Annotated in this window: 28 protein-coding genes (2 of these 28 only partly in view); 17 read left to right on the forward strand and 11 right to left on the reverse strand. The window is 57.9% G+C overall.

Annotated elements, in window-relative coordinates; translation table 11 throughout:
- Positions 1 to 10 carry the start of an SPOR domain-containing protein gene (locus HDF16_RS13365; protein WP_184217268.1) on the reverse strand. It extends 1334 nt beyond the left edge of the window, so the window shows 10 of its 1344 coding nt (coding positions 1-10); the start codon lies at positions 8 to 10; the stop codon falls past the left edge of the window.
- 384 nt (positions 11 to 394) lie between these two features.
- Between HDF16_RS13365 and HDF16_RS13370 the strand changes: the two genes are divergently transcribed.
- Entirely contained in the window at positions 395 to 1276 is an 882-nt protein-coding gene (locus tag HDF16_RS13370; RefSeq protein WP_184217270.1) for an ABC transporter ATP-binding protein, read from the forward strand.
- 26 nt (positions 1277 to 1302) lie between these two features.
- Positions 1303 to 4986: an ABC transporter permease/M1 family aminopeptidase gene (locus tag HDF16_RS13375; protein WP_184217272.1), complete on the forward strand. Its 3684-nt coding sequence runs from the start codon at positions 1303 to 1305 to the stop codon at positions 4984 to 4986.
- 527 nt (positions 4987 to 5513) lie between these two features.
- On the opposite strand, the gene HDF16_RS13380 is transcribed toward HDF16_RS13375, so the two are convergent.
- The gene (locus tag HDF16_RS13380; protein ID WP_184217274.1) at positions 5514 to 5702 is read right to left on the reverse strand and encodes a hypothetical protein; all 189 of its coding nucleotides are present in this window, start codon (positions 5700 to 5702) and stop codon (positions 5514 to 5516) included.
- A gap of 449 nt (positions 5703 to 6151) precedes the next feature.
- Between HDF16_RS13380 and HDF16_RS13385 the strand changes: the two genes are divergently transcribed.
- A complete protein-coding gene (locus tag HDF16_RS13385) occupies positions 6152 to 7993 on the forward strand; it encodes a coagulation factor 5/8 type domain-containing protein (protein ID WP_221312720.1) in 1842 nt (613 codons plus the stop codon).
- A gap of 46 nt (positions 7994 to 8039) precedes the next feature.
- Here the strand turns inward: HDF16_RS13385 and HDF16_RS31255 are convergent, their stop codons facing one another.
- Together HDF16_RS31255 and HDF16_RS13390 are read right to left on the reverse strand one after the other, a co-directional pair.
- Positions 8040 to 8174: a hypothetical protein gene (locus tag HDF16_RS31255; RefSeq protein ID WP_281383461.1), complete on the reverse strand. Its 135-nt coding sequence runs from the start codon at positions 8172 to 8174 to the stop codon at positions 8040 to 8042.
- A 128-nt stretch (positions 8175 to 8302) separates the two neighbouring features.
- The gene (locus HDF16_RS13390) at positions 8303 to 10237 is read right to left on the reverse strand and encodes a hypothetical protein (RefSeq protein WP_184217278.1); all 1935 of its coding nucleotides are present in this window, start codon (positions 10235 to 10237) and stop codon (positions 8303 to 8305) included.
- 135 nt (positions 10238 to 10372) lie between these two features.
- Between HDF16_RS13390 and HDF16_RS13395 the strand changes: the two genes are divergently transcribed.
- Positions 10373 to 11503: a ScyD/ScyE family protein gene (locus HDF16_RS13395; protein WP_184217280.1), complete on the forward strand. Its 1131-nt coding sequence runs from the start codon at positions 10373 to 10375 to the stop codon at positions 11501 to 11503.
- A gap of 355 nt (positions 11504 to 11858) precedes the next feature.
- On the opposite strand, the gene HDF16_RS13400 is transcribed toward HDF16_RS13395, so the two are convergent.
- The 3 genes from HDF16_RS13400 to HDF16_RS13410 form a co-directional block, all read right to left on the reverse strand.
- Positions 11859 to 14366 carry a choice-of-anchor tandem repeat GloVer-containing protein gene (locus HDF16_RS13400; RefSeq protein WP_184217282.1) on the reverse strand — a complete coding sequence of 836 codons (2508 nt, stop codon included), beginning with the start codon at positions 14364 to 14366 and terminating at the stop codon, positions 11859 to 11861.
- Between the two features lie 77 nt (positions 14367 to 14443).
- Positions 14444 to 16867, reverse strand: a complete 2424-nt coding sequence (locus HDF16_RS13405) for a choice-of-anchor tandem repeat GloVer-containing protein (protein WP_184217284.1) — start codon at positions 16865 to 16867, stop codon at positions 14444 to 14446.
- Positions 16868 to 16933: 66 nt separating this feature from the next.
- On the reverse strand, positions 16934 to 20476 hold the full coding sequence (locus HDF16_RS13410) for an Ig-like domain repeat protein (RefSeq protein ID WP_184217286.1): 3543 nt from the start codon (positions 20474 to 20476) through the stop codon (positions 16934 to 16936).
- Between the two features lie 286 nt (positions 20477 to 20762).
- On the opposite strand from HDF16_RS13410, the gene HDF16_RS13415 reads away from it, so the two are divergent.
- On the forward strand, positions 20763 to 23762 hold the full coding sequence (locus tag HDF16_RS13415; RefSeq protein ID WP_184217288.1) for a sensor histidine kinase: 3000 nt from the start codon (positions 20763 to 20765) through the stop codon (positions 23760 to 23762).
- Positions 23763 to 23783: 21 nt separating this feature from the next.
- Complete coding sequence (locus HDF16_RS13420) at positions 23784 to 24401, forward strand: response regulator (protein WP_184217290.1); 618 nt, start codon at positions 23784 to 23786, stop codon at positions 24399 to 24401.
- Between the two features lie 597 nt (positions 24402 to 24998).
- Here the strand turns inward: HDF16_RS13420 and HDF16_RS13425 are convergent.
- The gene (locus HDF16_RS13425; RefSeq protein ID WP_184217292.1) at positions 24999 to 27011 is read right to left on the reverse strand and encodes a winged helix-turn-helix domain-containing protein; all 2013 of its coding nucleotides are present in this window, start codon (positions 27009 to 27011) and stop codon (positions 24999 to 25001) included.
- 285 nt (positions 27012 to 27296) lie between these two features.
- On the opposite strand from HDF16_RS13425, the gene HDF16_RS13430 reads away from it, so the two are divergent.
- Positions 27297 to 31676, forward strand: coding sequence for a protease pro-enzyme activation domain-containing protein (locus tag HDF16_RS13430; RefSeq protein ID WP_184217294.1), 4380 nt, complete (start codon positions 27297 to 27299; stop codon positions 31674 to 31676).
- A 96-nt stretch (positions 31677 to 31772) separates the two neighbouring features.
- The gene (locus tag HDF16_RS13435; protein ID WP_246409056.1) at positions 31773 to 34154 is read left to right on the forward strand and encodes a hypothetical protein; all 2382 of its coding nucleotides are present in this window, start codon (positions 31773 to 31775) and stop codon (positions 34152 to 34154) included.
- 234 nt (positions 34155 to 34388) lie between these two features.
- Here HDF16_RS13435 and HDF16_RS13440 read toward each other — a convergent pair whose 3' ends face one another.
- The 3 genes from HDF16_RS13440 to HDF16_RS13450 form a co-directional block, all read right to left on the reverse strand.
- Complete coding sequence (locus HDF16_RS13440) at positions 34389 to 38195, reverse strand: TonB-dependent receptor (RefSeq protein WP_184217296.1); 3807 nt, start codon at positions 38193 to 38195, stop codon at positions 34389 to 34391.
- Positions 38196 to 38530: 335 nt separating this feature from the next.
- Positions 38531 to 40171: an SGNH/GDSL hydrolase family protein gene (locus HDF16_RS13445; protein WP_246409057.1), complete on the reverse strand. Its 1641-nt coding sequence runs from the start codon at positions 40169 to 40171 to the stop codon at positions 38531 to 38533.
- Positions 40172 to 40539: 368 nt separating this feature from the next.
- Positions 40540 to 43131: a glycosyl hydrolase 115 family protein gene (locus HDF16_RS13450; RefSeq protein ID WP_221312721.1), complete on the reverse strand. Its 2592-nt coding sequence runs from the start codon at positions 43129 to 43131 to the stop codon at positions 40540 to 40542.
- Between the two features lie 1090 nt (positions 43132 to 44221).
- Between HDF16_RS13450 and HDF16_RS13460 the strand changes: the two genes are divergently transcribed.
- The 9 genes from HDF16_RS13460 to HDF16_RS13500 all read left to right on the forward strand — a co-directional run.
- Positions 44222 to 44608, forward strand: coding sequence for a hypothetical protein (locus tag HDF16_RS13460; protein ID WP_184217301.1), 387 nt, complete (start codon positions 44222 to 44224; stop codon positions 44606 to 44608).
- A gap of 71 nt (positions 44609 to 44679) precedes the next feature.
- Positions 44680 to 45198, forward strand: coding sequence for a hypothetical protein (locus HDF16_RS13465; RefSeq protein ID WP_184217303.1), 519 nt, complete (start codon positions 44680 to 44682; stop codon positions 45196 to 45198).
- Between the two features lie 15 nt (positions 45199 to 45213).
- Positions 45214 to 46326, forward strand: a complete 1113-nt coding sequence (locus HDF16_RS13470; protein WP_221312722.1) for an alpha/beta hydrolase — start codon at positions 45214 to 45216, stop codon at positions 46324 to 46326.
- Positions 46327 to 46352: 26 nt separating this feature from the next.
- Positions 46353 to 49004 (forward strand): glycoside hydrolase family 3 C-terminal domain-containing protein, encoded by a 2652-nt coding sequence (locus HDF16_RS13475; RefSeq protein ID WP_184217305.1) that lies wholly within the window; start codon positions 46353 to 46355, stop codon positions 49002 to 49004.
- A gap of 109 nt (positions 49005 to 49113) precedes the next feature.
- Complete coding sequence (locus HDF16_RS13480; protein WP_184217307.1) at positions 49114 to 49278, forward strand: hypothetical protein; 165 nt, start codon at positions 49114 to 49116, stop codon at positions 49276 to 49278.
- A 559-nt stretch (positions 49279 to 49837) separates the two neighbouring features.
- Complete coding sequence (locus tag HDF16_RS13485) at positions 49838 to 50272, forward strand: hypothetical protein (RefSeq protein WP_184217309.1); 435 nt, start codon at positions 49838 to 49840, stop codon at positions 50270 to 50272.
- Positions 50273 to 50455: 183 nt separating this feature from the next.
- Complete coding sequence (locus HDF16_RS13490) at positions 50456 to 51706, forward strand: hypothetical protein (RefSeq protein ID WP_184217311.1); 1251 nt, start codon at positions 50456 to 50458, stop codon at positions 51704 to 51706.
- 267 nt (positions 51707 to 51973) lie between these two features.
- Positions 51974 to 52954, forward strand: a complete 981-nt coding sequence (locus HDF16_RS13495; protein ID WP_221312723.1) for a tyrosine-type recombinase/integrase — start codon at positions 51974 to 51976, stop codon at positions 52952 to 52954.
- Between the two features lie 355 nt (positions 52955 to 53309).
- Positions 53310 to 57671 carry the 5' portion of an FG-GAP-like repeat-containing protein gene (locus tag HDF16_RS13500; RefSeq protein ID WP_184217313.1) on the forward strand. The gene runs 2997 nt beyond the window's last position, so the window shows 4362 of its 7359 coding nt (coding positions 1-4362); it begins with the start codon at positions 53310 to 53312; the stop codon falls past the right edge of the window.

Genomic DNA, 57671 nt, shown 5'->3' on the forward strand with positions numbered 1-57671 from the left:
ATAGCTGCATCGGTCAAATCCTTCAATGGGAGTGAGTCAAGACAGGAGTGCCGAACGGCAAATGCTACAAGAAGACAAGCGCGCCGAGCATGCTAACGGAATTGCCTTTGCTCCAAGGCCATTATCGCAAACAATGGAGTGGATTACGCGTGCAGCGAGATGGAGGCCCGGGCCTACCGGATCTCACCGAGCCGAGACCTAGCAGGGCAGATCATTCGAATGATCTTCGTCGGGCAAGGGATTGATCGCCGGGATAGATTGGCTTGCACTCGCTGACATTGGAGTTTGCCTGATCGCGTACGAGCTTCATATCCGATGCTGGATAAGCGCCATGTCATGATAAAGTCCGTTTACACGAGGAAGTAGGGGATCACAAGAACTGGAGGACACCCGTTTGGCACTCACCATCACCGGTCTCTCAAAGACGTATCCGAACGGCGTGAAAGCGCTCAAAAACCTCTCTCTCACCATTGGCAACAACATGTTCGGCCTCCTTGGACCAAACGGAGCCGGCAAAAGCAGCCTCATGCGCACCGTCGCCACTCTTCAGGATCCCGACACTGGAACGATCTTCCTCGATGGTCTGGATGTGCTCAAAGAGAAAGACGCGGTCCGCAAAGTTCTCGGGTATCTGCCGCAGGAGTTCGGCGTATACCCCAAGATGTCGGCGCTCGACATGTTGCAACACCTTGCCATCATGAAGGGCATTACCAACAAGACTGAGCGGAACCAAATGGTGGACGCGCTGCTGAACCAGACCAATCTCTGGGCGGCACGTAAGAAGGCGCTCAGCACGTACTCCGGCGGCATGAAGCAGCGTTTCGGAATTGCGCAGGCGCTGCTCGCCAATCCAAAGCTCATCATCGTCGACGAACCCACCGCCGGTCTTGATCCTGCCGAGCGCAACCGCTTCCTTAATCTTCTCAGTTCGATCGGCTCGAACGTGACCGTGATCCTGTCCACGCACATCGTCGAAGACGTTCGCGAACTGTGCCCGCGCATGGCTATCATCGCCAACGGAGAACTGTTGCTCGAAGGCTCGCCTGCTGATTCGCTGCAGGAGCTCAAGGGTAAGATCTGGAGCAAGGTCGTCTCCACGGACGATGAGCTTCGCGCCCTGGAAGCGAGTCTGAACGTCATCTCGACGCATCTGGTGGGTGGTCTGCATGAGGTCCGCATCTACGCCGATGCAAGTCCCGGTGAAGGTTTCACGCCGGTCGATTCAGGGCTCGAAGACGTGTACTTCCTCAACCTCGCCAAACAGTCGAAGAACTAACCACGACGAGACAGGAGACCAGCATCATGACCCAGTTCTGGGAGTTCTTCACCTTTGAGCTCAAGTTTCGCGCCAAGAGCGTCTCGACGTACGTCTACTTTCTACTTTGGTTTGCCTTCGAGTTTCTCTGCATCGCAAGCGAGAGCTTCGGACCGATCGGCAATGCTAACGGCAAGATCCTGCTGAATGGTCCGTACGCGAATACCTACAACTACATCGGTGCCAGCTTCTTCGGCGTCATCGTCATCGCCGCCATCTTCGGCACGTCGATCCTGCGCGACTTTCAGCGCGACACCATCCAGATTCTCTTCACTAAGCCCATCTCGAAGTTCGCTTACCTCGGCGGCCGCTGGGCAGGCTCTTTCGTCGCAACTGTCTTCGCATTCTCGGGGATGCTGTTCGGCGGCTTCATCGGGACATTCGCTCCTTGGGCGGACCACGCGCGGATAGCGCCCAATCATCTCCTCTGGTACCTTCAGCCGTTCTTCTCCGTAGCTGTAGTCCAGATCTTTTTCCTGGGATCTCTGTTCTTCCTTGTCGCGGCGCTCTCGCGCAAGATATTCATCGTGTATCTGCAGGGTGCGGCGATCTTCATGCTCTACATCATTGGCGTCAACGCGTTCTCTGCTACGCGCTCGCTCGAACACTTCTGGTCGGCCATTCTCGACCCCATTGGCTTCCTCTATAACGACGCCATTACCCGCTATTGGACGGTGATCGAGAAGAACACGCTGCTTTACTCGTGGTCCGGGGTATTCCTCTATAACCGGTTGCTATGGAGCTCCATCGGCCTGCTCGCTCTGCTCGCTGTCTGGAAGTTCTTTCCCATGTCGGTCGAATCGCTCACCGCCAAATCCAGTAGCAAACGCGCGAATCTTCAGCGAGAGCAGGAAGAAACTGTTAAGCCTCGCCGCTCGCTGGTTGCGATCCCTTTGCCACGCGTCAACCAGATCTTCGGCCCCGGAACTTCCTTCGCCCAGTTCGTCTCGCTTACCCGCATCCGCATCTCGAACATCGTCCATGAAGTTCCCTTCTGGGGAATCCTCTTTCTCATGGCGGCTATCAGCCTCAACAATGGCCACTTCGCGGGTCGTCGGGGTGGAGAGAACGTCTGGCCCGTCACCTATCTCATGCTGCAGTCCGTCGAAGGTGGCGCAAGTCTCTTCTTCTACATCGTCGCCACGCTCTATGGTGCGGAGCTCATCTGGCGCGAACGCGACACACATTTCGCCGGCATTCACGACGCACTCCCCATGCGCGAGACTACGGACTGGCTCTCGAAGCTGACCGCCCTGTGCTTCGTAGAGCTCGTGCTGCTGACCGTCGCTGGTCTATGTGGTGTCATCATGCAGATCGTCGCCGGATACTACCACTACGAGCTGCTCCAGTACGCGAAAGAGCTCTACCTCGTAACCTTCCCGCAGGTGCTGATCTATGTCCTGCTGGCGCTCTTCATTCAGACCGTCGTCTCGAACAAGTTCATTGGTCACGGACTCGTCATCCTCGTCTTCGTCGTCACACCCATCCTGCAGAGCTTCGGATGGGAGAACACGCTCTATCTCATCGGCAACACGACTTCGGTCACCTACTCGGACATGAATGGCTACGGCCACTTTGTGCAGGCGTTGATCTGGTCTACCAGCTACTGGCTGGGCTTCATGTGTGTGCTGGGAGTCATCTCCATCGCGCTCGCCCGCCGTGGAGCGGAGGAGGGCTGGGCCTCGCGCTTCAAGCTGGCTCGCCAGCGTGCCCCTAGGCTTCTACCTGCCGGCATCTTCTTCCTGCTCGTCACCCTCGGCAGCGGAGGCTGGTTCTTCTACAACGCCCACATCCTGAACCAGTTCATCAGCGCCAAACAAGGCCGCGTCCTCCAGGCGGACTACGAGCGCGCTTATAAGAAGTATGAGCGCCAGCCGATGCCCAAGATCATCGCCGTCGACGCCAATATAGACATCTTCCCCGAGCGTCGATCTTTCACCGGCACGGGCCATTACCTGCTGCAGAATAAGACCTCCGCACAGATCTCGCAGATCCATATCTCAGACGCACACGCCGCCGCGTTCGGTTCTATCGATCTCCAGCCCTCGATCTCGAACGTCCATTTCGACCGCCCCTTCCACATCATCTCCACCAGTCCCGGTGGTCAATACACCATCTACCAGTTCGAAACTCCGCTCGCGCCGGGTGAGAAGCTCGACATGACCTTCTCGCTCGCCCACATCAGCCGCGGCTTCAAGGATGGCCACGAACGCGCTGAGTTCGCCTACTCCGGCACGTTCTTCGACAGCGGCTACTTTCCCACCATCGGCTATGACAGTGGCGTCGAACTCGACGACCCGCGCCGCCGCCACGAAGAGAAGCTCGGCGAGCTGGAGCTTCTTCCGCATCGCGACGATGCACTCGGCTCAGTGACCAATCTCTTTACCAAGCAATCCGATTGGATCACCTTCCACACCACAGTCAGCACCTCCGACTCCGACAACGAAGGCAAGCCGCAGATCGCGATCTCCCCCGGATATCTTCAGGCCGATTGGCATAAGGATGGCCGCCACTACTTCACCTACGACATGGGTGAAGTCAAGACCGCTGACTTCTTCAGCTTTATCTCCGCTCGATACGACGTCAAACGCGTCGCTTACGCGGGTGCAGCGGGCCCCATCAACATCGAGGTCTACCACATACCCGCGCACAACTTCGATGTGGACGACATGATCGAAGCCACGAAGGCGGGCCTCAACTATTACGAGAAGAACTATAGCTCCTTCCAGTTCAAGCAATACCGCATCCTCGAGTTTCCTCGTTACCGCACTTTTGCGCAGTCTTTCCCAAACACCGTTCCCTTTTCCGAGGCCATCGGTTTTATCGACCGCACCGAAAAGCCTGACGACATCGACTTCGCTTACTTCGTCACCTGCCATGAACTTGCCCATCAGTGGTGGGGCCATCAGATCATCGGCAGCCAGACCGAAGGCTCGAACATGATGTCCGAGTCGCTCGCGGAGTATTCTGCACTTCGCGTCATGGAGAAAAAGTACGGCACCGAGAACATGCGCAAGTTTCTCGCTCACGAGCTTGACGGCTATCTGCGCGGGCGCTCCGGCGAGATTCGCCATGAGAATCCGCTTGTGCTCGTCCAGAACGAGCAGTATGTCTGGTATCAGAAGGGCTCTGTTGCTCTTTATGCTTTGTCCGACTACATAGGCGAGGACAAGCTCAACGCGGCGTTGCGAAACTTCCTTATGCAGTACCGGTACGCCAATGCAACGGACGCGCAATCCGGCCCCTATCCGGACACGCGGCAATTCGTCGCCGCTCTCCGTGCTGCAACTCCACCGGAGCTGCAGTACTACATCACCGATGCCTTCGAGAACATCGTTCTCTACGACAACAAGGCGATAACGGCGAGTTACATAGAGACGGCCGATAAGAAATACAAGGTCACATTGACCGTGCAGGCGAAGAAGGTGAAGGCGGACGGCAACGGAGCGGAGACACCTATGTCTCTGAACGACTACATCGACATAGGTGTTTTCTCCGGCAAGAAGAACCACGAGAAGCAGCTTTATTTGAAGAAGGAAAAGCTTTCGCAGGAGAAGCAGACCTTCGAGATCGTCGTCGATGAACTTCCCACACGTGCTGGAATCGACCCGTACAACAAGCTCATCGACAGGGTCTCCGACGACAATGAGATTGATGTCAGCAAACCTTGAGATCACTTGGGTTTCCGATCGTCGCGAAGGCTGAGGTTTCTCAAAAACGAGGTTGCGCAAATATTTTTAGAGCGGGCTCGTCGGAAAGACGTTCGAGGGCATAGAGATCTCGGGAATTCAGCAGGTGCAGACGTGTCTGCCACTCAATCTGCGGGAACGGTGAACAATCTGCACACGGGCCGCGACAAACCGCCCGCAGTGGATCGGAGATACCTATCCTTAGGCCGGGGAATGATCGTGGCCAGGCAAGATCACTGGGCCATCAAAGGCGGTCTTCGCCAACGCTCCCTAAGGTGAAATTTATCCATTCATCGCAACACGTTCGATGGCCGGGATCCATAAACACGGATGTGAACACGAGCCTCTGAGGATCGACAACCGTTTGGTGTCCTATCTTCTTCCCGAAGGACAAGGCTTCGACGTATCGAACCTCAAAGCCCGCTGCCTAGGAAACGTTGTGCTTCTCGTCTAGTAAACGGACGATAGGTAGAACGTGTGAAATATCGGTCGTACGCTTTTTCCGCGACTCACCAATGGCGAATGGCTGCAGCGTCGCCGCTCGACGTGTGCTCGCGCAGGCCAGCATGTGTTGTATTGCGGTAGGCAGTGAGTGCCTGCTCATGCTTCTCGAAGTCTAGGCTAATCTCAGCCCGACCGTCCTGTAAGAAGACGTTGGGGCTTCTCGGGGTGGTGTAAACAACTGCTTGCGCTGCCATAGAAATAGCGTAGAACGCAGGTCGTGGATCTCAATACCTCGAAGGTGGAATACATGTATGGTCCGACTCCGCAGAATCCGTCGAAGTCCCGTCGTGCCATCAATCCTTGCCATACCTCATTGAACACGAGGTATGATCATGCCGCTAAGCCGAGCCGGGAACGCACGTATCTAGTGCGCGAAAAGGACGCTGATCAAGACCATGGATCCGGAGTCACAACGCGGGGATCTCTGTCGGTCTATGAGGCGCCAATAATCAAGACTGCGACAATAGCGGTGGGTATGTTCATGGCTTGTGCGAGTTCTCACTCCTTCGGCGCCCTGAAGGGTGATTGCCCCGAGCGCTTCTCTATTAGAAGACCGTCGTACGCGCAGTATCTCCATATTGACAAACTTTAGCTGTCCGTCTTACTGTGCTCCCGCTCCAATAAATCAATAGCGGATGTGACGATGAGAGTTCCCCAGAACAGCCCTGCTCGCAAACTCAGCCTTCTCCAGCTTGTTGGAGCCGTGGCGTTTGTATTTTGCATAACAGATGCCACAACCCTCGCTCAGTCGCGCGGAGGCTCAACCGCGCCGGACCTCGGGCCAAACGTTCTCATTTTTACCCCGAGTATGTCGACCAATCAGATCCAGACAGCAGTACAAACGGTCACGACTCAGCAGCTCAGCAACCAGTTTGGAAGCCAACGGTATGCTCTTCTCTTTGCCCCGGGCACCTACGGCACAGCCACTGCGCCCCTCCAATTCCAGGTCGGCTTCTATACAGACGTTCAGGGCCTTGGTGCTTCGCCGAATGACGTAGTCGTTAACGGTTCGATCGATGTCTACAACCAGTGCGACAGTACGGGATGCAACGCCCTGGATAACTTCTGGCGTTCACTGTCGAACCTTTCCATCAATGTCACGACGCCTAACGCTGGTTGCTACACCGGCGAGTTCTGGGCGGTCTCTCAGGCCTCCCCGCTGCGCCGAGTAAATGTCAACGGCAACATGACGCTGATGGATTACTGCACGGGACCGTCGTATGCCAGCGGCGGTTTCATCGCCGATTCGATAACCGGCCCGATCGTCAACGGTTCTCAGCAGCAGTTCTTTGTCCGTAACAGCAACATTGGCACATGGTCGAATGCTGTCTGGAACCAGGTCTTTTCGGGCGTGGTTGGAGCGCCTGCCCAGAGCTATCCCAATCCGACCTACACGACACTTCCAAGCACTCCTGTAAGTCGTGAAAAACCGTATCTGTACATCGATGGCAATGGTAAATACAACGTTTTCGTTCCTACGGCTGAGAGGGCCACGACCGGCAACGACTGGACCGGGGGCTCGGGACAGGGATACTCAAAGCCAATTGCTAGCTTCTTCATCGTCAGGCCTGGAGTCAGTGTCGACGAGATCAACCTTGCACTGTTATTCGGCAAAAGTCTCATCATCACCCCGGGCGTCTATAACCTTGACAAGTCCAGCAACGTGCTCTATCCGAACACGATCGTTCTGGGTCTTGGCTTGGCAACGATTGTTCCGCAGACAGGCCGCCCAGCGATGACGATCGCCGATGTCGGTGGAGTTCAGGTGGCAGGATTAATCTTCGACGCAGGTCCGGTTCGATCTGATGTCCTGTTGCAGGTCGGTCCGCGGCGTGCCAGCTTCTTCGGCAAGCTATTCGGTGAGGATGATCGCGATCACTCCGCCAATCCAACTTCGCTCAACGACGTTTACTTCCGGATCGGCGGTGCAACTCTTGGGACAGCGACCACGAGCCTCGAGGTGAACAGCAACAATGTCATTCTCGATAACATATGGGCGTGGCGGGCAGATCACGGCGCTGGTGCCGCTTGGACCGTCAACAAGGCTGATCATGGCCTCGTTGTGAACGCAGATAATGTAACCGCAACTGGACTCGCAGTCGAGCACTATCAGAAGGAGCAAGTGCTCTGGAGTGGCAACGGAGGCGAGACCATCTTCTACCAGAGCGAGCTGCCGTATGACCCACCAAGCCAGTCTTCATGGACGGATGGGGCTGCTAACGGCTATGCCTCTTACGTCGTCGCTAACAACGTCAAGACGCACCAGGCCTATGGGCTCGGCATCTACAGCTTCTTCAACCACGGAATCAACATCATCGAGGACAATGCCATGACAGTTCCGCAATCCAATGGGATCGCTATTCATGACGCAGGCACAGTCTTCCTCAATGGCAGTGGTCAAATCACACATGTCATCAACGGAACGGGTGGCACTGTAAGCGCCGCTAACTCCGGAACGGTAAGCCCCGTCGTCACATATCCATAAGATGTGCTGTCGCGGAACGATAAAGGCGGCGCCAAGGGTGCCGTCTTTATCGGCTGGGCGGGGCGAGCTTTCCTAGAATGACGTTCTGCTCGAACGACTCCGAACTCAAGGAGTCTTTCGGTTTGCCGTCGACATTTATAGAGTACTCGTCGATGATGTCGCCCGCTTTCCCAATCGGCATGGCCAGAGATCCTATTAGTTGTCACTTTTGCATGGGCTATAGAAGAGCAGTTGACTCATATCAATGAAGATTCCCTATGCATCGCGTTTCGCCCCGAGTCCGCTCACTTGGCATCTTGCCCGCTAGCTCTACGGGACTAGTCTCATACGCAACAAGAGCTCGCGAAAGCGAGGATCGCGTCGGATTACATCGTGCCGCGGATCTGCATTGAAGATGGCCATGTAGTAGCAGCGCTCATCAAGGGCCCGGCCGTACCAGTGGAAGGCCTCATTGAGTTTGCCAAGCGCCCGATAGTCCTCGGCGACATGATAGGAGTTGCAAGGTTGACCGACCTGGGAGAGCAAGAGATGGAGGTGGGCCTCGTGAAATCCTGACCACCCTTCCTTCTCGTAAGCGGAACGTAAGGGCTCGGCTTGTTTCGCTGACATAAGAGCCTCGACCTGTCTAAGTCCGGCATAGGTCGACTGATCGTACTTACCCTCCGCTTCATATAGGTTGGCCACCCAGCCTTGAACAAGGCCGAGTTGGTCCGGCGCGATTTCAGCGGCTCTGGCTAGCGCCGACAGTGCTTCGTCGTAGTGCCTGCCCAAATAGAGTGTCGCTCCCAGGTGTCGGTTTGCGAAAAATGATAGCGGATCCAGGTCCACCGCTCGTCGCATGTGGGCTATGGCGTCTTCCGTGCGAACTCTAGATGTTAAGTAGATCGCATAGCGGATCTCGGCAAGAGAGTTGCCGGGGCTGAGCTCGATCCCGCGGCGAAGGTTTGAATCTGCAGCCGTCCAGTCCCACAGGAAGATCGTATCGATTGTCCCTAATGCCGTATAACCCTCTCCGTAATTGGGGTTCAACTCGATTGCTCGTTTGGCCGCGACGATCGCATCCGGCATGACCTCGCCCACAGGAACTCCGTCCACCTCATTCATCGTAATAAGCGCTTCGGCTAGTCCCGCATGTGCGGCAGCATATTTAGGATCGTTGGCAATGGCATCCCGGAAATAAGCTGCTGCTCTTTTGCCCTCTCTCCTGTCTACGAAATAGCGGCCTCGTAGGTAGGCGTCATATGCTTTGGGATCGACCAGCTTCGGGCCCGTAAGTTGGTCCTGGCCCGGCGGAGCGAGAGCAGTCTTCGTCTGCGATGCGACTTGTCGCGCAACATCGTCCTGAAGCGACAACACATCGCTTAGTCGCCCCTCGAAGCTCTGTGCCCACAAGTGCGTATCATCCCGAGTGTCAATAAGTTGCGCTGTGATCCTCACTCGGTCGTTCGCTCTTACCACCGAACCTTCGATGATGGCGTCCACATGAAGTTCCTGGGCAATCTGTCGCAGCGGTTTATGACTTGCCTTGTCTTGCATGACTGACGTGCGCGAGACGACGCGAAGATCGTGGATCTTTGCCAGCTCTGTGATCAATTGGTCGGTCATCCCGTCCACGAAGTACTCCTGGTTGGGATCTCCCGAGAGGTTCTCTAAGGGGAGAACGGCGAGAGACCGGATCGGTTCGACTGCCCTGCCGTGCTCGTAGAGCAACCAGCCCGAGGCAGCAAGAACTAGAGTCAGCAAACACGCGAGAATCGATCCTCTCAAGGCTAAATGCCGACTTGCAGATCCCGCGATCGGCACTTGATCGGCTGTTGCCGTAGCTTCCGACCCGATTGCGGCACCTATTTCGCGGGGATCCGTTGCGACTAGATTAAGCGGTACGCCGGAGTCCTTCGCCACATCGCGCACCGTGAAGGTAGCAGCATAGCTGCCCTTAGGAATCTCGATATAAAGCCGATCGTCTTGACCCTCCTCTGCGTAGTACTCCCGCAGGCGAGTTCGCAATCGGCCTGCCTCTACTCTGACTGTGGCATCAACCGCCGAGTCATAGTCAGTTCCCCTTTCAAAGACATCAACTGCTATTGCGAACTCTTTGGGGGCGGAGTTGGCCAGCGAATTCTCGATTACATAGCGGAGAAAGGCCTGGCTGCGGCTGGCCGCCGAAAATACTTTAGACCTGACGATTCGTTCGACTTGTTCGTTGGCAAGGAGTGGATCGATTTGCGCGAGTTCCGTATTCATAGCGGTAGCTGCAAGTGACTGAAAGAGCGTGCAAGCACACGTAACTTACGTCAAGAAACTTCCGGACCGGGCTTAGAACTACGACATTGTTGCTTGGGTGCCGGGAAACGGCTTCCGTCAAGAGAGGATTCTCAAATGCAAAAACGTTCCGCACTCGTCCTAGCCATCACCTGTTTTACAGGCTTCGCAAGTATAGTACCGGCAACCTCCCGAGCGCAGCTCTCCTCGAACGTCCAGACTTATGCATCCGGCTTAAACGGACCGCGAGGTCTCAAGTTCGACCCCGATGGACAACTCTACGTCGCCGAAGCAGGAACCGGCGGCACAACCTCCACCAAGGGACAATGCGCCCAGGTCATTCCCCCTATTGGACCGTATACCGGGGGAATGACTTCGAGAATTTCAAAGATCACGCGAGAGGGAAAACGAGAGACCGTCGCCTCCGGATTTCCTTCCAGTGTGGACAGTAATACCCCGTCTGATATCAGCGGGGTCGGAGACCTGGCATTCCTGGACGGCAGGCTGTATGCCGTACTCTCCGGCGCCGGATGCTCACATGGCAGCTCAGTCCCCAACGCCATCGTCCGAGTCGACAACGAAACCGGCAAGTGGAAGGTTATTGCCGACCTTAGTTCTTTCCTGAAGGCTCACCAAGCAAAGTATGAAAACGCTGCGGACTTTGAGCCAGACGGAATCTTTTATAGCCTCGTCGCTCATCGGGACCGCCTTTACACGGTCGAGCCAAACCATGGACAGGTCTTTTCCATTACTCCTGAGGGTAAGATTCGAGAGGAGATCGATATATCAGAAGCCGAAGGGCATATTGTTCCGACTGCAATCGCAGAGCGAAATGGTGACTTTTTCGTTGGCAACCTCGGCCTCTTTCCGATCACTCCCAACTCGTCGAAAATTCTGACCCTTACGCGTAACTGGTTCCACGATCCGGCACCGGGTCTCGACCCGTCGCCCGAATTGCAGAAGCTGAAGGTCGCAGGGTCACGGGCGGGCTTCACGACGATTGTCGGCGTGGACTTCGGACCAGACGGCCTCCTCTACGTCCTTGAGTTCTCACCGGAGGCTGGCTATCCGACTCCCGGCACCGGGAAGGTGGTTCGCCTGAAGCGAGACGGTGAGATTGAAGAGGTCGCTACAGGTCTAACTGTGCCGACAGCCATGACGTTTGGCCCGGATGGTCACCTCTACGTGTCGAATCTCGGAGCTGCAGCTCCAGGAGCAGGTGAAATCGTCCGCATATCAATCTACTAACAGACAGCGCTGAGTGAAGTCGCGAATGCGGGCTCTACTTAGAGTGCTTCGTCAACCATCGTCCCGCTGATATGTTGCTCAAATTCGAGCGCGTGCCGCTTCCGTAAATCAGGAAAGGAACTCTGGGCTATTAGCGTTCCGATCTGTAGCGGTTGAGAGCCAATGCTAAAGGCGGCGGCATCATTGCTGTTGTCTGGTTGCTCCAGAATAATTTGTATCCCCGGAGCATATGTCCATGACCCACACTCGCTTATCACGTTGTGATGAGCGAGTGTGGGTCGGACTCCAGGGGCGTATTATCGCACCGGCTATTCGGCAGTAAAACAGGACCAACTCAGTGATTCCCCCAGTTATCTCACCGAATGGTCACAACAAGAGGCAGAGACAAAGAGGATGTATCGTTTTGATCCCCTGAGTATTGAGCAGTGAGGTGATAAGTTCCAGCCTTCGCTGCTGAGGAGAATACCGTAATAGTTGCCGTGCCTCCGGAGAGAGTGCCTGAGCCGACCACGGCTGTACCCAAAGCCAGAGTTATTTTTCCTGTCGCCGTGCCTGGCAGGTTCGGCCGGATTACCACAACCTTATATTCCCCGGATGACCCCGCATTGATGGCGGCAGGTCCGGTAAGTGTTGCGATGGTCTCTGCCCTGTTGAGTTGGATCGTCTGCGTTGCACTGACAGGCTCGTTATAGTTATCACCGCTATAAGTCGCTGTGATCTGGTATGTTCCAGCCGGTGCTGTGGCGAAGTTCGCCAGTAGACTTGCCACGCCCTTGGTTACGGTGGTGCTTCCAAAGTTGATCGTGGGGCTCTTGAACGTCACCGTACCAGTTGGGGCCGGCGCTCCCGTGTTAGTCAGGTGAACGGTGAAGGTAGAGTCAAGGCCTTGAATCGTCGTTGCCGGGGATGCCACGAAGGAAGCCTTCGGGAGTACCCTCAGATCGACCAGATCATTTGTGGAGGTAGAGCCGTAGAAAGTGTTTGTCCCTGCGTAACTTACGTATCCCTTATAAAGTCCTGGCGCAACACCACTCGTCGGTATAAAGAATGTCGCGGTTCCGTTCGAAAGGGCAGCTTTCGAAAGCGTTTGGCCATTGACGACCAGGCTTACACTTCCATTTGGCGCATTGGTGCCGACATGCGCCGTAACCTTCGCGCTGATCTTCGCTGTCTGGCCCTGTTCGACCGACGATGCTGTGACTACCGCTGTGGTCGTGGGCACCCTGCTTACATGGACCTTCGCCGTCGCCGACTCTACGCCGCCGCAGGTGAAGGAGTAGGTGACGTCGCCGCTGCCCACTGGCGTCACGTTTTGTTCGCCCGCGATGCTGCGAAGCCCAGCCGATCCGTTACCGCCAAATGTGCCGTCGGTGCTGCGAGCCATACAAACGGCGGCGTTATTGCTGAATGCATTGTTGACCGACCAGTCAATGGATAGCGGCACACCTACGTATGCTGACGTCGTGCTCGTTGTAAGCGAGATCGCAGGTGGAAGACCCGTATTCAGGGCGTAGAGAATGCCGGAAGCAAAGGGGCTGGTGTATGTAGCTCCGTACAGGTTGCCGTCCTGGCCCTCCATAACGCCGCCTAGTGGGCTAACGGCGAAGTCATCGTAGGGATTTTCAAAGCTGTAGATTCTGTTTGCATCTCCGAAGGTGTCCATTTGAAGAGTCGTTCCGCCCGGATTGGAGCCACCATAGGAGGGCGTGATGTACATATATCCATCGCCCGCAATCATGGGCCGTCCGAGATCGACATCGCCGCCTTCGACAAAAGGCGTCGGATATAAAGATTGTCCCAAAGCAGCGAGCGGTGTCAGCGTGGAGTCTGCTCCATTTGGCGTGATGCGGAAGAACGCACCCTGAACGCCGAGGGCGCCACCACAGCATGACGTCCCGTAGAGGTTTCCATCCTGGGCTTCTACAAGGTCCGCAGAAGGTGCAGACCCGTCAAGGCCAAGATAGAAGTCTGTAAAGCTATAGAAAGACTTGAATCCCGTGCCATCTGTGTTGATCACGAAGGCTGTTCCCCATCCGAGTGTGCCTCCATACGCCGCCGTTCCATAAAGACGCCCGTCGCTGGCAAGGACAAGGCCGCCCGTTGCTCCCGCGCCGTCAACTTCACCGGTGAAGGAATAGAGCGTGTTGAACTTATTTGTCGCGTAGCTCCAGCTCCAGATGCTGCCATCCCCGTGGGCGCCGTCGGCGAAGGTCGTTCCATACAGCGTTCCGTTTCCATCATCAATCAGATCACCATACGGTGTTCCACCATGCTGAAAGCGGTAGAGAGTGGTGAACGCCCCGGTCGCGATGTTGTACCGGAAGATGGAACCACCAAAGACCGGGCTGGCGACAGGGCCGGAAGCAATGGTTGTTCCATAGAGATAACCGTCTGTCGCCTGAATCAAGCCACTGAGCGGGAGCTCGCCATCCTTATTGCAGTCCAGGCTGTAGAGAGTGAGATAGGCCTGGGTCGCCGGATCATAGCTGAAGATAGTTCCGCAGCCGTTCTTGCCGCCTGCGGTCGTGGTGCTGTACAGCCTGCCGTCGCTCGCAAAAATTACGGGAGCATCAGGGCCCTGCCCGTCCGTCGCGGATGTCGGGACATCGAAGGTATGGAGCACCAACGGACCGACCCCGGACGAGATCTGTAGCGTTGGCTGACTCGATGCGGCAGCGGCTTGCGTCCTAACGGCGCTGGCAGCGCCCGAAGTCGATTGCTGGCGGTTCGCTCCAGGAACCAACGCCCTCGCACCCTGGGCAAGCTTTGCCTTCACGGAGTCCTGCGATGGGGCGTGCGACTGGGCGCGCAACGGCAGCGCAGCAGCAAGAAGGGCAATCATCAAGACCGGAACCTGCTTCATATCGTTCACAACTCCTTGAACCTTTGGAGGGTCATCGCGCGGGCGGCTTAAGTTTCAGTCGCCCGCGTGTGGCCCGCTTATTTTTTGGTTACGGTGATGGCCGATGCCAGGGAGGACGATGCGGCGTCTTGCGCGTCTCCGAGGTAGACAGCGTTCAGCGCGTAAGACCCGACAGGGATTCCGGCCGAGGAGGCGGTAATGATCGCCTTGCCGTTGGAGAGCACCGCACTGCCGAGCACCTCCCCGGCATAGAGCAGCTGAACAGTGCCGGTAGGCACGCCCGGCAGATTCGGCTTCGTCACCGCGACCGTCGCGGAGATCGGCGTTCCCGATACGATGGTGGTCGGGATGACGAGTGTCGTGGCTGTCGAGTCTTTCGCAATGGTCGCCGTCTGGGTCGCTGAAGCCGAGGCATCATTGGCGTCCCCACCGTACGTCGCTGTGACGGTGAAGTTGCCTGCCACATAAGGCGTCGTGTCCACCGTGAGCGATGCCGAGCCAGAAGAGAGCGGAACGCTGCCAATCGTCTTTCCGGCAACTGAGAAGGCGACGGTGCCACTAAGTGGTGCGCCGCCATTGCTCACCGAAACCGTAAATGTAGCGGGCAGACCATCAACAATCGTTGTCGGACTAATAGCAAACTTCACTGCGGGCGTGGCCTTCGTAATCGTGATCTTATCGACGCCTGATTCCGAGTCCCCATAGGTCTGGTTGCCTTCGTACTTCACCTGAAAGCTGTAAGCCGCCGCACTCAGTCCGGAGGTTGCGAAGGGGATGCGTGCCACACCGCCGGCGACCGCCGCCGAGCCGACGACCTTGCCGCCCACGAGCACTTCGGCCGTTCCCGAGACGCTTCCGGACGGAGAGGTGACCGAGGCCACGATGGTCCCCGTCCGGCCATAGAGAAGAGTGGACGGTGCGGAGGTAATCGTTGTCGTCGTCACGAAGACGGGCGCAACCTTGACAGAAGCGAGAGCCGTTTGCGAGCCGCCGCATGTGAGACTGTAGAGGATCGTGCCCGCTCTTGCCGGTGTCACCTTCGTCGATCCACTGATCGGCTTCAACCCTTTGAAGCTGCCATCGGAGCTCGAAGCAAAGCAGAGTTTGGCTGAAGTGCTGAACGCGTTGGTTACGGACCACGTGAGTTGTACCGCCTGGTCCTCGTCGAGATCGACGGTGCTTGCCCTCAAGGTCATTGCAGGTGCGATACCAGCTTTGATCTCGTAGATGTCGCCGTTCTGGTTCGCACCGCCAGCGGTCGTGCCGCCCCACAGGTTGCCGCCCTGATCTTCGAGGACCGCAGCCGCGGGAGACGCGGATGTATCGACTGCTCCCGGAACGCCAAAGTCATGCACGTCCGAATACGCGCCGGCGGTCGAGAACGACATCAACTGCCCGTAACCGGCCGGTCCGCCCGACTGAGCGACTACGTAGAGCTTCCCGTCACCACCAAGCGTCGGAGCGCTATGCTGTGGCTGAACGCCCTGACCGGCGTTCAGGTTGAAGGCGTAAACCTTTTCGTAGGTCGGCTCCGTAGCATTGGGCACGATCTTGTACAGGGTGCCGCAGCCACTCGTGCTGTTGATTGCTGAGCAGTCATTGCCGCCGTAGAGAGTCGTACTGTACAAGGAGCCGTCGGCTGCTTGTACGAAGCCCTGAACAGGAGAGTAGCCGTCGGTCTCACTTGATCCAAAATTGTGGATCGCCTTGAAGCCGGTGCCATCGATATTGATCGACCAGGCTATGCCGTCGCCAAAGCCGGTGCCGGTATGGTCTGTCGGTCCGCCAAAGCGCGAGGTGCCATAGATCCTCCCGTCGCTTGCGATAACTATTCCCGCCCATGGACGAGTCCCATCGGCACCGTTGTTAAAGTCGTAGATGTCGGTATAAGTATTCGTCTTGTAGTTCCAGGAGAAGATGTTGCCAAAGCTATTGATACCGTCGTACGACGTCGTGCCATAGAGATTTCCCTTGCCGTCATCAACCAGCTGACTATAAGAATCGCCACCGTTCGCAAAGCTATAGAGCGTCGTGAAGACACCGGACCTCAGGTTGTACTGAAAGATCGTCCCGTTGTAGTGCTCGCCTCCAGCGTCGGTTACCCCGTAGAGGTTGCCGTCCGAAGCCTCCATCAAGGACGTGACCACCGTCGCGCCATCTGGCGAGAAGCCGAAGCTATGAATATTTGTGTAGGTACCGGATGGCGCCTGCTTGAACAGGACGCCGTAGTAAGGGGGATAAAGCGACCCGCCGCTTACGGTAGCGCCGTAGTAGTTTCCATCGCTGGCGAGCATCAGGCTGTTGGAAGAGCCAGCGCCGTCCGGGGCACAGCTTCCGCCGCAGTGATAGGCACCCTCGAAGGAGTAAACATCTACGATGGGGGGCTGGGTGGACGCGGCGGTTGCGAGCTCCGGGTTGATCTGAGTCGCTGCCATCGGCAACGAAGAGGCGGCCAAAGTGGTAGCGAGAGTGGCTTGTAGCAGTCGGCGAATCATAATCATTCAAACTCCCAAATACTGCGGTACTTCGGATGTAGTGTGTGCCGGTTCCTGGGCGCGCCCCACCGCCTAGGAGGCGGCGGGGGCGGCAACGGTCAGGGAGAGGGTCCTGGTGGATGGCTGGTTCGTAGCATCGCCGCTATAGTTCACGACCACGCTGTACTTGCCGGGAGCTAAACCTGTTGTGCTGACAGAGAGCGCTGCGCTGCCCGAACCCAGGCTTACCGCACCCAGCGTCTTTGCGCCCAAGAGGAAGGTGACCGTGCCCGTGGGCGTGATCGTCGAACAGCAGGCATGGCTAACCGTTGCCGTGATCAGCGTGGACGTGCCCTCAGCGACTGGGTTGGCGCTCGCCTTCAAGGTAACCTCTGTCTCAGCCCTGGTCACAACAACGGTCAGCACCTGAGAAGTCGACTCGGAATCCGTGCTGTCCCCCGAATACTTCGCGATCACTTGATAAGTCCCGGCGATAACCCCGGTCAACTCTTGCTCGTAAACAGCCTTGCCCGTGGGGTCCAGGGTCACGGCACCTTGAGAGCTCAGCAGCAAGCCCGCCGAAGTGAACTGTACCTTTCCTGTAGGGATTCCGTTATATCCCGCTGGACGCTTCACCGTTGCCACCAGGGTCACCATGCCACCCGTGACGACGGAACTGGAGCCGCTGGCTACAGTTGTCGTCGCTGCTGGTGTAATCACCAAGTTTGTTGCCGCCGAAGTCGAGGAGGCATAGGTGGGCGAGCCGCTGTATACCGCAATCACCGGATGAGTGCCTGCGAGAAGCCTGGTCGGATAGATGGTGATTGAGCATGCACTCGACCCATTGAGTGTGCAGACTCCCTGCGAGACTCCGCTGATGGTAAAGGTCACCGTGCCGGAGGGCGTTCCCGAAGCGCTTGAGACCTTCGTCGCCAGCACAACATTCGACGAACCCGCCGCAAACGTCGAGGGCGACACCGTCAAAGCTGTCGTGTTTGCAACCGTTCCCGCCTTGACGACCCGGAGCGTGACCTGATTGTTCGAGGTGCCGTAATTCTCATTGTTCGCATTGTAGGTTGCGGTCACCGTATAGGCACCAACCCCAAGCGATGCTGTAGAAGCGGCATACGTCGCCACCTCTGTGCAAGATCCACCGGTTGAGCATCCGGCGGTAGGTTCAAGCGTCACCGTCGACAGCACAGTGCCTCCGATTGCGAAGGTCACTGTGCCCGTAGGATAGGTGCCCGTACCAGTGACGGTTGCCGTCAAGGTAATGCTCGTGGGGCCGTGAGAGTAAACATAGGAGGAAACGCTTTCGGTGAGACCGACCGTCGCCTTGAAAGGAGATGCAGCGCCGTATGCCTTTGCGAAGCCCTGGGCAAGATTCCACGCGTTGACCGAACCGATGCCCGTCGCGAAGTCCCAGCCGACGTTGGTGCCATAGGTCTTCTGATAGCTGGTTGCGGAGAGCGAACCTACACCAATCGGGAAACCACTAGGCGCATTGATATTGGTATCGTTCATGATTCCGAAGCAGTTGAACGATACGGTCGCGTTCGGATAATAGGTGCAGGGCGTATTGATATCGCCAAGCGTGATGTCATGGAAGATGCAGCCGCTGGTGCCGTTCGTTCCAGCGGACGAGTTGCAGGCTGCGCTTCCTGTCGAACCGTATTCCGTATTCGCCAGCGAATAGTAAAGGTAGTTCGGATTGCCGGCGACTTCCTTCGTGTAGTCGTTGATGAGCGTTTGAATGCCCGCCATCATCGGAGCAGACGCCGAGGTTCCGCCTTCACCAACCCAGGTATCAGGAGTTCCAGTGCAGGGTTGAGTGCCGTCCTGACCCTCTGCCGGATTCGAGGCACACAGCACGATGTAGTGCCCCCAGATGCCGTTCGAAGCGAAGAGCGAGACGTCCGGAATATCGCGCACAGAGTCGTTCGGATTGCCAAAGACTCTTTGCCAAGACGGCTTCGGCTGTCCCTTGCAGGTTCCGTTCGCTATGCCACTGTCGTCGGGCGTGCCGCTGTAGCAACTGCTCGGGCCACCGCTGGCCGCCACGACATCGATGAATTCGAGCGAACCGCTCGGCGTAAATGTCGCCGCCAGCGCGCTTTCGCAGAATCCGTTTGCCCCGTAGGTGCTCGGGTAACCCAGGTAGCCGGAGATCAGCTCACTTGCGCAGGTATCGTTCCAGGGAATCTCCGGGATGTAGCTCTTCGCCGATGAGAAGTCCGAAGCGTTGAACGAGTTCCAGTAGGTCGAGCGGGTGTGGCTGTAGGTGTCGGAGAAGTCCGTTCCACCGACAGCGACGTTGTAGGGCGTGGTAGCAAATCCACTTGTGCCAGTGCCGAAGTACGAGACATCATTCCCGTCATCGCAGGATCGCGCACCGTCATCTCCGCTTGAGACGAAGATCGATACTCCGCGGGCGGCGCCGTGCTGGTAGGCATAAGAGTAGGCAGCGTTGTTCGCTGCGCCATTACCGACTTCGCAGAAGCCGTAGCTGATGCTCAGCACGGGAGCCGCGATCTTTTCCGCGGAAACGAGGTTCTCGACCGCGATCAAACCTCCGAATGTGCTGTACCCGTCCTGACATGCTTCCACGACCACGTTTGCACCCGGAGCCATGGCAGAGGCGTACTCGATGTCCAGTGCCACCTCGATGTCCGTTCCGTCGCTGTAGTCGCCCGGCTGACCGCAGAAGATCGGCCCTGCTGGAAACGAAGTCGTCTGCTTGCCACCATACTTCGCCAGGTCGAATGTATTCATGAAGGTCGTCCAGTCCGCCGACGTACCTGTCCCGCTGGGATCGTAGGCGGTCTCGTCCTCGATCAGGCCGATGGTCTGGCCCTTCCCCGTGTGCCCAGCAGCCAGCAAAGGCGTCGTGTTGTAGATTGTCTGCGCGTCCCCAGGGGTGAACAGATAGGCTGTGCTGTCGCCTTCCGGGGCGGTGTAGTCCGCACTCATGCCGAGGCGCGACGCCGTTTTCTGGGCTTCTGTTGCGACAACTTTGCTGCGCTTCGTATGGGTCGGGCGTGGCTTGAAGTCGCTCAGCGACGTGGGTCCGACCACCACGCTCGCAAGCGAGGCGGGGATCTGCGGATCGGACATATTGGCGACATGCTTTTCGCCGTTGCGCAGCTCCAGCCGGTGGATGTCGGTGTGGAAGGCCTCCCGAACCATGGCGGCGGTACCGGAAAAATCCACAACCATGCCGTCGGGCGTTATCCCCCCCACAGTGAAGCCGTGCCCTGCCAGCCACGACGTGACCCTGACCAGATCGTCGTGATTCACGCCATACTGTTCATCGAACTCCTGCTCAGAGAGCCACGAATGATAAGTCGGGCTCCCGGGCTTGTTCATCGCTTCCATCGCCTTCTGAAGAGCCGTCTCCTGCTCTGGCGAGCGCTTCAGCTGCAACAGCATGTGGGGCATCGAAAAGTTCGCAGCCACCGCTCCGCGGTCGTTCGTCAGATCCCGGGTAGCGCGATGCGTATTGCCTGCCAGTGTCACCAAAACGCGGTCATCGACCGGGTTGGTCACGCGTGCGCGTGCGGAGAGAGAACCTGGCACAACGGCTGCCGGAAGGTAGCTGGATATTGCGAAAAGAGTGGCGATGACGACTTTCTTCATGACTCCCATTTCCTGAAAACCTTGTCCTACGGTATTAGTGCCGATTTTTAGCGCATGGAACGGCGCGACCATGGCGTGTCGAACGCCAGACATGGGGCGGATGAAGATGCCTTCGAATAAGCGGGATCAGAGGATTTAAGAACTCTGTAAAATGAATAAATCTTCCATGAAATTTAGGACAGCCCTCATTCGTAGTCGCCTGATCCCCTCTTTCGAGGGGATCTACGGGAGAGGTTGGCTCGGAATTCTTACCCTAGCAGCTCTTGTATCCGGCAATTCTGCGGGAATGGCACAAGTTGCGAGTCCAGCGGCGAGCTCCAGCGCAGGCGATATTCGCAACCTTTATCACTCCACCTGGACCGCGCGTGAGGGAACTCCCGTAGGCATCTGGAGAATTGCCCAGTCAGCGGACGGGTTCCTGTGGATCGCAACGAACTCTGGGCTCTATCGCTTCGACGGGGTGCAGTTCACCAAGTTCCGTTCGGCCGACGGAGTCAATCTCTTGTCGGAAAATCTCGTCACCCTTTACGGTCCACATTCGGGCGGTCTCTGGGTCGGCTATCAATTTGGAGGCGTCAGCTTCATCAAGGATGGGAAGGTTACGAACTACCCGGCTGAAGGGATCTTTGGTTCCACCCCGGCAGGGTTTCTCGAGCTCAAAGATGGATCACTCTGGACGGGCACCGGGCAAGGCATGGCTCGTTTCGTCGATGGCCATTGGCAGAAGATGGGGCCAGAGTGGGGGTTTCATGGGCGATCTGTCTTCCGCCCTTTTCTCGATGCTTCCGGGACAATTTGGGCCTACAACGGCAAGACCATGCAGTATCTGCCTGCAGGCGAACATAGGTTCCACGACACGCTGATCGAGGGCAAGCTGTGGGGTCTGTGGGCGGATCGCCCCGACCGGACATGGCTCGCCAGTGAAAATGACCTCGTCGAGCTTGTTCGAGGGCAGAGCGGAAACTGGTCGCTCTTTCCCACGCACGCAAACTTTTCTCCTGGATTGGCTGCCGAGGCACCCGATGGGAGCTTCTGGATGGGCTCCGACCAATCCGGGGTCTTCCGCCTTCCCACGTCACTTCCCTCCCCCGGCGTTCCGATCGATCGAAGACTATTCCAGAACTTCGCCGCGAAAGATGGACTTACCGCTGACCTGAGCATCCAGGTCATTCGCGACCGTGAAGGAAGCATGTGGGTCGCCACCGAAAAGGGGTTGGATCAGTTCCGGCCAGCAGCGTTGTCGTCAATTGCAATGCCCACCGCCACCAACGGGATCGCCCTGGCTCAGGATAAAGACGGTCTGCTGATCGGGGTAAAGAACATCCATGGCCCCTCTCTTTTTCGTCTGAAGGACGACGCGCTAGTGCCGATTCCGAACAGCCCCGAAGGCATCACCAGCCTCTATGCCGACGCCGCAAGTGGCGTCTGGATTGGAGTTACCGGCCAGTTATGGCATCTCGTGGACGGCCGGTTTGTGAAGATCCCCATGCCGGAGGATGGCAGTGGTCTGCCGCTCGAGATCCAGAGCATGACCACGGACGCGAAGCACATCCTATGGGCCAGCATTCTGGGTCATGGAACCTTCGAGCTAATCGATGGACAATGGATCAAATTCAAAGCCCCGGACCAAGACCATTTTGCCGTATTGAGCATGTTCTGCGACCATGAGGGCCGGATCTGGCAGGGCTTCATACGTAACAAGATCGCCGTCGTCGCGGGCAACACCACCAACACGCTCGGTCCAAACGACGGCGTGACCGCAGGAAATATTCTTGCGATCGTCGAACACGGAGACCATGTCTGGCTTGGCGGAACCGAGGGCCTTTCCTACTATCGGAACGGCAAGGTTCATTCCATCCTCAGCAGCGGTGAAAATTCGATCCAAGGGGTCAATGGAATCGTCGAGAACGCCGACGGTAGCCTATGGTTGAACCAGTCGACCGGCGTTATTTCTATTCCAGCAGACGAACTCGCACGTTCATTTTCCGACCCGCACCACCGGGTGTCCCTCAGGTTCTACAACTATCTCGACGGCCTGACGAGCGCTCCTGTGCAGCTTCGGCCACTACCTTCTGCGCTTGGAACAAACGATGGCCGTATCTTCTTCGCAGGCCGGCACCAGTTGACCTGGATCAACCCAGCGAAGATCGCAAGGAATGGAATCGCACCGGCGGTCTTCGTGGACGAGGTCGTTGCCGACGGCCGCGAATACCTTTCGCCTTCGAGCGTCAGGTTGGATAGAGGCGCCGAGAATCTCCGTTTCGACTATACCGCTCCAAGCCTCCTAATTCCGCAACGCGTTCGCTTCCGCTACAAGCTGGAAGGTTTTGACAAGGCCTGGCAGGATGCGGGGACGCGGCGGCAGGCGTTTTACGCAAAAATCCCCCCCGGCCACTACACGTTTCGTGTGATGGCAAGCAACAACGACGAAGTCTGGAGCCCGGCAGGTGCAGCGATCGCCTTCTACCTTCCTCCTACCTTCCTGCAAAGTTGGTACTTCACGGCCCTTGTGGTCCTGCTTACCGCCGGTGCGCTTAGCCTGCTCTACAAACTCCGGCTGCGCCACGCAACCAACCAGGTTCGCGCCCGCCTCGTAGAACGCCTCCGGGAGCGGGAGCGCATCGCTCAAGATCTTCACGACACCTTCTTCCAATCCATTCAGGTTTTGCTTCTGCGCTTTTCGACAATCACGAAGCAGCTGCCACAAGGCGAGCCTGCACGTCGTTCCTACGAGAATGCGCTCAAGCACTCCGAGCAAGTGATAACCGAAGGCAGAGAGTTGCTGGTCGAACTCCGTTCCGAACCTGTGGAAAGTACACCACTCCCTTTATTGCTCAAGGAGATGATCGAGGATCTCCGTCCAGCGACGGAGGCTCGCCTCACGATCGCCGTCGCGGGATCCTCACGTAATCTGAACTCTGCCGCCAGCGCCGAGGCTAGGAAGATTGCGCAGGAGGCACTAGCCAACGCGATCCGCCACGCGGGAGCTTCTCGCATCGACGTACTCCTTGAATTCAATGAATCTGACCTCCGTCTTGTGGTGCGTGATAACGGCTGCGGCATTCCATCAAAGGTGCTTTCCAGCGGCTATCGCGACGGCCATTTGGGAATGCCCGGCATGCGGGAACGCGCTAGACAGATCGGTGCTCGCCTGGAAGCGGGGCCCGGCGCAGTGAACGGAACCATTGTGGAGTTGCATGTTCCAGCGACCACGATCTACGCGACAGATAGTTTCCCTGATAAACAAACTTCAACTCTCTCTTTTTGGACCTTACTGAAGTTCTGAGTGCTGGCTTGGGGAGAACCGATGATTCGAGTACTAGTCGTTGATGATCATCCAATGATGCGCGCCGGAATTGCACTGGAGATCAACTCCGAGACAGACATGACCGTCGTGGGCGAGGCTATCGACGGACACCAGGCGCTTGTGCAATATCGCTTACACACGCCGGATGTGATGCTGGTTGACATGCGTATGCCTAACATGGGCGGCCTCGGTACGATACAAAACATCCGCGCGGAATTTCCGGGTGCGCGCATCGTGGTGCTCACCAGCGCGATGGAAGATTTTCACGCCATGCGCGCCTTTCGCGCAGGTGCCTCCGGCTACCTCTCGAAGGATATGCTGGGCTCCGAGCTTGTGAAGACCATTCGACTCGTCAGCAAGGGACAGCGCTGCATCCCCGAAGGCATCGCCGCGAAGCTTCTCTCCCCAGACGGCGGACCACAACTGTCTCCGAAGGAACTGGAGGTTCTTCGGCGGGCCGCCCGGGGCTTATCGAACAAACTGATAGCAGAAGAGATGAATATCTCTGAGCACACCGTAAAGGGCTACCTTAAGAGCATCATGGCGAAGCTCGACGCCAATGATCGGACCCACGCAGTAACGATCGCCCTTCAGCGGGGCTTCTTCGAGATTGGATAGCTGAATTTCTCCTTGGGAAGTGATTGAAACTCCACGGGATCTAGATTTTCTAGCCTAGTTCCCGCAAAGATGACCGTGTGAAGAGAACGTATTCATTCTGGATCTCCGGCAGCTCTGATTCGCGTCAATAAGTAATTCGGCCTGTTTCGCCATTTGAGCAATTTGGCACTCCGGTTGCTTCCGGGACAGCGGCTTGTGGTTACCAATCCAAGGTGCGGCCGAGACCTCTTCCGCGCCGTATTTTACGAAGCGACGCCCTTATGGCGTTGCTGGCAGCCAGCTAGATTCGAAAGCCTCTAGGAGCTGTTCAAAGACTTGGATGTACATCAGGTAGAAATTATCCACGCTACGCTCGCGTTTTGGAGGCATGATGTACTCCGCCCTCGTCAAGCAGTCATTCTAATCGTCTTCGCTCCGGTACTGCCGAGGCCGTTTAAGGACTAGTCCAGGCTCAATGAGCGCATCATTCTTTCTCACGAGTCGACATTCAGACCAACCGTTTCCGAGGTCATGAGCCGGGAATTCGCTTTCGCGCCGTGTTGCAGAGCGATCGAAAATACGAGTTGGCAACAGAGTGATGTAGCTTGCGTAGCCGGTTTAGTGGGCACCCGGGAGCGAATAGTTCGGTATGGTCAAGCCCACTTGATGAACTAATGCCACAAATCTCGCATCGTCGTGGAGATTGTCCAGCATAGGATTTGTGGCCAGAAGAATCGCCGCACCATCGTGCTCGGAAATGACGCGCTGAATAGCCGAGATAGCTTTGTCACGTTGACCTGTGAAGGCATACCACTCAGCGGGGTCAAAATCGTTCCCTCGACGAGTGGTTTCAGGAGAGTGCCGTTCCATGGCCTCGAGACGCGCAAGCGCGTAGGCTTGGATACCTCCGCGGTGGTACGCCGCCCGACCACGCTCTTCCAGAGCTATGCGAGCCGAGTCCTTGTCCATCTCGGCCATTCGACCCCATTCGGCCAACGCCTCGTCATAGCGGTTCGCTACGAAATAAGCCCAGCCGAGCTGGTTGTGGCTTTCGGGGGAGTCGGGCACAAGGGACTGATACCTTTGGGCAAAGGCAATCGCCTGGTTGTTGTCGTGAGACACGCCGGCAACATACGTCGCCATACTGTAGACCAGAGGCCAGAGCGGGTCGTCAGCAACAGCGCGGTCGATCTCCGCCATTGCTTCATCGAAACGCCCCTCGTACACCAGCAACGAGGCCAGCCATGCGTGATAGGTAGACTTGCGCGGATCAAGCTCGATCGCGCGCCGCAGTTCACGTTCGCTAAGAGCGAAGTTCCATTCAGAGCGTAAGGCAACATCGCCAAGAGCAGCATGAGCCTCTGCAAGTGCGGGGTCTAGTTGTAAGGCTTGCTGGGCGAGTTGCTTGGCTGCGTTCTGGTGTTCGATAGGATTTGAGAAGTAGCGCAGCGCGAGATGAGTGACCGCCATGCCGGCATAAGCCTCGGCAAACTTTGGATCACGCTGAATTGCTGTCTGGTAGTGCCCCAAAGCTTGGTTCAGGGCCATAACGTCACGGATTCGTGTCAACTCGCGCCCTTGCAAATACTCGCCATAGGCCTGAGGGTCATCCGTGCTGCCACGAAGCGCTTGCATGGACTTTCCCGTACCTTGAAGGGTCAGGAAGATGTCCCGTTGCAGCTTGTCGCGGACGCCGGCCAGTTCATCTTTGCTGCCTTCATACTGAAACGATGCCAAATGGAGCGAGTCGCGACTACGAACAAGTTCGAATTCGACCTTGCAACGATCGCCCGCTATTCGAAACTTGCCGAGTAAAACCATATCCAGATGAAGTTTTTCGGAGATGCTGCGAATGCCGCTGTTGTCGCGGTTAATGTTGTTCAAGGAATTCGTCGCTGTGATTCGAACGATTGGAATTTGCGCCAGCGCATCCGCTAAATCGAGACGGAAACTCTCTCCGATCTCTTCCGCCCCTGAACCCTCTGTCTGAAAAGGCGCGATTCCGAGTGACACGGTAATCGTTTCAACAACCGGGGGTTGCGGCCGATGTCGGTAAACTGCGATGGCGATTATGAGCAGCATGGGAACCACAGCCAGAAGAAGCCAGCGATACCGTTCTAAAGATCGCCTTGGTAGAGGATGAACCTCCCGGAGCGCGTCGTTCTGCTGCGGATAACCAGAGTCGGGGGCCACCAGAGACAGAGGTGATTCGGTTTGCGAACTCTCCACGCGCGATTCGACAACCGAAAGTTCCTGTTCCTCCTGGGTGTCGGCACCAGGACTCATAGCTTTACTTGTAGGCGGAATCACGGAGATCTTAGGAATAAAACGGTATCCGCGTTTGTGGACGGTTCTGATGTATTTCGGGTTCTTGGGATTGTCTCTAAAAACGGCTCGCAAGTCCGCTATCACGCGGTTGATGGCGTGCTCATGGTCCAGAAACTCGCCCTCAGGCCAGAGCAGCTCTTGGAGCTCGGCACGTGTAACGACTGTACCCGGCCGTTCCAGAAAGATTTCCAAGAGGCGCGAGGTCTGTTTCGGCATCCCGACCCGTTTGTCCCCACGCACGAGATCGCCCGAAGAGAGATCAAATTGGAAGTCCAAAAAGGACACCAGCTCTGTTTTGGCCATGAGAAAACTCTACATTAATCTGGAGGCGGAGCTGATGAGATCAGCCCCCGGCAACCAAATCTACCGTAAACCTCTCATTACAAAAGTTTTGCTGCCATATAAATTGCGAAGCTAATGATCGCCTTCTAAGCATTGCGTCATGCCTCGCCCGCACCTAGACTTCATCTGTCTCCATTCCAATTGCTGAGTTCTACCGCCTGTACTTCATTTCCGCAGCGCGACACATGTCGACTGCAGCTGATATCAGTTTGCCCACAAGCCGAACTCTAATCGAGGATCGATCCCATGAATCCCGCGCGCCCCTTTTCGCCCTTTTTCCGTAGCTGCATCGCAATGGCGCTCGTAGCGACTTGTGCCTTCGCTCTACCGTCGAACGCTTCCTCTCAGGTTCGAAATACGATCGACGGAACATCCCGCGCAAAGATCGGCCCAGTTGATCGTGTGCGCGGGGCCGTTACCGGGGAGCGTACGGCTTTGAAGGGGCAGACGCGTCCGTTGGCTCGCGAGGCAGTGGACCTTGGAGAGGCTCCGGCTTCCCTTGCCAGCGGGAGAATGGTGATATGGCTTCGCAGGAGCGTCGAGCAACAGGCTCAGCTCAGCCAGTTCCTCAGTCAGACACAGAAGGCCGGCTCCGCAAATTACAGGCACTGGATGACGCCGGCCACCTTTGGCGCGGCCTATGGAGTCTCGGACCACGACCTGGCAGCGGTGCAGAGCTGGCTGCAATCGAGCGGCCTGAAAGTAGAAGGGGTCGCGGCGGCTCGTAATGCCGTTATGTTCTCGGGCACGGTGGGATCGGTTGCTGGCGCCTTCCATACAAGCATCCATCGCTACACCGTGGGGCAGCAGACGCACTTCGCAAACGCCGCCGACCCGGAAGTCCCGACGGCGCTCGCTCCGGTCATTGCCGGGGTCTCGCCCATGAATGATTTTCACGCCGAGCCCCTGCTTGTTCATGGAAAACCGGCGCGCTACGATGCGGCCTCTCATCGTCTGAAGCCTGCAATCACCGGCGATAATCCCGATGGCAGCTTCGACCTCTTCGTCACCCCGGCCGACGCCTCGATCATCTACGACACGCCCAATCAGAACTTCAATCCCGCCGCAACGCAGACGTTGGACGGAACCGGGATCACGATTGGCATCCTTGGCTACTCCGCTCTGGCTATGGCCGACGTGCAGAACTACCGCACAGCCTTCCTGCCCGCCGCAGCAGCCAGCAACCTCCCAACCCAAATCCTCGACGGAGCGATCGATCCCGGCATTATCCCCGGTGGCGCTGCAGACGAAGCTCTGCTGGACGTTGAAATCGCAGGTGGCCTCGCCCCCGGTGCGGCAATCAACTACTACTACGCTGCTTCGACGGATCTATCCGACGGCTTGATTCTCGCCGGTCTCCATGCGCTCGAGGAGAACAAGGTCAACATTCTCAGTGTCAGCTATGGGAATTGCGAGGCAGGTCTCGGACTCGGCGGCAACCTTGAGTGGTCTGAGCTGTGGCAACAAGCCGCAGCACAGGGAATTACCGTCACCGTCTCGACTGGCGACACCGGCTCAGCCGGATGCAATCTTCAGTCAGACACCCAGGCCACAAACGGGCTTGCCGTAAGCGGGCTTGCGTCGACACCCTTCAACATTGCGGTCGGCGGTACAGACTTCTACTCTCTGGCAAACAACCTGAGCACGTACGTCAACACCACGACCACGGGTGCATATCCGTACTACGCAACCGCGCTCAGCTACATCCCCGAGAATCCCTGGAACGATTCCTCGCAGGTAATCGGGAATAGCTTCACCGACAACACTCCTGCCTATAACGGAATTGGAGAGACGGATATCATAGCGGGCGCCGGCGGTCTCAGCAGCGCGGCGACTTGCCAGGGGTACATCCAGCAAGATGGAACCTGCTCTCAGAGCCTCTCGGGCTACCCCCAGCCTGCATTCCAGACAGGTTTCCAGTCGATCAATCCCGTTCGCTCCCTTCCCGATGTGTCGCTCCTCTCCGCGAACGGATTCTTCGGCGCAGCATGGGTCTTCTGTTCCGATTCAGTCACGGATGCGGGTGGCGGCGTCTACACCGATTGCCAGCTGGACGCGAACGGCCACCTTATCAACGACCAGTATGTTGGGACGGTCGGCGGCACTTCAGCCGCAGCACCCGCCTTTGCCGGAATGCTGGCGATGATCTCGCAGTCACAGGGCGGTGCTCGCCTCGGACAGGCCGATGCGGTCCTCTATAACCTCGCGCAGGACTACAACCCGAATCCTAGTAGTCCAGGCAAATATCAACGGGCTTTTCACGACGTCACGATCGGCAATAATTCGGTCTACTGCGCAAGCGGCACTCTGAACTGCGGTTCAAACAACTTCCTTGAAGGCTATAACGCAACGCCGAGCTACGACATGGCTACCGGACTGGGCAGTGTCGATCTCTCTCAACTCGTCAGCCTGTGGGGCACGACGAACTTTGCGAGTACGAGCAACGTTCTCACCGCTGGAACCTCGAGCGATTCGCTCTCGACCGCTGCCATCACCATTCCCCACGGAACCCCGCTCTACTTCGAGACCAACGTGACACCGAGCGATGCGACGGGGCAGTTCAGCATCATCGCCAGCAACACCACCAAGCCGGCTAGCTATTCGGATTTTGCGCCTGTGACAGGCACAGGCGATCTAACGAAAAATGATCTTCCCGGCGGCACGTACACCGTCTCCGCCTACTATGCAGGCGACACGAGCCATATCGCCAGTCAGTCGTCGAACAGCATCAGCCTCACGGTCAGCCCCGAGGCCAGCACAACATCGCTCTTCTTCGGCGACTATGACCCGACCACCTTCGTGATCAAAGACGGGCTAAGCACTGTGCCGTACGGCGTCAACTCCTACGTCACCGCACAGCCTTTCGGCAACAGTTCGGTGGTTGATTACACCGGCAACCTGCTTGCGGACGGACTTCCTACAGGGAGTGTCACGTTCACTTCCAGTGGACAGACACAGACCACGCCGATCAACAGCCTAGGCTACGCGCAGATTTCTATCAGCTCACTCGCTCCGGGAACCTACACCTATCAGGCCAGCTACCCAGGCGATGCGAGCTTCCAGTCAAGCACCAGCTCAACGCAGTCGCTGACGGTCACCAAGGGCCTCACCTTGTTCTCTTTGCCACAAGGCGGAGGTGCAGTGACCCCGGTGAATGTATTCCAGTTCAACGCCCTCCTTCAGACGGACAGCGTCGCGCTCTACCCCACCGGAGGAATCACGGCGACCGCGAATGGTCACACCTACGCTCCGCTTGGCTCGGTGCAAGGGCAGTTGAATGGTGTGGATGCCACCGAACTCACCTTCTCGATCCCAGCTTCTGATCTGGCAACCGGCTCCAATGTCATCAGCATCAGCTACAGTGGCGATGGAAACTACCAGTCTGCGACTGCCACGACCAACGTGACCCTCGTAGGATCATCGGGCAGCTATAGTCTTAGCGGACCGACCCAGCCGCTGGTGGCGGAGGCGGGCCAACAGACTTCGACCACTATCTCGATCACTCCTTCGAATGGGTTCACAGGATTGGTCAGCATGGCCTGCACGGTCAGCGCAGCTGCGACAGGACACACACCGACCTGCGTCGCTGCATCCTCCACGGTCTACGGAAGCTTTGGAGCCACGTCAGCCGTCGCAATCAATACCTTTGCCGACACACCAGCCGCAAACTACACGATCACTGTCACCGGGACGAACGGTACGCAGAGCCAATCGGCACAAGTGCCCATGCAGGTGACGGCTGGTCCTGGCTTCACACTCGCCGCCGCGAGCAATTCGCTCTCGATCTCGGCAGCAGGACAAATGGCAAGCGATGTCCTTACGCTCTCGCCGACTCAAGGGTTCACAGGAAACTTGGCCCTCAGCTGCGTGATTGCGCCTATGCCGTCGACGGGTAAACCAGCCACATGTTCCTTGCCGGGTAACGTGGCCCTTAGCTCGAGCACGCCAGCGACAGCAACCCTCCAGGTGGCGACAGACAGCACAACACCGGCGGGTGCTTACACCGTTACAGTGACGGCCTTGTCCGGCCTGCTCCAGCAATCAGTGTCCGCGTCATTTACTCTCCCGCAGTTAGCGGCAACACCTGCATTCGATCTCTCAGCTGCCAGCAGCGCCCTATCGATTGCTGCCGCCGGTGAGTCAGTGGCCGACACACTAACCATCCGTCCTGCGGGCGGATTTACAGGCACGGTTCAGTTGAGCTGCACGGTCGTTGCATCCGCGACCGCAACGACGGCTGCTCCCACATGCACCGTACCCTCAACCGCCTCCGTCACCGGTGGTTCCGTCGTAACCGCGATCCTGACCGTAAACACGACATCGTCATCGGCGAAGCTTGCCCCTGCTGAAGGTGGGATGCTCGCAAAGCGGACCGGCGGCATAGCCCTCGGATGCGTGCTGATGTTCATGATCCCGCGCCGAAGGAAATGGATGGTTCTGGGTCTGTTCATTCTGACTCTTGGCAGCCTGGGCATCACCGGCTGCGCTGGCGGGGGCTCACAATCCGGAACAACTACAACGACTGGCGGATCTCCCGGCACACCGGCAGGCGGATACACCGTGACGGTCACCGCTACCAGCGGCTCGATCACTAACACCGCGCAGGTCCAAGTGACGGTGCAGTAAGAGACGGCGCTGTCTGAGTAGTAGCTCAGTCAGCGTCCATCTCTGGTACGTCGTCATGCTATCGAGAACGGAACAGCCATCGCGTCGGGAGCAACCATGCGAAACCTATTTGATTTGCGAAAGGTCGAAGAGATGAAAAGCGGAATGAAGTTTGGTGCCTCCACTCTGTTCGCCATGGCATGCGCATTTGCGGTCGGTTGCAGCGGCGGCGGGAGCAAGTCGACGGCTCCCGCGACGCCTGTCACGTACACCATAGGCGGCACCGTCTCGGGACTTACAGGCACCGGTCTTATCCTTGAAAACGCCGGCGGCAACAGCCTTACCGTGAGCGCGAACGCCACCACCTTCAGCTTCAGCACGCCGGTCCCCACCAGCGATGTGTACAGCGTGACGGTGTCCGCCCAGCCCGCCGGGGATAGCTGCGTGGTGGCCAACGGAAACGGCACAGCAACCGCCAACGTCACCAGCGTTACAGTCACCTGCACAGCTCTGGACACCATCGGCGGCACAATCTCCGGCCTTGTCAACCCGGGACTGATCCTTCAGGACAATGGCAGCGATCGCCTGACCGTAGCCGCCGACGCGACTAGCTTTAGCTTCCCTACCCCGCTAGCCAACGGTGGTAGTTACATGATCACGGTTCTCACTCAACCTCTCGGCGAAACCTGCCTGGTGAGCAACGGCAGCGGCACAGCTGCTGGTGCCGTCACCAATGTCGCCATAGCCTGTACGCCGCAATACGATATCAGCGGCACAATTACGGGTCTGGATGACGCAGGCCTGGTCCTGCAAGACAACGGCGGCGACAATCTGACGGTGAATGCCCACTCCGCCGATTTCACCTTCCCAACTCCAGTGGCCGCAGGCGGTACCTTCAGCATCACCGTCCTTACTCAGCCCGCGACTGAGAACTGCACCGTAATCAGCGGCAGTGGCACGGCAACCTCCAATGTCGCCAATGCAAGTGTTGTCTGCGTCGGCGATTGGACCTGGACAGCTGGCAGCGGCACTCTCGGCCTCAACGGCGGACAGCCCGGAATCTACGGCACTCTCGGAACCCCGGCTCCCGCGAACCTTCCTGGAGGACGTTCACAGGCATCCACCTGGACCGACGCCTCAGGCAATCTCTGGCTCTTCGGCGGCAACGGAAAAGACGTGAACGGAACCGGCGGGCAGCTCAACGACTTGTGGAAGTTCGATCCTGCCGCAGGCACGAACGGCCAGTGGACCTGGATCAATGGCAGCGCCATCAACATTCCATCCATATCTTCTTCCTTCCCGCCCGGAGCGCCAGGAGTCTATGGCACATTGGGAACTGCCTCTCCCACAAACGCTCCAGGAGGCCGTGAGCAATGCGCCAGTTGGAAGGATGCAGCGGGCAATCTCTGGCTCTTCGGCGGCATCGGAATCGACGTGAACGGAGTCTACGGATACCTTAACGATCTGTGGAAGTTCGACACGCAGGCCAGTCAATGGACATGGATGGGCGGCAGCAACACCGTCTTCTATTACGGTGGTCACCCCGGAATCTACGGCACACTCGGGACCGGAGCCTCCGCAAACATCCCGGGAGGCCGCTACGGCGCGGTCACCTGGATCGACGCCTCAGGAAACTTCTTCCTATTCGGCGGCAATGGTGTCGTTACTGATCCAACTAGCGGGAACACGGTAACTGCTGGGCTCAATGACCTATGGGAATACACCCCCGCAGGCAACAGCAACGCAGGCGAGTGGACCTGGATCGGTGGCAGCAGCACTGTGCCGCCCAGCAACAACCCATTCGGCGGCTCAAGCGGTCAACCCGGAGTTTATGGGACGCTGGGAACCGCAGCCTCGGCGAATATACCCGGAGGACGACAGTCCGGCACCAGTTGGACGGACGCGTCAGGAAATTTCTGGCTCTTCGGAGGTCTGGGTGTCGACTCGGCTGGCAACAACGGTTATCTCAACGACCTGTGGGAGTACACGCCCGGTACCGCTGGAAACGCCGGACAGTGGACATGGCAGAGCGGAGCGAACACCATTGGCAGCAACGGCGGCCAACCCGGAAACTACGGCATCCAGGGAACGACAGCCTCCTCCAATGTCCCCGGAGCGCGATTCAGTCCGTCAGCTTGGGTGGATCCGTCGGGTAACTTCTGGATCTTCGGTGGCCAGGGCTACGACTGGACCGACACAACTGGATTGCTGAATGATCTGTGGAAGTTCACACCCAGCACGGCGGGCGATCCGGGCAACTGGACATGGATGGGCGGCAGCGATGCAGTCCCCCCACCCGTAGGCTTTGTCTCGAACCTTGGTCAATCGGGAGTCTATGGCACGCTGGGTACCCCGGCCCCTGCAAACACTCCAGGGGGGCGACTGGGCGCAGCCACCTGGGTCGATGCATCCGGTAACCTTCGACTCATGGGCGGCCAAGGTGACGACTCGACCGGTACCCAGGGTTACCTCAATGACCTATGGCAGTATCAGCCATGAAAAGGAGAGTCAACGGAGCAGATAGTCTATTGGTTCCAATAGGGCGCTTCTTCTTCATCCAAAGCCTCCACCGTTTCAGGTCAGGTTTTGTTGGTCGAAGACTAACATTTCAATTAATCCACAAATACCGAGGCCGATCAGCTCAAGTTGGGCACTCCAGTCATATCGGGATGTGAAATAAGTGTGGGCGCTCACTGAAGTGAGCGCCCACACTCTTGTTGAGCAAACGTTCGGCTAGAAGTCGAAGCGAAGAGCGAGCTCCATAATGCGGCGCCCCTCGCGGAGCGGAGCACTTCCGAAACCGGTGTTCACGTTTCGGTCGTTGTTAAGACCTCCGTCGGCAGAGGTCTGCGGCGTGGTCTGGTTGAAGTTGAGGGTGTAGTCGTTGGTACGCACGGATGTGAAACTGTTGTTGCCATGGTTGATGAAGTTGAAAGCAGCGGCCTTCAACTGGACGCTGGTCTTCTCCGTGACCGCGAACCGCTTCGCGACGGTAAGGTCGGTGTTGAAGAAGCCAGGGCCCGGAAGGAAGCCATAGCGGTAGGCTCCGTTGGTCCCAATGCTGGGAACAGCGAATGCGTTGCCATTGACATACTGGTGTTGGCCACGTCCCGCAGCAGGATTGCCGACGAGCAGAGGCTGAAGGTTTACGTCCGGAGTTCCAAGGATGTTGGTGTTATTGATTGCCAGCGAGCAAGAAGGGTTGGGGTTTGCTTCTGAGGGTGCTGGCGTCTGGCAGCTACCGCGTCCATTGCCAAGATCCACGCCGTTCGCGATTGCAATGTTGCCGCCGAGTGAGAAATTGGGATTGTTGATGGACGGCAGGTTTGAACCGCTCTGATAGTTGGATATACCGGAGACCTCCCAGCCATTCGCTCCGAGACCAAGCAGCTTGCTCTTCACGAGATTGCCGAACTGATAGGAGTACGCAGCATTGAAGATGTGGCGATGGTCGTAGGTCTCTTCCAGGTAGTCATTGTGGAGATTGAAGGGATCAGCAGGGTAGCCATTGTTGTATCCCCCGAGAACCCCGAGCGCCTTTGAGAAGGTGTAGTTTATGCCGAAGGTAGACTTGCCCTGCTGCTTGGCAACAGCGACCTGGAGACCGTTGTAGTTTGCGTACAGGTTATGCTGCGCGATGTAGAGGTGGTTGTAGAGCGGGTACTTCTTGTAGCTGTCGATGTGCGCCTGGTCGAGGCCGCCGACGGTAGAGTTGCTGGAGGTGTCCCCGGGTGCAGCAAAGTTCGGATAGACCTGGCCGACGTTTGCAAATCCGCGAGTGTTCGGCTGCGGCTGGAAGAGCGAGCCAATGGGAAGCGAGTTCAGGTCGTCGAGGGTGGTGTTCTGCGACGAGCCATTGTTGAGGATATGGTTACTGTTGTTGCCGACATAGGCGACTTCAAGCAGCATGTTCCCGGGAAGGCGCTGGTCGACCGAAAGGTTGTAAGTCTTTACCTGGGGCTGCTCGTCGTCGTTGGCCATGAAGCCGTAGGCATTCACGTCTGGACTAAAGCCGCTCGGGTTGGTGAAGAGCGAAGCCTGCGAACTGATCGATGAAAGGTTAATCGGGCCGTTCAGATACGCGGTGCGCTGTCCCTGTACGGTTCCTACGCCGTTGGTTGCGTCGTTAGAGGAGTCGTGAGCTCTGTAAATGCCGAAGCCGCCACGAACGATTGTCTTGCCTCCGCCGTAGGCGTCCCATGCGAATCCGACCCGAGGTTCGACGTAAGCCCAGCGGGTCCCGAGCCCTGCAACGGGAACACTCTTATCGATCGAATGATAGGAGAAGCCAGGCAGAGCCGGGTTCGAATTGGCGGCGTACGCAGCGGGCGAGAAGACAGGGATGCCCTGACCGTGCGCGTCGCCCCAGGGAGTGAAGTGCTCAAACCGGATGCCGAGATCCAGCGTAAGACGCTGGGCGATACGCCAGTGGTCCTGCACATAGCCGTCGAGGTTGTAGAAGAAGACGTTCGGTGCTGGAGCGAAGTTTGTCTGGTTGTATTGAAAGACATGTCCTTCGGCGAAGTTGGCAAGGTAGTTACCGCCATTTCCGCTGCCGACCTGTCCGGTATTGTGAACGGTCCCTGCGACGGGATCGGTATAGGATTCGGGGAAGTAGTACAGGTTGATAGTCCCGTTGGTGTTTACGAATGGCAGAACCTGGTGGTTGCTGTCGAGCTGATAGAAGACGCCGGCACGAACGGTGTGCTTCCCGAGAACCTTGGTGAGATTGTCCCCGAAGGTCCGGATCACCTTTGTGGCGTAGATACCTCCAAAGGAGCCGTCGGGCAGGCGGGAGAGCGGAAGGCCATCGTTGCCATAGTCTTCGAGAGTGGGCTGGACCGTGCTCCCGTTGTTGAAGAGACCCTGGTAGGGATTGCCTTGGGTCGCCGCCAGGTTCTTGGGAGCAAAGTTCTGCTTGAAGTAGATCCCCGCGCCGTAGAACTCGTTGGTGAGGGTGGGCCCGAAGATTGTCGTGAGGTTGAGGCTGGCGATCTGCGAGTCGATCGTGCTGACAAGGCCACCCCCTGGGATGTTGACGCCGCCAAGGTTACCGCGAGGGGAGTAATACTCTGCTTGCGGAACGCCGTTCGTGCCACGCTCTACGCTATAGACGCCGAAGATCTTGTTTCTGTCGGAGATGGAGTCGTCGACCCGGATCTTCGCCTGGTAGAGGTTGTTGTCGACCAGATTCGTCGTGATCCAGTTATAGGTGCCGTTGCTTGTTGAGTTCGGCAGAGGCATCTCTTTCAAGATGACCGAGGAGAGAGGGTCGAGGAAGGCAGAGACGTTGCCGTTCACAAGAGCCTGACCTTGAGGTCCAGTGGTCGGGATGGTGCATAGGTTCGCATCGGTACCGCTGCAGCCGTTGACTGTTGGCGTATATCCGGAACCAAGATACTGCTGCAGTTGAGCGCCACTAAAGTCGCCGGCGCGCATGCCTGCAGTTGGGACAAGAGCGGTCAGGACGGCACCCGCAGCTCCACCATAGGCATAGGAGTTCCGTTGCGCGTACTGCTCTGCTCCGACGAAGAACGTCAGCTTCTTCGACTTGTTGAAGGGGATGCCGGGGATAGCGAGCGGGCCGCCGAAGGTAAAGCCTGGGTAGACTTGGCGATCTGGCGGCTTTTGCTGGCCGGTGTAGTTAGCGATCCAGTCGGTGGAGTTGAGTTGGGAGGTACGAGCGTACGTGTAGAGCGAGCCGTGGTATTTGTTGCCTCCCGACTTACCGACCGCGTTGACAACGATAGGGCCGCGGGCTCCGTCGGCAGTGAAGCTCGAGGTCTGAACTTTTACCTCCGCAACCTGCTCATAATTTATGTTTTGGACCGCTCCACCGAAGTTGCCTGGATCGGTGACATCGGCGCCGTCCGACAGCAGGGCAACTCCGTTTAGGGGGGTACCATTCGCTGCGTACGAGCCGAGAGCTCCGTTTACCGAGACCTGCGACGGATCGTACGCCTGGTTGTCAATGTTTCCGCCGCCGCCGCGGGAGATTGCGAAGCCGGGGAGGATCTTGAATAGTTCCGTGACATCGCGGCCTTCAACGGAAAGGTGCTCGATGTCCTGCGAGGAGATGAGCGAACTTTGCTCTCCAGAATCCAAGTTGATAGAGTCACTTCCGCTCGTGACTTCAACGACGTCATTGGCACCACCAGCGATCAAATGAATGTCGCGTACGGATCTTTGGTCACCCGGATCGAGGTGGATGGCGTTTTGCTGGAAGCCCTTGAAACCTGACGCGCTGATCAGAACGTCGTAGTTGCCGGTCGGGACGCCAGAAAAAGAGAAGATTCCCGAGCCATTGCTGGTGGTGGTGCGCTTGTCGTCGCTGGTCTCACTCTTAAGCGTTACCTGAGCGTTGGGGATGACGGCTCCGGTCGAGTCTGTGATCGTTCCGCCGAGTGTCGCGGTCGTTCCCTGGGCGAAGGTCAGCGTAGAAGTGAAGAGCGCAAAGAACGCCAATGCCAAAAAGTGGAACGGCTTCATTAGGTTTGTGACGTGCGAGGTATTGCCGCTTGCTCTGGGACCTGTGTGCATGATTGGGGAAACTCCTGGTGTTGGGTGATTGCTAGATCGTCTTACTAAATCGATTTCGCAAGCGCCGACGAGCGTACAGGAGTAGACCTACGTCTGCCTAGTGAGGGGTGCAATTTTGGCATCCCATCAAATTTTCCGAGGCTCTAAGTTCAACGGAGTCCAAACGCACTGCCGGGGGGTGGGGAGGTCCTACCAATTTAGCTGGTCGCGCAACGTCTTAAACGCGGCACGAAGTTCATTCGGAGTATTTTCCGCTCAAGATGGAGAGGCTTAGCAAACTGTGACGTTTTCGTGTCCAGGAGTACCGACGTTCCTGAAACAGGACTCTTGAGGAGTTATTTAAACAACGCCAAATCGATTGCGTCGCCCATTGCTCGGTATCCTGCCGGGCCGGGGTGAAGGTGGTCTCCGGAGTCGTAGGCAGGCAAAAGCTGTCGCGGGTTGTCGGGGTCGGCCATTACCCTGTCAAAGTCGATAACCGCATCGAAGCTGCCAGGCTGGCGAATCCAGGCATTGACGCGCTGTCGATCCTCCTCGCTGGCTAATCCCGGATGATAGTAGTCCGAGCCGCCGTCGGGCATGACAGTCGCGCCGTATACCCGAACACCGCGGGCGTGGGCGCGGGTGACGATCTGCTGGTAGGCCCCGATCATCCGATGGACGAGATCATCATGGGATGTCTTCGGCGGGCTGGCCTCGCGTTCCAGTCCACCAAGGTCGTTGATTCCTTCCAAAACAATGACGTATTGCACGCCAGGCTGGGCCAGGACGTCGCGATCAAGGCGCGCAAGTGCATTGGGGCCAAGACCATCGGTGAGGAGATGGTTGCCTCCGATGCCCTGGTTGAGCACGCCGGTGTTGCGACGGCGTGGGTCGGCCTGTAGGCGCCGAGCGAGTACGTCGGTCCAGCGATTATTACGATTTGTGGTTGCCCCATGACCATCCGTTATCGAGTCGCCAAGAACAACGATGGAATACGCGGACGGTGGGCCTTGCACATCAACGCCGGAGAGCAGATACCAGTGATCGACCTTGATCGCCGAGAGCATGTCCGCTGCGGTGGTAAGGTCTCCGGGAGCGTAGAAAGACGTCTGGCGCGAACCTGGGTGGCCGGTCTGCTGGCCAGGTTCGGCTTCGACATGGATCGAGACCGTGAAGTCCGATAGAGCAACGAGCGGGAAGGAGATTGGATCTGAGATGTATTCGGCGGCAGGCGGTATTAGAACGTCGGAAACTCCGTTGAAGAGCAAGGCACGGTCCGTCGAAGGGTCGATCGCGCTCGAGCCAGATGCGACAGGACGAGCGATATGTACGGACGTGAGGTGCAGCGCTCGGGTGCCGAATGCGTTCGATAGGTGAACGCGAATCATGCTGCCACCGCAGGAAACATGGACTGTCTGACGAAGTGTGGCGTCTTTCAAAGCTTCCTGCGAAAGAGAGTTCTGCGACTCGGGAATCTGTTGCGACGCCGCCCAAGTCCCGACCCACGTCGGCGGCGGACTGGCTAGAGCATTCAGTGATGACGCCAAAATCAACGGAAGGATGGAATATCGTAAACGCTTCATTCGTCCTCTATCGCCCTGATGGAGTGCGCTACATGAACTTGTCTGCCCACTGAATGAAGTATCTAACGTTCGGTACGTCGGTGTGCCCCCGTCATGCTGCCGCCATGCGAGTTGCCCATCAAGTAGGCCGGAGTTCACTGGAGGCATCTTTGCGGCCTGATAGTCGCTGGGCACGCCGAGAGTCTCATCTCCGAGGAGTTCGAAGACCGGCTGGGCAGCCACTGTCGCCATGAAGCTGCCCTGCTGGTCGAGCCACTTCGCGTCTCCGTTCTCCGGGATGCCGTAGCTGACGAAGACAAGGCGCGGAGCGTAAAGGGCGATCAATTCAGGTGAGTCGACGGGAAGATCTTCAGCGTTCTTTGATCCGAAGCTCGCGTCGTCAGCAGCATCCCTCATGAAGTTACCGGCCATCCAGTATTGAGCTCCCTTCAGTCGGCTCGATTGTCTCCCACGCCACGGGTAGAAGAGCGGTGTTGAGATGCGTGGAGGTCAGCCGAGGCCAGATGAGGTCATGCAGGGGATGCTTGATGAACTGGAGTTATGCGGTTTGCCGCCGAGAAGAAGAAAGGACTTACCGTCGACGATCAACTGGGTTGCCGCACCACGTTGCTCAAGGTGCGGAATAAATGCCTCGCTTGCAGCGGGAGCATGATCCGTCTTTACAGTCGGCTGGTCACTTATGAGCGGACAGACTGCAAGGAAAAAAATAAAGAGCGAACTCCAAAATGCCACGATCAATAGCGATTCCTTGTAACGGGATAGATCAAGTGGTGGCCGATTCACTTTGAAGCGAACCGTGTCTTCGTTTCAGGCGGCCCAAGGTAGCTTGCCGGTATAGGTCCGTTACTGACCACGACCTTCTCCAGCACTTCGTTGTCATCGATGCGCCAGACCTTGATCACATGTGGGCCTGCCTGAATGTCTGTGAATTGTGCTTCTAATACACGGCAGTTGTCCTCTACGGCTTTATTCCAGTCGAACTGCGCGCGCGTGGTCGCATCGCTCGGCGCAGGGACCAAGTGGTCGCTGAGGACCTGGACGGGGCCGTCATCGACCGATAGGCCGATTTGAAGAGTGCCCTTCCCTGTTGTGTCGAGCGTGGGTGCCATCATCAACTGAACAGCCAGCGTGCCTGAGTTCCTCAGAGCAACATCGTACTCGAGATGGACGCCGTCGCCTGGTGTCGTCGACGCACGGCCCTGGGGTAACGCAATGACGGCTCCCAGCGTGCGACCCAGGTTAGGAATCGTCTGCCAAGTAAGTCCCTTGCCCCCAATTGCTCTCGCGTAATGCTGCGGCTCGATGGCGATGACATCAGCCTGCGAGGCATTGGCAGCCTCTTCTTCCGGTTCCGGCGAAGTAAAAACAATAGCCTTGTCAGCAACGGCCCCTGCAACTCTCTTCATCGGCGGCATCTCCTGCGTATCGGGCTGCTGCCAGCCGGTGTAGCCGATGTGCGTCTGAAGCATCATTCCGTCCCACTTGCCGCCCTGCACAGCGTGATACTCGTTCGTAATCTCTTTGTCGCGCCGGAACGCAGCTTCTGCCCGGTCGGCAAAGAAGTTTGCGCGCGCATCGCCCAATGGAGCCAGCCGATGATTCCAGGCCACAGCGTAGTAAAGATGGTAGAGGTTGGATAGCGCGAGGATGGGATGCTCTATGAGCTCAAAGAAGGCGTCGCGCTGGTCTTCGCGCAGCGCAGGTTTAACGTCGCGCACTTCACGTTCGAGGTGTTCCCACTCACCGATCATCATGCCGAACTCTCCTCCATCCAGAGCGCTGCCGTTCTTGCCCCCCAACACGAAGCTGTCGGCGTCGATCAGCTCCGGCTTCCTTCGAGCCGCAAGTTGGCTGTAGCGCGTCACGAGATGGGCGATGGCAGCAGCTTGGGCGGAACCGAAGGCTTCCCTTGCCCACTCTTCGGGATAGCGGTTGAGCGCCTCCAAATTCATAGCTTCTGGGTTCCATGCCTGCTTCATGAAGAATGAGAGGGGGAACTCCATCGGCTTGATATCTCCCACGTTGACGATCCACAATTGCTTCGCCCCGCTTGCGTAGGCCAGGTCCATCTGCTGCCACGTCTTCTCAATCTGGTTGGTATTGATCCACTTGTAGTTGCGCGGAAGCCCAACGTAGTCGAAGTGATAGTAGATGCCATAGCCACCTGCTCGCTCTGCGCCAGCCTCCGGTAGACGTCTGAGCTGGCCCCAGTTGTCGTCCGAGAAGAGCAACGTCACGTCGTCCGGAACCTTCATGCCGTGGTCGTAGTAGTCCTGCACCTCCTTGTACAGCGCCCAAACTTGCGGCGTCTGGCTCGCAGGCTTTCGGGTCACGTCCGCTATGATCTTCCTCTGGTCGGCAACGATCGTCTCCAGTTGTCGTGTCGCCGTACCTTCGGCCATGGGCTCGTCGCCATCGCCGCGCATGCCGATCGTGACCAGGCTCTCATGGGGTGTTCCGTCGCCCTTGGACATCATCCTTTCAATGCCACCCCGCCAGAACTCTTGCAGATTCGCGGCATTCGTCGAGTAGTCCCACTTGCCGCCGGTGACACCACCATCCGTGTGCCTGTGCCACTCATCCTGAGCCCGCATCATCGCCTCGTGGTGCGATGTGCCCATCACAAGACCCATCGCGTCCGCCAGTACCATGTTCTGTGGATCGTCGTCAGCAAAAGCCTTCGGAGCCCACATCGCAGGCCAAAGGAAGTTTCCCTTCAGTCGCAGGTCCAGCTCGAAGACATGCTCGTACATGCGGGCATTGATGCCTCCAAAGTGTTTTAGCGCCCAGGTATTGAACCCCGGATTCTCGTCGTTGATGAAGAATCCGCGGTACTTCACCTTCGGCTGATCGCGTCGCGATCCGGAACTGAGAAAGAGATTCGAACGGCGCTCGACCGGAACATCGGCAAACCAATACCAAGGCGACACCCCTATCCGTTCCGAGATGTCGTACGCTCCGTACACGACGCCCCTTCGGTCTGAGCCGACGATCACAAGCGCTTGTGGAACATTGGGAAACGGATGCTCCACAATGATCTGGCGAAAGGCCTCCCACCGCCCGTCGAGGTCGGCTACCTGGATCATTCCCTTTTGGGCGAGCTCATCGATGATGACGCTGTGATGGAGAACTCCCATGACGACCAGCGGGCCGCGCACCCGATCAACACTATGCACTACCAGCGGTGCATGTCCGCTGACACGCCGTAAATCGTCAGCAAAGCTGCTGGCCACATGTTGCACCGCCGAGTCGGAGTTCACGTCAATCAGAATTGCAGCCGGGCGGTTGTTGTGTATCAAGCCGAAAGTGCCCTGCTGGTTCTTATGGCAAACAGCTACCGGGACATCGGTCGCATGGGCAACGGAGCTCAAGGCTGTAACTCCAGTCAGCGTCGCGGCGCGAAGGGCAATCGCTAAAAGACGATGTTCGCTGCGGGCCCTCAGCGAGACTGGACGGTAAGCCGAAATCTCCATGACCGAGAGAATACATGCAATACTCAGCCCGAGATGATCACCGCGTGGATATGTCCTGCCTTCTAGATTGACGAGAAATCGCCGATGCACTCTACCCGAGGTCAACGAGTGCATCGGCCCGAATGCGACATTCGAGATTTCCCCAGGCCAGAGGACAATCAAATGCAACTTGAATCAAGCCTTGGGCAAAGACCAGCACCGCCCGTGGACGGGATTAGGTCGCCAACATCTGAGGCGATAGCTCGGCTTCGTGTACTTGCGAATTCCGCCGCTTTCAGCCCAGACAGACATTGATGGATTTCAGCAACAACGACAGAACCCTCGCCCACGGCCGAAGCCACTCGCTTAATGGAACCGGACCGCACGTCACCAACGTCCGGAGTGCTATGTTCGGCGCAGCGGCGATCTGTTGAATGAGATAGTCAGACATCGTGACACAGAGGTCGTCGGCGCGAACGATCAGATGCACTTGGAGAACGCGAGAGGACAGGAACAAAGGAGCTTGCCCGGCTGAGCTTCCACCACCCACGACTGCCACAGCTTCATGACCGCAGAGCGAAGCCTCAAACTCAGTAGCTGCATAGTGAATGCCTTCGCCCTCAAAGCGGTGGGAGTTTTCGGCAGAGATGCTCCGATAACGCGCTCCCGTCGTAGTCACCACGCAGCGTGAAGACAGGCGTCTTGATAGTTCTCAGGCGCTCTGGCTCGCAACAGGTCGAGCCCTCTATCGTATCCCTCCATGCTTAATCAAATCTCTGCCCAAGCAGACAGATTGAGCGGCCGAAGCGTTACGCAAATCAAGATAGGCATACTCCCACAATCCTTATCGCCGGACCTCACTCCGAGGTGTGGGCCAGTCCCTTCGGAGCCTCGCCCTTCTTGATCCCCTTGCACGATTGCAAGCCGTATCGCGTAAGCCGCGGGTGGACCACTAGTTTCTACATGGACCGATCAACACACTATGGACAGGGATGCAGTCCCATTCGGGGTGGAGAAGAACCGCGCATTCTGGAAGGACCAAAACGGACGATTGGCTAAGGTGCCGTCTCCCCGCGATATGAGTCAGCCTGAGATCAAGCAAATCGTTGGCGATCTCGACGGCCGCTTATGGATGATCATAACCGGCTATGGTGAGTTCACCCTGCAGGATGGCAAGTGGGAGAGGATTCCCGTGTTCGAAGGAGAAGATCGTGATATCACTCCGAATGCCCAGTTTACCGACGCGCTTGGACACGTGTGGCTTGTGTACTGTGCGTGCAACGCCATTGTCATGATCGATGGTGCCAAAACGCACATTCTTTACGCCGGACCATGGGCTCGTAGTGATCGCGCACCAGGTCGATATGCGGCAGGCAGAATTGGGGTTGACGACTAATAAATCGCTTTAGTAGGGGCATTTCGCTTGCGTTGCGTTGCATGTTCTCACTATATTGGTGCTCGAAATTTATGAGCCTGATATTGACAGCCGTTCCCCGGACGCGAGCTCTCCTCTTTCGCAGGATGCTTCTTCTCAACTTCTGCTTTCCATTCACCGGAGCCCTGTCCCAAGCGCCGGCCATTACGGCCACTGTCGACATTGCGAAGACGGGTGCCGTGGAGGTAAGCGGCAACTCGCCGCAGCCCAAGCCCGCCTTTCCCGCTGGCGGCGACCAGCCTGCGGTCAACCCTGGTAGCCCGACTTATCCGCTGGACGTAAGCGCCGCTTTGAGCGACGACCGCAAGACCCTGACCATCGCAGTGCTCAATCCGTCTGACGCCGAGCAGAGCATTCATCTGGATATCCACGGTGCAGCGGTGGCCTCCACCGGCAAGCTGTGGCGCATGGCGCCCAACTCCATTGATGCGGTGGTCAAGGCCGGTTCGCCTGCCGAGGTGCAAGTGGAAGAACAGTCACTCGATGCTATGCCCGCCACAGTCACGCTTCTCCCTTATAGCGTCAACATCTACTCCTACTCCCTTCAGTAAAGGTTTGTTGCAGCCATGATCGAAATTCGCAAGCTCTGCCTCGACGTCACCATGCTCGCCGCAGTTTTGGCGTGTGGCGCATCTCTCTCAGCGCAGGTGCAAAGCATCGTGCCGCTTCCGGTTCCGGGTGCGAAACAGGCCACAGTGGAACGCATCAAGGTCCACAGCGCGGCCATCGAGGGCAACCTTGAGGGCGAACCGGCCGACCGCGACGTGATCGTCTTTCTACCGCCCAGCTACGGGCACGATAAGGGACGCCACTACCCGGTGGTGTACGCGCTCCATGGCTACTTTATCGGTGCCGAGCAGTGGTCGGGCGAGATCCACGTGCCGCAGACCATCGAGGGCGCCTTTGCGCAGGGCGCAACTGAGATGATCGTCGTTCTTCCCGACTCCAAGACCGTCTATCTCGGATCGTTCTATTCCAGTTCGACCACCACGGGCGACTTCGAGCGCTTTATATCCCACGACCTGGTGTCCTACATCGATGCACACTACCGCACCCTGCCGGCGCGCGAAAGCCGTGGCCTGGTGGGCCACTCCATGGGTGGGTACGGCGCCTCGCGTATCGGCATGAAGCATCCCGACGTGTTTGGCGCCCTGTACATCATGAGCCCTTGCTGCCTGTCACCCATGGCGGGCGGCGGGCCGGGACCGGCCGACGACATGAAGCAGCGCGCGATCGATAGCGAAAAGAGAGCAGCCGCGGCGAAGTCACCCGCCGAACTCGCTGCCGTGTCGCCCGGCTTCGCGGCAGCGCCATATGCTACTGCGGCCGCGTGGGCACCTGACCCGAAGAACCCGCCTCTCTACTTCGACCTGCCCACCAAAGACGGGATTCCGCAACCGGAGATCGTCGCCAAGCTCGCAGCCAACGCGCCGCTTGCCATTGTGGACCAGTACATCGGCAATCTAAAGCAGTACCGCGCCATCTCGATGGACGTGGGCGACCAGGATGGTCTGCGCGTCGATGCGACCAAAATGCACAAGCTGCTTGACCGCTACGGCATCGTCAACGGCTTCACGATCTACCCCGGCACGCACACCAGCGCGGTGGCGGACCGCTTCCAGAACTTCGTCATGCCGTTCTTCAGCAAGAACCTTTGCTTCACAGCTAACTGTCACTAGAATCCAGCAACACCTTGGAGTGTGTCATGAAGCCTCGTCTGAAACTGTCTCTCTCGTTCGCCATCTTGTGTGGGGCAATAATCGTGCCGGTTGGCGCGCAAGATACAGCGCATATGCCGTTTATGAATCCGCAGCTTACCCCGGAGGAGCGCGCCACGGACCTGGTGCATCGCATGACGCTCGCCGAAAAGGCGTCGGAGATGCAGAACAACTCCGCCGCCGTGCCACGCCTCAACATCCCGGCCTACCAGTGGTGGAGCGAGGCTCTCCACGGCGTGATCAACGAAGGCGTCACCGAGTACCCGGAGCCGGTAGGTCTGGCCGCGACCTTTGACCCTGCTGGCATCCACACCATGGCCGCACAGATCGGCGTGGAAGGCCGCATCAAGCATGTGCAGAACCTGCGCGAGGGACACACCGGCATCATGGGTGGGCTCGATTTTTGGTCGCCCAACCTGAACATCTTTCGCGATCCACGCTGGGGCCGCGGGCAGGAGACCTATGGCGAAGACCCCTTCCTGACGGGTCGCATGGGCGTGGCCTATGTAACGGGTCTGCAAGGCGACAACCCCAAGTACTACCTTGCCATTGCCACTCCGAAGCACTTCGCCGTGCATAGCGGCCCTGAGCCGACCCGCCACTTTGCCGACGTCGACGTGAGCAAGCATGACGAGGTGGATACCTACGAGCCAGCCTTTCGCGCAGCCATCGTCGAGGGCAAGGCTGGCTCCGTGATGTGCGCCTACAACGCCATCAACGGCGAGCCGGCCTGCGCGAACCAGTACCTGCTGCAGGACCAGCTGCGGGGCAAGTGGGGCTTCCAGGGCTATGTCGTCTCTGACTGCGATGCGGTGCGCGACGTCGCGGCCAATCATCGTTACCGACCCACGCAAGCACAGGGCGCGGCCATCTCGGTCATCCGAGGCATGGACAACGAGTGCGTGACCTTCACCACGCGCTTTGGCGAGCCTGTCGAGAAGGCTTACATTGATGCCGTGCAGCAGGGATACCTCCCCGAAAGCACCCTCGATACGGCGCTGATCCGCCTGTTCAGCGCGCGCATGAAGCTCGGCATGTTTGATCCGCCCGCCATGGTGCCGTACGCCAGCATCGACGAGAAGGAGTTGGACAGCGTTGAGCATCGCGCCCACGCGCGCAAAATGGCCGAAGAGTCGATGGTGCTGCTCAAGAACGATGGCCTGCTGCCGCTCAAACCGGAGATCCGCAAGATCACCGTCGTGGGCCCACTAGCAGAGCAGACCCAGCCACTGATCGGCAACTATGCGGGCCACCCCACGCATATCGTCTCCATCCTTGACGGACTCCACGCACAGTTTCCAGGTGTCACCATCACCTACGTCGCGGGCACACAGTTTCTGCATTTCGATGGAACCCCCGTTCCCAACGATCTCCTGACCACCCCGGAGGGAAAGCCTGGCCTGCATGCCGAATACAACGAAGGCCGGCAGGGTTTCGATGACAAGCCCAAGAAGCTGGTGGAACGCATTGAACCGAACGTCAATCTTTCCAAATCAACCATGCCGAAAGAAGTCACGGGCCGCAAGCGCTTCGGTGTCGAGTGGACGGGCTTTCTCACGCCCTCGGAGACAGGCGAGTATCTGCTTGGTGTGCGCAGCCAGGGCTTCGTTCGCGTGAGCGTCGACGGCAAACAGGTGGCTTCGTCCTACGGCGGTGGTCACGAACCTATGCCCGTCATGGGCCGTTTGAAGCTAGAAAAAGGGCACAAAGTCGCGCTTGAAGTATCCGGCGGGACGCAGGACGGCAATGCACATGCAGAATTGATCTGGAACAAGTACGATCCCGCTGTCACTCCCGAAGCGGTTGCCGCCGCACGCGACGCCGACGCGATCATCGCGGTGGTCGGTATCACAAGCCAGCTCGAAGGCGAAGAGATGCCCGTCACCGAACCTGGCTTCCTGGGCGGTGATCGCACCAGCATTGACCTGCCAAAGCCTGAAGAAGACCTGGTGGAAGCCGTCGCAGCAACAGGCAAACCACTTGCCGTGGTGCTGATGAACGGCAGCGCGCTGGCCGTGAACTGGATCAACGACCACGCCAACGCTGTACTTGAGGCCTGGTACCCCGGTGAAGAAGGCGGCGCGGCTGTGGCGGAGACGTTGAGCGGGAAGAACAACCCCGCCGGTCGGCTGCCAGTCACCTTCTACAAAGGCTTAGAAGGCCTGCCCCACTTTGAAGATTACGCGATGGCGAACCGCACTTACCGCTACTTCACCGGCAAGCCGCTCTACCCCTTCGGCTACGGACTCAGTTACACGACGTTCGGCTACAGCAACTTGGCGATTTCCGCACCGACTGTCGCCGCCGGGCAGCCCGTAGAGGCCGACGTGACCGTGACCAACTCAGGCAAGCTTTCAGGCGATGAGGTGGTGCAGCTTTACCTCAAGTTCCCAGACGTCAAGGGAGCGCCGACCCTAGCTCTTCGCAGCTTCGAGCGCATCCACCTCGATCCGGGTGCGGGCCAGAAGGTGCACTTCCACCTCAACCCGCGCGACCTCGGCATGGTCACCGAGCTTGGCTCGCCCATCATCGCCGAGGGCGACTACAGCCTCACCGTGGGCGGCGGGCAACCGGGAACCGGGAGCCCGGGGATAAGCGGCAAGTTCCACGTCGACGGCACCTATGCGCTGCCCGAGTAGCTCAGCTAACTCCAGAAAGGAACACAACCTGTGACCCGTAAACCTGTTTTTACGCGGAGAGAAGCAGGGCACCGGCAACACACCCGAGGCGCAGGCGCTGGCCCGGAAGATGGCTGCGTCCTGGGCCATGTTTGCCTCCACCGGCAAGCCCAGCGTCGCCGGAGTCGCATGGCAGCCGACCGACCCCAACACTAACCGCACCATGATCTTCGATAACGAATGCCGCATGGTGAACGATCCGGACGGCAATGCGCGCAAGATCGGCTTGGTTTGAGAGCCTTTGCGTTGCGGTGTCTGGCATAGACTTGCCGTTCTCATCAGCAGACCGTACCAACAGCAAAAATAAAACGCTAGATAGTCACTCTGACGGAGTTGCGGGTTTGAGGCCGGCGATGACTTCCTGTCGGCCACTGCTCCGTCGATCGATCGAAAAGGAAACGTTTATGACGAAAGCCATCAAGCTCATCGCCGCAGCCACGTTGTTCCTTGGTGCTTCATAACTCTTCGACTTTGCCGCATCTGCCGCCGCCGCAACGAAACAGGATCCAGCCGAAACCTCCGTTGCTGCTAGGGCGCTGAAGATCGTTGCTGGTATCCATGGTATGTGGCGGCAGAAAATTGCACATCGAGCATGGCCGGAGGCGCCCTGCCCGGCATTGGCAGCGTAGGCGTGGCCATCGGTGGCTCTCCGCCGAGTCCGGCCTTCGCCTTTTCGTCTCGCAAGGCAAGCTTTCTGCCAACCTCAATGGAACAATCCTCACTGCGACTGCGCCACTCCCGATAGGCCGGTAGGCCGGTAGACCAACGTCGAGGTTGCCTACGATGGCAGCAAGATGGTTCTCACCGTCAACGGTGCGCAGTTGAGCGAGACCAGAGCTTTCCCCACTGCGGCAGAGGTTATGGGGCCTCAGTTTCGCTGGATGTCCTCACATCCAGGGGACACCCATATCCCCTTCAACGGCGTGGCTCCCGAAGGTGTTCTCGCGATGCGCATCTTTGGTTCTGCCGTCAGTCAAACTGACGGAGAATCCCATTTCTCGATCCCCGCTGGTGGACACGTCATCGTTGCGATCACCGCATCCGACAATCGCGACAACAAGGATTATTACAACGCGGCGATCTCCGGCTTGCAGCACATGAGCGAACTAACCGTCGCTGTGATCCAAGCAGATCATGTTGCATCGCGGCGCCAATTCTGGTCGAAGTCGTTCGTAGAGATTCGCATAAGACGGTCGAGTCCCGGTACTACGGTTCGCTCTACGTTCTGACCTCCTGCAGCAGGCATGGCAACGTTGCACCAGGCCTCTGGGGCAAACTGGATCACGTCCACGTATGTAGGCTGGCAGGGCGATTACACCCTCGACTATAACTACTAGGCACCATTCTGGGCTGCCTTTCCTACCAATCACGTCGACCTCGCTGACCCCTACGACGACCCACTTCTCGCCCGGATGCCGCGAGGCCGTGGCCTCGCACAACAACTGCGATCGCAGGGTCTCGTCTACTACACTCATCTCGCTCCATCTCCAGGCTGGAGCGGCGATAACTTCCGCGCGCTCGACCAGAAGAGCGATGCCCTCTTTGCTGCTGTCAACTGCATCCAACGCTGGCGCTACACGCGCGATGCCGATTACGCACGCAAGGTCTGGCCCTTTCTCGTCGGCGTCGCCGACTTCTGGGATCATGATCTGAAACTGGTGGACTGCCGCTACGTCGACGTCAACGATGCCCAGGATGAGCATCTGCGGGGACCATCCGACGACGTCAACCCGGCCACGGTCATCGGTTTCCTCAGCATGCTTTACCCCGCTTTGCTCGACATCAGCAATCAACTCCAAATCAGCCAGGAATTGCGCGCAACTTCGATCGACAGGCTCTCGCAGCTTAGTCCCCTCCCGCTCGCCCGGGCAGCCAGCATCAAGGCGATAGCCGATGCGGTCGGCAAGCCCATTCCGGGGGGCGATGAGGCGATCCTCGAGAGCGAACATGGCATGCAATGGGTCGATATCTCTAAAAGCGACCGTTTCCCCGACAACCCGCCCGCCAAAATCGAAGGCTCATTAGCCGGCATGAACTCCCTGCAGGTAGTATTTCCCGGATGGAATATCGGTCTAGAGAGCAGTTCGCAGATGCAAAAGGCCGCCGCCAACACCGTCAACTACACCCGCCTCTGGTACGACTCGAACAATACATCCAATTTCTATCCCGCGGCGGCAGATGCAGGATACGATCCTGACTCGATCCTCGACCACCTGCACCGGCTCGTGACAAGCATCGGCTTGCCAAGCTTTGCCTATAAGTTTGAAGCCGGAGGGGTAGAGAACCAAGCGACTGTACCCACTACCCTCGCCGCCATATTCCTGCAGAGCTACCAAGCGAACATTCATGTCTTTCCGAATTGGCCGAAAAACCGGGATGCATCCTTCGGCAACCTGCTGGCAGTGGGAAACTTCCTGATTTCAAGCAGCATGAAGGATGGAAATGTCGTAAAGGTCGCCATTACCAGCCAGAATGGCGGTGTTTACAATCTGGCGAATCCCAGGGGACCTTACCAGGCTGTTCAGCAAACCGGCGCAGGCAAACCCGCCAAGTTACTGCACCGATCAGTTCTATCTATCCCCACAACCCCAGGACTGCAACTCGTGTTCAAAAGCGCTCTAGAAAAGGGGGTTAGACCGGCACACGTCGCGCCCGCTCCCTAATCTCTTTTTAAGGTCTGTGATCCTACCTGGAGCTGTCAGTGCTCCGAACAAATAGGGCTCCAATCGTGAAAGCGGCTTCCAGCTGCCTTGAGGGAGCTGCATGACGGGTCTTGATGGAAGAGTCGGTAAAGAGAAACGCTCCTCTAGGCAGTTGTGATTCTCGACAAGTGCCAAATCGCCTGTGCGCTCATCCAGCCCACTGACGTGAACTCTTTTCGGTTGGCGCATAGAGTGTTGGGCATGTCTGCGGCAGAGGAGGCCGCCAGTATGCCCAAGAGGACCAGAAAGCATGTCGCCCGGAAGACCGTCCTTCGCCTGCCAGACCTCGATCATTCGAAGACCTCAGTATTGAACAGCTTGAGTCCGCCGCGGTCGCGGCGCAACTACAAGTTCGCGATGGAGCAGTTCATCGATTGGTACTGTTCGGAGCCGAGACTCGCGCTGAATCGGACCGTCGTTCTCCGCTTTCGCCTACACCTAGAATCGCTCGGATTGGCTGCGGGTACGATCAATCAGCGGCTCGCGGCGGTCAGGAGGCTAGCCTACGAAGCGGCGGACTCGGGTCTGCTGAGTCCGGAACTTGCTGCTGGCATACGGCGAGTCAAGGGCGTGAAGCAACTCGGCTGCCGTGCGGGTAACTGGCTCAACAAGGATCAGGCTCGGTTGCTACTTGAGAAAGCGAATGGGAGTGGCCTACGCCCTGTCCGAGACGTCGCTATGATCTCGATTCTGCTCGGTTGCGGTCTGCGCAGAGCGGAGCTGTCGGCCTTGCGAAGGGAAAATATTCAGATCCGCCAAGGCCACTGGGCCATCGTTGACCTTGTCGGCAAGGGCAATCACGTCCGGACCGTTCCCATGCCGATCTGGGTGAAGGGAGCCGTGGATAGGTGGCTGACAGCTGCATCAGTGACGACGGGTCGAGTGTTCAGGGCAGTGAGTCGTCATGGAACCGCCTGGGGAAACGGCATCTCCGAAAACGTCGTTTGGTATGTGGTCAGAAGCTGTGCCCAGCGTCTGGAGTTCGACCACCTCGCACCTCATGATCTTCGGCGCACCTGCGCAAAGCTCTGCCATGTGAACGGCGGCGAACTGGAGCAGATACAGTTCCTTCTAGGGCACGCGTCAGTCCTGACGACTGAGCGTTGCCTTCGGTTGCAAGCAGAACTTGGAAGAGCCCGTGAACGACCGCTTTGGGTGCCTGTTCCTTGGAGGGGTCGATTTGCGATAAGGCCTGTTCTCATCAACTGAGAATTCGCAGAGGTCATGGGGTCAGGGGCTCCCATGCCGAGTAGGAGGTTATTAGAAGCGTGCCCTGATTCCCCCCTGTGTCGGGGACAGTCTGATAGACTCACGAAGTTCTCGCCTACATCCAATTCCACTTAGCAAACTTCGTCATTGCTAAAAATAGCCTTCCAACTCGGTCTACCTATTTTTTGCCGCCCTTGAGTGATTTTTAGTAACTTACTGCCGACTGTTTAACCAAGCCTTTCGGATCCTGCCGGGACGAAGGTGGAGCAATGACCGCATGCTATCGAGCTTTTTCCGTATTGCCGGGCCGCCTTCACGCAATTCTTTTACTTACATCTTTCTTCGGAAAGCGGCAGTGGCTGCCTCCGTACTGACCGGCGTTTTTTCTTTGATGACCGGCCATGGTCAAGCGATCGCTCAGACAGCCACGACCTTAGCCGTGACTTCCGGCGGATCAAGTGTCACGACTGTTGCCTCAGGTACGGCCGTGAGCCTGACAGCATCCGTGCATCTGGGGAGTGCCGCAGTCAAAGCTGGCCAGGTAAATTTCTGCGACGCCACGGCGAAGTTCTGCACGGACGTTCACATTGTCGGAACGGGTCATCTAACCAGCGGCGGAACCGCGACGGTTACCCTTCGACCGTCCATTGGAAACCATAGTTACAAGGCAGTGTTTACGGGAACCAATGGCTACGCTGGAAGCTCCTCCAGCACATCGGCCTTGAAAGTCACCGGAGCTACCAGCCAGGGGGCAAGTGCGACGACGATCGCCGAGAGCGGCAGCTTCGGAAACTACTCGTTGACAGCCACGGTAACCGGGACGGGCAGCACCACGCCACTTGCTGGGAATGTCTCGTTGCTGGATACATCCAAGGCGAATGCGGTACTTGCGGCACCATCGCTAGGTGCAAGCGTAGCAGGCATAGCGTGGCCAGCGTCGGTTGCAATTACCGCCGACAGGACAAGTCGTGCTGTGTCTTTGGCTGACTTCAACGGCGACGGAATTCCCGACATCGCCTCTGTCATAGGCGGACCCGAAGCGCCTCTTCTCATCTACCTGGGCAAAGCCGATGGTACCTATACGCAGGTCGCGTCTTATCCGGCAATTACGGGGTACAGCATTGGGCCGATCGTGCTGGGAGACTTCAACGGCGACGGCAAGCTGGACATGGCTGTCCCGGATGGCGATTACAACGCCACCCAGATATTCGTCCTGCTCGGGAACGGCGATGGGACGTTCGTGAAGGCAGCAACGAGCCCGCAGTTAAGCTCTGCGCCGACTCAGCTCGCGGTGGGAGACTTTAATGGAGACGGCGTCGATGATCTTGCGGTGGTGGCCTATGGTTCGAACACGATAAACGTGTTCCTGGGGAATGGCGATGGAACGTTTACGGCGGCAGCAAGCAGCCCCAGCACGACCAGCCAGCCGAACGTCGTTGTGGCGGCCGATTTCAACGGCGACGGCAAAGTCGATCTCGCTTATACAGACTCGTATGACGATTTCATCACGGTGCTGTCAGGCAACGGGGACGGAAGCTTCACCGGAACATCTCCGTTTCATTGCGGAAGCAGCGGTTCACCGCTCGTGACTGCGGATTTCAACGGCGATGGGAAGCTGGATCTTGCAGTCGCCATCGCGGCGACCAACACCACCGGCCAATCGCTGACCGTTCTTACCGGCAACGGCGACGCAACATTCACCGCGCCACAGCTAGGGCAAGCCGCAGGTGCGAACTCAGTACTCCAGCTCCTAGTCGGCGACTTCAACGCGGATGGGCTTGCGGATGTAACGTCGATCGGCACAACTCCGAGTTCTGTGACTGTGTACTTAGGGGATGGTAAGGGCGGATTTTCGTCAACATCACTGCAAGTTCCCTCGAACAATACCTACGTCGCATTGCCGATCGCTGTGGCAGACGTGAACGGAGATGGAAGGACCGACATCCTGGCAGGAAACGCGGGCCCGGATTCCATGGCGGTGTACGCCACCCAGCCTACTGAGACAGCAACTGCGAGCAGCACCGTCATCCTGCCAACAGCGGGGATGCATCTGGTAGACGCATCTTATGCGGGCGACACGGACTATGGAGCGAGCGTATCGGCGACGACCGTGCTGCTTGGAGTTCCTCCCGTAACCAAGACGGCGCTAACAATCATTGCCGGCGGATCGGCGGTTTCGTCTGTGGCGAACGGCACGGCGGTGACCCTGACCGCGACCGTGACGGCGGGAGGCAGTCCCGTGACCTCGGGCCAGGTGAAGTTTTGCGATGCCTCCGCGAGCGAGTGCACGGACATTCACCTACTAGCTACTTCTCTTCTCTCAAGTGGAGGAAGCGCTTCGTATAAATTCGTGCCCGGATCCGGGACACATAGCTACAAGGCGATCCTGGTTGAGGCAGCGTTTGGCATAAGCAGCACCTCCGGAACGGCGACGTTAACGGTCGGCGCTGGGAAGAGCCCGGTCTATTCGGACCTGGTGACAGTCTCCGTCGGAGGGACTTCGGTCGGAACGTACACCCTGACCGGGACGGTGGTAGGATTCGGCGGCCCTGCGGCGCCTACGGGCGATGTTTCGTTTATCGACACAAGCTTTTCAAACGCAGTTCTCGGAACGGCAGCGCTGGGGTCAGCAACTGCCGGCACAGGATGGCAGGTCTCTGCGGCCGGGCCAGCTACGCAGAGCTTTCTGCGACACGAGGTCACGGGCGACTTCAACAGCGACGGTATTCCGGACCTGGCTGTGTTGTCCGTAGACCAGTACGGAGAGAATGCCACGATCTCTATCTATCGGGGACTCGGAGACGGAACGTTCGCAATCGGTACACCGGTCAGTCTGCCGTATGCCTCAGGCGGATACTCGACGATGCTTGCGGGAGACTTCAATGCCGATGGCAACGTGGATCTGGCGGTTCTAAGTTTCGACTTCAACACCACCAGCAGTGAAGTCACCACATTTCTGGGGAATGGCCACGGTATCTTCACTACTCCTCAGACGAGTGTCGTCTTCAACGAAGGAAATGTTGGAGGCGATTTCATTCAGCCAGCCATGGTCGCGGAAGACTTCAACGGAGACGGCAAACTGGATCTCGCCGTGGTGGGGAACGATGTCGTAGGCGGCCTCTCCGTAATACTGGGCAATGGCGACGGCACATTCACTACAACCGGGGTTTTGAACCTAGCCGATCGGACCCTGGGTTCGATCGCTACCGGAGACTTTAATGGCGACGGTATTCCCGATCTTGTAGCGGGCGACTACTTTGGCTCTGGGCAGGGCACAGTCCTGCTCGGCAAGGGGGACGGAAAATTTGTCGCGGCGCCAGGTTCATTGCCCTTTCCAAGCTTTTCGCAATCGATTGTCGTTGGCGATTTCAACGGGGACGGAGTACTCGACCTTGCCTCTGGATTCACCGGCGCGGTTGAGATCTATCTCGGAAAAGGGGATGGGACGTTCACCGCAGCCCCGGGCAGTCCAGCATCCGTCAGCGGGTCTGGCCTAGTCGTTGGCGACTTCAATCAAGACGGCAAGCTGGATCTCGCTTCGGCTGACCAGTATGAAAACCGGGTACAGCTACTGGTAGGCGTAGGTGACGGGACATTCTCGGTCACGACTCCGGCTTTGAGTGATCAAACTATAGCCCCCACCGCCCTGGTCGTCACCGACTTCAACGGAGACGGAGTGCCGGACCTGGCGGCGCTGAATGGCGGCCCGGCAATCACATCGATCCTGCTCACAGAAAAGACCGAGACCGCCTCTGCCCAATTCACGGGACAGGGACCGGTCGGTGCGGGAGTCCACGCGGTTGAAGCAAAGTATGCCGGCGACAGTAACTATCCGACCGGAACCTCTGCCCCTACCCAGGTGTATCCGGGATTGGTTCCGCTCGTGATCACACCGGCGGGAGGAACGTACACTTCGGCCCAGACGTTGACGATCAGTGAAGCGATCCCGGGAGCGACGATCATGTACTACCTCTCGGGAGCGATATCGACCAATGGCTATGTCCCCTACACCGGTCCCATCGCGCTGAACCAGGGAGGGACCGAGTACCTTACGGCATACGCGGAGGAGAGTGGCTACAACGGAACTAACGGCGTATCGGCGATCTATGCGCTGAGTCTTCCGGTTGCGCCGGCTCCCACCTTGTCGCCTGCGCCGGGCAGCTACTCCGGAACACAGATGGTGACGATCTCGGACACGGTGGCAGGCGCGACTCTGTACTACACGACCAACGGAACTGTGCCGACGATAGCCTCCCCGGTCTACTCCGGCCCGATTGCAGTCTCATCTTCTGAGACCCTCACGGTCTACGCCGCCGCGGCAGGTTATACACCTAGCGCAACAACCAGCGGTGAATACCTGATCAGTTCAACGGCATCCTCGTATGTCTACAGGGCGGCAGGCACTCTATTTACCGGCTACTCCGGTGATGAAGGGCCAGCGCCCCTGGCGCAGTTGAACTTCAGTCTGTCTACGACTCTCGATGCTGCAGGCAATCTTTATATCGCGGACAGCCAAAATAACGTGATCCGCAAGGTTACAACTGACACGAAGGTCATTACGACCATTGCAGGTACCGGGATTGCAGGTTTCTCAGGAGACGGAGGTGCGGCAACATCAGCGCAACTGAGCTTCCCTTATGGCCTCGCCACGGACATCTCCGGGAACTTGTACTTTGCCGATAACGGCAACAATGTAGTTCGCCGGATCGACGCCAGG

This window comes from Granulicella aggregans (assembly GCF_014203275.1).
Lineage (GTDB): Bacteria > Acidobacteriota > Terriglobia > Terriglobales > Acidobacteriaceae > Edaphobacter.

What these genes read in the sequence shown, in the direction of transcription:
- HDF16_RS13375 (WP_184217272.1), top strand. Translation starts at nt 1,303, where the DNA reads ATGACCCAGTTCTGGGAGTTCTTCACCTTTGAGCTCAAGTTTCGCGCC.
- HDF16_RS13380 (WP_184217274.1), bottom strand. Translation starts at nt 5,702, where the DNA reads ATGGCAGCGCAAGCAGTTGTTTACACCACCCCGAGAAGCCCCAACGTC.
- HDF16_RS13385 (WP_221312720.1), top strand. Translation starts at nt 6,152, where the DNA reads ATGAGAGTTCCCCAGAACAGCCCTGCTCGCAAACTCAGCCTTCTCCAG.
- HDF16_RS31255 (WP_281383461.1), bottom strand. Translation starts at nt 8,174, where the DNA reads ATGCCGATTGGGAAAGCGGGCGACATCATCGACGAGTACTCTATAAAT.
- HDF16_RS13390 (WP_184217278.1), bottom strand. Translation starts at nt 10,237, where the DNA reads ATGAATACGGAACTCGCGCAAATCGATCCACTCCTTGCCAACGAACAA.
- HDF16_RS13395 (WP_184217280.1), top strand. Translation starts at nt 10,373, where the DNA reads ATGCAAAAACGTTCCGCACTCGTCCTAGCCATCACCTGTTTTACAGGC.
- HDF16_RS13400 (WP_184217282.1), bottom strand. Translation starts at nt 14,366, where the DNA reads ATGAAGCAGGTTCCGGTCTTGATGATTGCCCTTCTTGCTGCTGCGCTG.
- HDF16_RS13405 (WP_184217284.1), bottom strand. Translation starts at nt 16,867, where the DNA reads ATGATTATGATTCGCCGACTGCTACAAGCCACTCTCGCTACCACTTTG.
- HDF16_RS13410 (WP_184217286.1), bottom strand. Translation starts at nt 20,476, where the DNA reads ATGAAGAAAGTCGTCATCGCCACTCTTTTCGCAATATCCAGCTACCTT.
- HDF16_RS13415 (WP_184217288.1), top strand. Translation starts at nt 20,763, where the DNA reads ATGGCACAAGTTGCGAGTCCAGCGGCGAGCTCCAGCGCAGGCGATATT.
- HDF16_RS13420 (WP_184217290.1), top strand. Translation starts at nt 23,784, where the DNA reads ATGATTCGAGTACTAGTCGTTGATGATCATCCAATGATGCGCGCCGGA.
- HDF16_RS13425 (WP_184217292.1), bottom strand. Translation starts at nt 27,011, where the DNA reads ATGGCCAAAACAGAGCTGGTGTCCTTTTTGGACTTCCAATTTGATCTC.
- HDF16_RS13430 (WP_184217294.1), top strand. Translation starts at nt 27,297, where the DNA reads ATGAATCCCGCGCGCCCCTTTTCGCCCTTTTTCCGTAGCTGCATCGCA.
- HDF16_RS13435 (WP_246409056.1), top strand. Translation starts at nt 31,773, where the DNA reads ATGCGAAACCTATTTGATTTGCGAAAGGTCGAAGAGATGAAAAGCGGA.
- HDF16_RS13440 (WP_184217296.1), bottom strand. Translation starts at nt 38,195, where the DNA reads ATGCACACAGGTCCCAGAGCAAGCGGCAATACCTCGCACGTCACAAAC.
- HDF16_RS13445 (WP_246409057.1), bottom strand. Translation starts at nt 40,171, where the DNA reads ATGGCCGGTAACTTCATGAGGGATGCTGCTGACGACGCGAGCTTCGGA.
- HDF16_RS13465 (WP_184217303.1), top strand. Translation starts at nt 44,680, where the DNA reads ATGAGCCTGATATTGACAGCCGTTCCCCGGACGCGAGCTCTCCTCTTT.
- HDF16_RS13470 (WP_221312722.1), top strand. Translation starts at nt 45,214, where the DNA reads ATGATCGAAATTCGCAAGCTCTGCCTCGACGTCACCATGCTCGCCGCA.
- HDF16_RS13475 (WP_184217305.1), top strand. Translation starts at nt 46,353, where the DNA reads ATGAAGCCTCGTCTGAAACTGTCTCTCTCGTTCGCCATCTTGTGTGGG.
- HDF16_RS13480 (WP_184217307.1), top strand. Translation starts at nt 49,114, where the DNA reads ATGGCTGCGTCCTGGGCCATGTTTGCCTCCACCGGCAAGCCCAGCGTC.
- HDF16_RS13485 (WP_184217309.1), top strand. Translation starts at nt 49,838, where the DNA reads ATGGTTCTCACCGTCAACGGTGCGCAGTTGAGCGAGACCAGAGCTTTC.
- HDF16_RS13490 (WP_184217311.1), top strand. Translation starts at nt 50,456, where the DNA reads ATGCCGCGAGGCCGTGGCCTCGCACAACAACTGCGATCGCAGGGTCTC.
- HDF16_RS13495 (WP_221312723.1), top strand. Translation starts at nt 51,974, where the DNA reads ATGCCCAAGAGGACCAGAAAGCATGTCGCCCGGAAGACCGTCCTTCGC.